Source organism: Streptomyces sp. NPDC101132 (genome assembly GCF_044759225.1).
Taxonomy (GTDB): domain Bacteria; phylum Actinomycetota; class Actinomycetes; order Streptomycetales; family Streptomycetaceae; genus Streptomyces.
Genome location: NZ_JBIVYX010000022.1, coordinates 1 through 57,671 on the forward strand (window position 1 = coordinate 1; position 57,671 = coordinate 57,671).

At 73.6% G+C, this 57,671-nt stretch carries 44 protein-coding genes (1 of these 44 running past the window's edge); 11 read left to right on the plus strand and 33 right to left on the minus strand.

The features are described 5' to 3' along the window. Nucleotides 1-325: 325 nt before the first annotated feature. The 3 genes from ACIQUR_RS33615 to thyX all read right to left on the minus strand — a co-directional run bounded on the left by ACIQUR_RS33615 (nucleotide 326) and on the right by thyX (nucleotide 3,962). A complete protein-coding gene (locus tag ACIQUR_RS33615) occupies nucleotides 326-2,011 on the minus strand; it encodes a ribonuclease J (protein ID WP_403672891.1) in 1,686 nt (561 codons plus the stop codon). Nucleotides 2,012-2,119: 108 nt separating this feature from the next. Further along, nucleotides 2,120-3,019: a 4-hydroxy-tetrahydrodipicolinate synthase gene (gene dapA, locus ACIQUR_RS33620; RefSeq protein WP_403672894.1), complete on the minus strand. Its 900-nt coding sequence runs from the start codon at nucleotides 3,017-3,019 to the stop codon at nucleotides 2,120-2,122. 202 nt (nucleotides 3,020-3,221) lie between these two features. Next, the gene (gene thyX / locus ACIQUR_RS33625; protein WP_403672896.1) at nucleotides 3,222-3,962 is read right to left on the minus strand and encodes an FAD-dependent thymidylate synthase; all 741 of its coding nucleotides are present in this window, start codon (nucleotides 3,960-3,962) and stop codon (nucleotides 3,222-3,224) included. A gap of 213 nt (nucleotides 3,963-4,175) precedes the next feature. On the opposite strand from thyX, the gene ACIQUR_RS33630 reads away from it, so the two are divergent. Further along, nucleotides 4,176-4,412, plus strand: a complete 237-nt coding sequence (locus ACIQUR_RS33630) for a hypothetical protein (RefSeq protein ID WP_403672899.1) — start codon at nucleotides 4,176-4,178, stop codon at nucleotides 4,410-4,412. Between the two features lie 95 nt (nucleotides 4,413-4,507). Further along, a complete protein-coding gene (locus tag ACIQUR_RS33635; RefSeq protein ID WP_403672901.1) occupies nucleotides 4,508-5,071 on the plus strand; it encodes a PH domain-containing protein in 564 nt (187 codons plus the stop codon). Nucleotides 5,072-5,108: 37 nt separating this feature from the next. Here ACIQUR_RS33635 and ACIQUR_RS33640 read toward each other — a convergent pair whose 3' ends face one another. From ACIQUR_RS33640 to eccD, 6 genes are all read right to left on the minus strand, one after another. Continuing rightward, nucleotides 5,109-5,561 (minus strand): hypothetical protein, encoded by a 453-nt coding sequence (locus ACIQUR_RS33640; protein ID WP_403672904.1) that lies wholly within the window; start codon nucleotides 5,559-5,561, stop codon nucleotides 5,109-5,111. A gap of 7 nt (nucleotides 5,562-5,568) precedes the next feature. After that, nucleotides 5,569-6,318 carry a 4-hydroxy-tetrahydrodipicolinate reductase gene (dapB, locus tag ACIQUR_RS33645; protein ID WP_403672907.1) on the minus strand — a complete coding sequence of 250 codons (750 nt, stop codon included), beginning with the start codon at nucleotides 6,316-6,318 and terminating at the stop codon, nucleotides 5,569-5,571. A gap of 79 nt (nucleotides 6,319-6,397) precedes the next feature. After that, nucleotides 6,398-7,777 (minus strand): M16 family metallopeptidase, encoded by a 1,380-nt coding sequence (locus ACIQUR_RS33650; RefSeq protein ID WP_403672910.1) that lies wholly within the window; start codon nucleotides 7,775-7,777, stop codon nucleotides 6,398-6,400. Continuing rightward, a complete protein-coding gene (locus tag ACIQUR_RS33655) occupies nucleotides 7,774-10,017 on the minus strand; it encodes a polyribonucleotide nucleotidyltransferase (RefSeq protein WP_403673016.1) in 2,244 nt (747 codons plus the stop codon). The genes ACIQUR_RS33650 and ACIQUR_RS33655 overlap by 4 nt, the downstream gene beginning before the upstream one ends. A gap of 282 nt (nucleotides 10,018-10,299) precedes the next feature. Then, on the minus strand, nucleotides 10,300-10,587 hold the full coding sequence (gene rpsO / locus ACIQUR_RS33660; RefSeq protein ID WP_361102111.1) for a 30S ribosomal protein S15: 288 nt from the start codon (nucleotides 10,585-10,587) through the stop codon (nucleotides 10,300-10,302). A 166-nt stretch (nucleotides 10,588-10,753) separates the two neighbouring features. Further along, nucleotides 10,754-12,238, minus strand: a complete 1,485-nt coding sequence (gene eccD, locus ACIQUR_RS33665) for a type VII secretion integral membrane protein EccD (RefSeq protein WP_403672913.1) — start codon at nucleotides 12,236-12,238, stop codon at nucleotides 10,754-10,756. A gap of 190 nt (nucleotides 12,239-12,428) precedes the next feature. Between eccD and eccCa the strand changes: the two genes are divergently transcribed. Both eccCa and ACIQUR_RS33675 read left to right on the plus strand, forming a co-directional pair. Further along, entirely contained in the window at nucleotides 12,429-16,382 is a 3,954-nt protein-coding gene (gene eccCa, locus ACIQUR_RS33670) for a type VII secretion protein EccCa (RefSeq protein WP_403672916.1), read from the plus strand. 129 nt (nucleotides 16,383-16,511) lie between these two features. Beyond that, the gene (locus tag ACIQUR_RS33675; RefSeq protein ID WP_403672919.1) at nucleotides 16,512-16,751 is read left to right on the plus strand and encodes a DUF397 domain-containing protein; all 240 of its coding nucleotides are present in this window, start codon (nucleotides 16,512-16,514) and stop codon (nucleotides 16,749-16,751) included. A gap of 93 nt (nucleotides 16,752-16,844) precedes the next feature. On the opposite strand, the gene ACIQUR_RS33680 is transcribed toward ACIQUR_RS33675, so the two are convergent. The 4 genes from ACIQUR_RS33680 to eccB form a co-directional block, all read right to left on the minus strand. Further along, nucleotides 16,845-17,135: a WXG100 family type VII secretion target gene (locus ACIQUR_RS33680; protein WP_403672922.1), complete on the minus strand. Its 291-nt coding sequence runs from the start codon at nucleotides 17,133-17,135 to the stop codon at nucleotides 16,845-16,847. 55 nt (nucleotides 17,136-17,190) lie between these two features. Next, the gene (locus tag ACIQUR_RS33685) at nucleotides 17,191-17,535 is read right to left on the minus strand and encodes a WXG100 family type VII secretion target (protein WP_403672925.1); all 345 of its coding nucleotides are present in this window, start codon (nucleotides 17,533-17,535) and stop codon (nucleotides 17,191-17,193) included. Nucleotides 17,536-17,669: 134 nt separating this feature from the next. After that, nucleotides 17,670-18,956, minus strand: a complete 1,287-nt coding sequence (mycP, locus tag ACIQUR_RS33690) for a type VII secretion-associated serine protease mycosin (protein ID WP_403672928.1) — start codon at nucleotides 18,954-18,956, stop codon at nucleotides 17,670-17,672. 10 nt (nucleotides 18,957-18,966) lie between these two features. Further along, complete coding sequence (gene eccB / locus ACIQUR_RS33695) at nucleotides 18,967-20,535, minus strand: type VII secretion protein EccB (protein WP_403672930.1); 1,569 nt, start codon at nucleotides 20,533-20,535, stop codon at nucleotides 18,967-18,969. 231 nt (nucleotides 20,536-20,766) lie between these two features. On the opposite strand from eccB, the gene eccE reads away from it, so the two are divergent. The 3 genes from eccE (at nucleotide 20,767) to ACIQUR_RS33710 (ending at nucleotide 26,594) form a co-directional block, all read left to right on the plus strand. Beyond that, on the plus strand, nucleotides 20,767-22,059 hold the full coding sequence (gene eccE / locus ACIQUR_RS33700) for a type VII secretion protein EccE (RefSeq protein ID WP_403672932.1): 1,293 nt from the start codon (nucleotides 20,767-20,769) through the stop codon (nucleotides 22,057-22,059). Then, on the plus strand, nucleotides 22,059-22,775 hold the full coding sequence (locus ACIQUR_RS33705; protein WP_403672934.1) for a hypothetical protein: 717 nt from the start codon (nucleotides 22,059-22,061) through the stop codon (nucleotides 22,773-22,775). Before eccE ends, ACIQUR_RS33705 begins: the two co-directional genes overlap by 1 nt. A gap of 603 nt (nucleotides 22,776-23,378) precedes the next feature. Next, the gene (locus tag ACIQUR_RS33710) at nucleotides 23,379-26,594 is read left to right on the plus strand and encodes an SCO5717 family growth-regulating ATPase (protein WP_403672937.1); all 3,216 of its coding nucleotides are present in this window, start codon (nucleotides 23,379-23,381) and stop codon (nucleotides 26,592-26,594) included. Between the two features lie 77 nt (nucleotides 26,595-26,671). On the opposite strand, the gene ACIQUR_RS33715 is transcribed toward ACIQUR_RS33710, so the two are convergent. From ACIQUR_RS33715 to rimP, 9 genes are all read right to left on the minus strand, one after another. Next, on the minus strand, nucleotides 26,672-27,628 hold the full coding sequence (locus tag ACIQUR_RS33715; protein ID WP_403672940.1) for a bifunctional riboflavin kinase/FAD synthetase: 957 nt from the start codon (nucleotides 27,626-27,628) through the stop codon (nucleotides 26,672-26,674). Between the two features lie 155 nt (nucleotides 27,629-27,783). Beyond that, on the minus strand, nucleotides 27,784-31,266 hold the full coding sequence (locus tag ACIQUR_RS33720; protein ID WP_403672942.1) for a hypothetical protein: 3,483 nt from the start codon (nucleotides 31,264-31,266) through the stop codon (nucleotides 27,784-27,786). Between the two features lie 376 nt (nucleotides 31,267-31,642). Further along, on the minus strand, nucleotides 31,643-32,548 hold the full coding sequence (truB, locus tag ACIQUR_RS33725) for a tRNA pseudouridine(55) synthase TruB (RefSeq protein ID WP_403672945.1): 906 nt from the start codon (nucleotides 32,546-32,548) through the stop codon (nucleotides 31,643-31,645). Beyond that, nucleotides 32,545-32,985 carry a 30S ribosome-binding factor RbfA gene (rbfA, locus tag ACIQUR_RS33730; protein WP_399952687.1) on the minus strand — a complete coding sequence of 147 codons (441 nt, stop codon included), beginning with the start codon at nucleotides 32,983-32,985 and terminating at the stop codon, nucleotides 32,545-32,547. Before rbfA ends, truB begins: the two co-directional genes overlap by 4 nt. Before the next feature lie 36 nt (nucleotides 32,986-33,021). Then, complete coding sequence (locus ACIQUR_RS33735) at nucleotides 33,022-33,315, minus strand: DUF503 domain-containing protein (protein ID WP_399952690.1); 294 nt, start codon at nucleotides 33,313-33,315, stop codon at nucleotides 33,022-33,024. A gap of 176 nt (nucleotides 33,316-33,491) precedes the next feature. Beyond that, the gene (gene infB, locus ACIQUR_RS33740; RefSeq protein ID WP_403672950.1) at nucleotides 33,492-36,575 is read right to left on the minus strand and encodes a translation initiation factor IF-2; all 3,084 of its coding nucleotides are present in this window, start codon (nucleotides 36,573-36,575) and stop codon (nucleotides 33,492-33,494) included. A 149-nt stretch (nucleotides 36,576-36,724) separates the two neighbouring features. Then, nucleotides 36,725-37,000: a YlxR family protein gene (locus tag ACIQUR_RS33745; RefSeq protein ID WP_399952697.1), complete on the minus strand. Its 276-nt coding sequence runs from the start codon at nucleotides 36,998-37,000 to the stop codon at nucleotides 36,725-36,727. 132 nt (nucleotides 37,001-37,132) lie between these two features. Then, nucleotides 37,133-38,116: a transcription termination factor NusA gene (nusA, locus tag ACIQUR_RS33750; protein ID WP_399952701.1), complete on the minus strand. Its 984-nt coding sequence runs from the start codon at nucleotides 38,114-38,116 to the stop codon at nucleotides 37,133-37,135. Nucleotides 38,117-38,118: 2 nt separating this feature from the next. Then, nucleotides 38,119-38,616: a ribosome maturation factor RimP gene (gene rimP, locus ACIQUR_RS33755; RefSeq protein WP_403672954.1), complete on the minus strand. Its 498-nt coding sequence runs from the start codon at nucleotides 38,614-38,616 to the stop codon at nucleotides 38,119-38,121. Between the two features lie 159 nt (nucleotides 38,617-38,775). Between rimP and ACIQUR_RS33760 the strand changes: the two genes are divergently transcribed. The 4 genes from ACIQUR_RS33760 to ACIQUR_RS33775 all read left to right on the plus strand — a co-directional run bounded on the left by ACIQUR_RS33760 (nucleotide 38,776) and on the right by ACIQUR_RS33775 (nucleotide 41,864). Continuing rightward, nucleotides 38,776-39,381: a hypothetical protein gene (locus tag ACIQUR_RS33760; protein WP_403672957.1), complete on the plus strand. Its 606-nt coding sequence runs from the start codon at nucleotides 38,776-38,778 to the stop codon at nucleotides 39,379-39,381. Next, entirely contained in the window at nucleotides 39,378-39,836 is a 459-nt protein-coding gene (locus ACIQUR_RS33765; protein ID WP_403672960.1) for a ferritin-like domain-containing protein, read from the plus strand. Before ACIQUR_RS33760 ends, ACIQUR_RS33765 begins: the two co-directional genes overlap by 4 nt. 16 nt (nucleotides 39,837-39,852) lie before the next feature. Beyond that, complete coding sequence (locus ACIQUR_RS33770; RefSeq protein WP_403672963.1) at nucleotides 39,853-40,746, plus strand: aminoglycoside phosphotransferase family protein; 894 nt, start codon at nucleotides 39,853-39,855, stop codon at nucleotides 40,744-40,746. Nucleotides 40,747-40,814: 68 nt separating this feature from the next. Further along, nucleotides 40,815-41,864: a slipin family protein gene (locus ACIQUR_RS33775; protein WP_403672965.1), complete on the plus strand. Its 1,050-nt coding sequence runs from the start codon at nucleotides 40,815-40,817 to the stop codon at nucleotides 41,862-41,864. Between the two features lie 185 nt (nucleotides 41,865-42,049). Here ACIQUR_RS33775 and ACIQUR_RS33780 read toward each other — a convergent pair whose 3' ends face one another. From ACIQUR_RS33780 to ACIQUR_RS33830, 11 genes are all read right to left on the minus strand, one after another. Beyond that, the gene (locus ACIQUR_RS33780; RefSeq protein WP_403672968.1) at nucleotides 42,050-43,747 is read right to left on the minus strand and encodes a proline--tRNA ligase; all 1,698 of its coding nucleotides are present in this window, start codon (nucleotides 43,745-43,747) and stop codon (nucleotides 42,050-42,052) included. Between the two features lie 80 nt (nucleotides 43,748-43,827). Then, nucleotides 43,828-44,418 carry a GNAT family N-acetyltransferase gene (locus tag ACIQUR_RS33785; protein ID WP_403672971.1) on the minus strand — a complete coding sequence of 197 codons (591 nt, stop codon included), beginning with the start codon at nucleotides 44,416-44,418 and terminating at the stop codon, nucleotides 43,828-43,830. A 96-nt stretch (nucleotides 44,419-44,514) separates the two neighbouring features. Then, entirely contained in the window at nucleotides 44,515-45,357 is an 843-nt protein-coding gene (locus tag ACIQUR_RS33790; protein WP_403672974.1) for a GNAT family N-acetyltransferase, read from the minus strand. A 168-nt stretch (nucleotides 45,358-45,525) separates the two neighbouring features. Then, nucleotides 45,526-46,683 carry a flavodoxin-dependent (E)-4-hydroxy-3-methylbut-2-enyl-diphosphate synthase gene (gene ispG / locus ACIQUR_RS33795; protein WP_399952730.1) on the minus strand — a complete coding sequence of 386 codons (1,158 nt, stop codon included), beginning with the start codon at nucleotides 46,681-46,683 and terminating at the stop codon, nucleotides 45,526-45,528. A gap of 178 nt (nucleotides 46,684-46,861) precedes the next feature. Next, the gene (locus tag ACIQUR_RS33800; protein WP_403672977.1) at nucleotides 46,862-48,163 is read right to left on the minus strand and encodes a M50 family metallopeptidase; all 1,302 of its coding nucleotides are present in this window, start codon (nucleotides 48,161-48,163) and stop codon (nucleotides 46,862-46,864) included. Continuing rightward, the gene (gene dxr / locus ACIQUR_RS33805) at nucleotides 48,160-49,410 is read right to left on the minus strand and encodes a 1-deoxy-D-xylulose-5-phosphate reductoisomerase (protein WP_403672980.1); all 1,251 of its coding nucleotides are present in this window, start codon (nucleotides 49,408-49,410) and stop codon (nucleotides 48,160-48,162) included. Before dxr ends, ACIQUR_RS33800 begins: the two co-directional genes overlap by 4 nt. Nucleotides 49,411-49,431: 21 nt before the next feature. Next, nucleotides 49,432-51,006 (minus strand): hypothetical protein, encoded by a 1,575-nt coding sequence (locus tag ACIQUR_RS33810; protein WP_403672982.1) that lies wholly within the window; start codon nucleotides 51,004-51,006, stop codon nucleotides 49,432-49,434. Between the two features lie 73 nt (nucleotides 51,007-51,079). Next, entirely contained in the window at nucleotides 51,080-53,023 is a 1,944-nt protein-coding gene (locus ACIQUR_RS33815; protein ID WP_403672985.1) for an acyl-CoA dehydrogenase family protein, read from the minus strand. Nucleotides 53,024-53,287: 264 nt separating this feature from the next. Then, a complete protein-coding gene (locus ACIQUR_RS33820; protein ID WP_403672988.1) occupies nucleotides 53,288-54,733 on the minus strand; it encodes an aldehyde dehydrogenase family protein in 1,446 nt (481 codons plus the stop codon). Nucleotides 54,734-54,954: 221 nt separating this feature from the next. Further along, the gene (locus tag ACIQUR_RS33825; protein WP_403672990.1) at nucleotides 54,955-56,538 is read right to left on the minus strand and encodes a PucR family transcriptional regulator; all 1,584 of its coding nucleotides are present in this window, start codon (nucleotides 56,536-56,538) and stop codon (nucleotides 54,955-54,957) included. Between the two features lie 121 nt (nucleotides 56,539-56,659). Then, nucleotides 56,660-57,671 carry the end of an ATP-binding protein gene (locus ACIQUR_RS33830; RefSeq protein WP_403672992.1) on the minus strand. 1,088 nt of this gene lie beyond the right edge of the window, so only the last 1,012 of its 2,100 coding nucleotides appear in the window; the start codon falls outside the window, past its right edge; the stop codon is at nucleotides 56,660-56,662.

The following is a 57,671-nucleotide window of genomic DNA, read 5'->3' on the forward strand; positions in this document are numbered from 1 at the left end:
GCTGTTGAGTTCTCAAGGTGCGGTCGCTTCCTTTGTTCCCGTTTCCGGGCCCTCCGGGCGCTTCCTTCGTTTCCGACTCTATCAGATCTTTCCGATCCGATTTCCTCGGTGCTTTCCGGTTCCAGCGGCGTTTCCGGCGCTTTTCCCTTTCGGCGGTTTCAGACTCTATCAGGTTTCCCCGGTCTGAATTCCCACTCCCTCGTGGACCGGTTCGGGCACAGGTGTGTGCCCGGGTCTTTCTGGGGTGGGGTCGTCAACGTACTGGAGCGGGGCCCCCGGATGCAAATCCGGTTGCCCCGCTCCGGTGCGGAGGGGTACGAGGGCGTCAGACCTCGACCACGACCGGGAGGATCATCGGGCGGCGGCGGTAGCCGTCGGAGACCCATTTGCCCAGCGTGCGGCGGATGAGCTGCTGCAGCTGGTGGGGCTCGACGACGCCGTCGGCGGCCTGCTTCGCGATGGCCTCCTCGATCTTCGGGACGACGGCCGCGAAGGCCGAGTCCTCGATGCCGGAGCCGCGGGCGTGGATGTTCGGGCCGCCCACGACCTTGCCGGTGGTGCTGTCCACCACGACGAAGACCGAGATGATGCCCTCGTCGCCGAGGATGCGGCGGTCCTTCAGCGAGGACTCCGTGACGTCGCCGACCGAGAGGCCGTCGACGTAGACGTAGCCGGCCTGGACCTTGCCGGTGATGCGGGCCCGGCCGTCGATCAGGTCGACGACCACGCCGTCCTCGGCGATGACGATGTGGTCCTTCGGGACACCCGTCATCGCGCCGAGCTCGGCGTTGGCGCGCAGGTGGCGCCACTCACCGTGGACCGGCATCAGGTTGCGCGGCCGGCAGATGTTGTAGAAGTACAGCAGCTCGCCGGCGGAGGCGTGGCCCGAGACGTGCACCTTGGCGTTGCCCTTGTGGACGACGTTGGCGCCCCAGCGGGTCAGGCCGTTGATCACGCGGTAGACCGCGTTCTCGTTGCCCGGGATCAGGGACGAGGCCAGGATCACGGTGTCGCCCTGGACGATCCGGATCTGGTGGTCGCGGTTGGCCATGCGGGAGAGCGCTGCCATCGGCTCGCCCTGGGATCCCGTGCAGACGAGGACGACCTCGTGGTCCGGCAGGTCGTCGAGGGTCTTGACGTCGACGATCAGTCCGGCCGGGACGCGCAGGTAGCCCAGGTCACGGGCGATGCCCATGTTCCGGACCATGGAGCGGCCGACGAAGGCGACCCGGCGGCCGTACTCGTGGGCGGCGTCCAGGACCTGCTGGATGCGGTGGACGTGGCTGGCGAACGAAGCGACGATGATCCGCTTCTGGGCGCCCGCGAAGACTCCGCGGATGACGTTGGAGATGTCGCGCTCGGGCGGGACGAATCCCGGGACCTCGGCGTTCGTGGAGTCCGAGAGGAGGAGGTCGATGCCCTCCTCGCTCAGCCGCGCGAAGGCGTGCAGGTCGGTCAGCCGGTTGTCCATCGGGAGCTGGTCCATCTTGAAGTCGCCGGTGGCGACGACCAGGCCCGCGGGGGTGCGGATGGCCACCGCGAGGGCGTCCGGGATGGAGTGGTTCACCGCGATGAACTCGCAGTCGAAGGGGCCGAGGTTCTCCCGGTCCCCCTCCTTCACCTCAAGGGTGTAGGGGCGGATGCGGTGCTCCTGGAGCTTCGCCTCGATGAGGGCGAGCGTCAGCTTGGAGCCGATCAGCGGGATGTCCGCCTTCTCCCGGAGGAGGTAGGGGACGGCGCCGATGTGGTCCTCGTGGCCGTGCGTGAGGACGATGCCCTCGATGTCGTCGAGGCGGTCCCGGATGGACGTGAAGTCCGGCAGGATCAGGTCGACGCCGGGCTGCTCCTCCTCGGGGAAGAGGACGCCGCAGTCGACGATCAGCAGACGGCCGTCGAACTCGAAGACGGTCATGTTCCGGCCGATCTCGCCGAGGCCACCGAGCGGGGTGACGCGCAGACCGCCCTTGGGCAGCTTCGGCGGCGGGCCGAGTTCCGGATGCGGATGGCTCAAAAGTTTCTCCTCACCACGCGCGCCACGTACCCCGGAGGCACGTGGCGCGCATGACATTCGTGCACTTGCTGTGTGTTTTTGTGGTTATTCAGTTGTGAAGTCCGTGGTTCAGAGCTCTACCCCGCCGGCGGCGAGGTCGAGCTTGAGCTGTGCGGTCTCCTCGTCGGTGAGCCCGATCATCGGCAGCCGGAGGGGGCCGCCGGGCAGGCCCTGGAGGGCGAGGGCGGCCTTGGTGGTCATGACGCCCTGGGTGCGGAACATGCCGGTGAAGACCGGGAGCAGCTTCTGGTGGATCTCCGTGGCCTTCTGTACGTCGCCGCTGGTGTGGGCGTCGAGCATGGCGCGCAGGTCGGGGGCCACGAGGTGGCCGACGACGGAGACGAAGCCGACGGCGCCGACGGAGAGCAGCGGGAGGTTGAGCATGTCGTCGCCGGAGTACCAGGCGAGACCGCTGCGGGCGATCGCCCAGCTGGCGCGGCCGAGGTCGCCCTTGGCGTCTTTGTTGGCCACGATGCGCGGGTGCTCGGCCAGGCGGACGAGGGTCTCGGTGTTGATCGGGACACCGCTGCGGCCGGGGATGTCGTAGAGCATCACCGGCAGCTCGGTGGCGTCGGCGATGGCCGTGAAGTGCCGGACCAGGCCCTCCTGCGGGGGCTTGTTGTAGTACGGCGTGACGGCGAGCAGGCCGTGGGCGCCGGTGGCGGCGGCTTCACGGGCCAGCTCGATGCTGTGGTGGGTGTCGTTGGTTCCGATTCCGGCCACGACGTGGGCCCGGTCTCCGACGGCCTCCAGTACGGCTCGTACGAGGTCCTTTTTCTCCGCGTCGGTGGTGGTGGGCGACTCGCCGGTGGTGCCGTTGATGATCAGGCCGTCGTTGCCGGCGTCCACGAGGTGGGTGGCGAGGCGCTGGGCGCCGTCGAGGTCGAGCGCGCCGTCAGCCGTGAAGGGCGTGACCATGGCGGTGAGGACCCGGCCGAAGGGGGTCTGCGGAGTGGAGATCGGAGCCATGGGTAACACGCTACTCGCTGCTCTGCCCGCGGTGTCCCCTTGGGGGGACGTGTGAACCTACCGGCATTGGCCGGGAGTGTTTGGAGCCCGGCACTGCCTGCTCGGGGGTTCAAGCAGTGCCGGGTCCGTTTGATCAGCCTAGATGAACTTCACGAAACGTCGCAATACGGACACTTCGACGGAGTCTCCGTACATCCGTGCGCTACGGCGCCACGCGTCCGTTCTTGTTGAACGCGGCGTACGTGAGGGGCATGAGCTTCGCCCACTGCTCCTCCATCTTCTCGCCGACCATCTCGATCTCCCGCTGCGGGAAGGACGGCACCGCGGCGAGCTCGTGCTGGGTCCGCAGGCCGAGGAAGTGCATCAGCGAGCGGGCGTTGCAGGTGGCGTACATCGAGGAGTACAGGCCCACCGGGAGCACCGAGCGGGCCACCTCGCGGGCGACGCCGGCGCGCAGCATCTCCTGGTACGAGTCGTACGCCTGGCGGTACGAGTCCTCCATGACGCGGCCGGTCAGCTCGTGCTGCGCCTGGGTGCCCTCGACGAAGACGTACTTGCCCGGGCGGCCCTCCTGGACCAGCTTGCGGGACTCGTCCGGGACGTAGAAGACCGGCTGGAGCTCCCTGTAGCGGCCGGATTCCTCGTTGTACGACCAGCCGACCCGGTGCCGCATGAACTCGCGGAACACGAAGATCGGGGCGCTGATGAAGAAGGTCATCGAGTTGTGCTCGAAGGGGCTGCCGTGGCGGTCCCGCATGAGGTAGTTGATGAGCCCCTTGGAGCGCTCGGGGTCCTTCTGGAGCTCGTCCAGGGACTGCTCACCGGCCGTCGACACACGGGCGGCCCACAGCACGTCGGAGTCGGTCGCGGCGTGCTTGACCAGCTCCACGGTGACATCGCTGCGGAAGCTGGGCTTCAGGTCGGCTTCGGGGGTCTCGCTCACCGGCGGGGTCCTTCCATTCGCATCGCACGGGCGGCGCCCACTCTACGGCGCCGCGCCGACAACACCGCACAGCCGACCCAGGGGCACGAAGTTCGGCGAATTCACCGAAACAGGGCACCGTTCCGGCCCGTCGTGCGTCTGACATCACAACAGCACCAACGCACCGTCCGTCCCTCCGACCCCGAAGGGTCCCAGCCTTGAGGAGGCGCCCCCATGTTCCGCCGGCGCGAGTCCGTCCCGTTCGCCTTCGTCGCCGAGGCCGACCGATTCCGCAGTAACGTCACTCCCCCGCCGCGCGAGAGTCTGAGCAAGACTCAGATCGCCGCCCGTAGTCTGGTCGGGCTCACGGTGGTGGCCGGACTCGTCGGCTCCCTGCTCTTCGGCATGCCGGCGCTGCAGCCCCAGAAGCCCGGCGCGGCGCCGCAGTCCGCGGCCTCCGAGGGGCGCTGACACCATCCGGACCCCCTGGGGTGGAAGGCCGACCACGGGCTGGATAGCCTCACCGGCACAGCCCAACCGAATGTGCATGTGAGTGAGGACCAGCCGTGCCCCTGCCCTTCCTGACGGCGGACAGCGCATTCGACGCGCACGAAGACACCCAGCTGCCGCTGCCCCACGAGGACCACGACCGCTGGCGGCGGCCCTACCGGCCCGGCCCCTGGCGCGTGGCCTTCGGAGCGGTACTGCTGCTCATCGGCTCGTTCATGCTGCTCGCGACGATGACGGTCGCCTTCGTCGGCGAGGCCGTCGGCGCGCTGATCTGCCTGGGGGCCGCCTCGCTGGTGATCGGCTCCGCGCTGCGGCTGCTGCGCGCCGGCGTCTGGGTGAGCCGCGCCGGACTGCGCCGGGTGTCGTTCCTCGGTACCCGTACGGTCGCCTGGCAGGACCTGGGCGAGGTGCGCACGGTGCAGCAGCCGGTGCGCTGGCTGGGTCTGCCGCGTACCGTGCAGGGCCAGGCGCTGACGGCCTCGACGCGTTCCGGCGGTGAGCTGCCGGTGCTGCTGACCGACCACAACGCCGACTTCCTCTCCCGTACCGAGGCCTTCGACCGGGCCGCCGACGCCGTGGAGGCGTGGGCGGCCGAGTACCGGCCGGCCGGGGTGGCGTAACCGCCCCCGAGGGGTCCCGCGGAAGCCCGTACGCGTCTCAGGCGCGTACGGGCTTTCCGTCGTGCAGCGCGATGGCCCGCTGCATCGCCTTGCGCGCCCGGGGGGTGTCCCGGGCGTCGTGGTAGGCGACGGCGAGGCGGAACCAGCTGCGCCAGTCGTCCGGGGCGTCCTCGGTCTCGGCCTTGCGGCGCGCGAAGACATCGTCGGCCGAATCGCGCAGGATCCGGCCGTACTGGTCACGGGCCAGCTCGTCGACGGGCAGGCCGCCCTCTGCCTCCAGCTCGGCCGCGAGGCCGTTGGCCCGCTGGACGAACTGGGTGTTCTTCCAGAGGAACCAGATGCCGATGACCGGCAGGATCAGCACGGCCGCACCGAAGGTGACGGTGAGGGCGGTGCCCTGCCTGATCAGCATCAGGCCCCGGCTGCCGGCCAGGACGAAGTAGACGACCAGGACGGCGGCCGTGATGAAGTAGGTGATCTTCGCGCGCATGGTGGGCCTAGAGGTCGAGGAAGTTTTCCAGGCCGAAGGTGAGGCCCGGGGTGTCCACCACGCGGCGCGCGCCGAGCAGGATGCCCGGCATGAAGCTGCTGTGGTGCAGGGAGTCGTGACGGATGGTCAGGGTCTCGCCCTCGCCGCCGAGCAGCACCTCCTGGTGCGCCAGCAGGCCCCGCAGGCGGACCGCGTGCACCGGGACGCCGTCGACGTCCGCACCGCGGGCGCCGTCGAGGGCCGTGGCGGTGGCGTCGGGCTGCGGGGCGCAGCCGGCCTCGGCGCGGGCCGCCGCGATCAGCTGGGCGGTGCGGGTGGCCGTGCCGGAGGGGGCGTCGACCTTGTTGGGGTGGTGCAGCTCGACGACCTCGACCGATTCGAAGTAGCGGGCGGCCTGGGCCGCGAACTTCATGGTGAGGACGGCGCCGATGGAGAAGTTCGGCGCGATGAGCACTCCGGTCTCCGGGGAGGCGGCGAGCCAGGTGTTCAGCTGCGCGAGGCGGTCCTCGTTCCACCCGGTGGTGCCGACGACGGCGTGGATGCCGTGGCGGACGCAGTAGTCGAGGTTCTCCATCACCGAGGCGGGGGTGGTCAGCTCGACGACGACCTGGGCGCCGGTCTCGGCCAGCGTGTCCAGGGCGTCGCCGCGGCCGAGCGCCGCGACCAGTTCCATGTCCTCGGCGGCCTCGACCGCCCGTACGGCCTCGGAGCCGATCCGGCCCTTGGCACCGAGGACCGCCACGCGCAGCTTGCTCATTGCTCTTCCTTCTACGAGGTACGGAGTGCGAGGGGATTTCTGCGGGAGGTGCCGCGGGGGACGGTCTCCCCCGCGGTGCTCAGGCGACCGCTTCGTCCAGCCGGGCGGCCTGCTTCTCCTTGAGCGGGCCGATGACGGACAGCGAGGGCCGCTGGGCCAGGACGTCCCGGGCCACCGCGCGGACGTCGTCCGGGGTGACGGCGGCGATGCTGGTGAGCATGTCGTCGACCGACATCTGGGTCCCCCAGCACAGCTCGCTCTTGCCGATGCGGTTCATCAGCGCGCCGGTGTCCTCCAGGCCGAGGACGGTGGAGCCGGAGAGCTGGCCGATGGCGCGGCCGATCTCCTCGTCCGTGAGCCCCTCGGAGGCGACCTTGTCGAGCTCGTCGCGGCAGATCCGCAGCACGTCGTGCACCTGGTTGGGGCGGCAGCCGGCGTACACGCCGAACAGGCCGCAGTCGGCGAAGCCGGAGGTGTACGAGTACACGCTGTAGGCCAGGCCGCGCTTCTCCCGGACCTCCTGGAAGAGCCGGGAGGACATGCCGCCGCCGAGGGCGGTGTTCAGCACGCCCAGGGCCCAGCGGCGGTCGTCGGTGCGGGCGAGGCCGGGCATGCCGAGGACCACGTGGGCCTGCTCGGTGCGGCGGCCCAGCAGCTCGACCCTGCCGGCGGTGCGGATGCGGCGCTCGCCGGCGCGGGGGCCGATGGGCTGGGCGTCGGTGCGGGTGAGGGCGCCGGCCTTCTCGAAGGCGGCGCGGACCTGGCGTACGACCTTGGCGTGGTCGACGTTGCCCGCGGCGGCGACGACCAGGTGGGTGGGGTCGTAGTGCTTCTTGTAGAAGCGGGCGATCTGGTCGCGGCCGAGCGCGTTGATCGTGTCGACCGTGCCGAGGACGGGGCGGCCCAGCGGGCTGTCGCCGAGCATGGTGTGGGCGAAGAGGTCGTGGACCATGTCGCCCGGGTCGTCCTCGGTCATCGCGATCTCTTCGAGGATGACGCCGCGCTCCGCGTCGACGTCGGATTCGAGGATCAGCGAGCCGGTGAGCATGTCGCAGACGACGTCGATCGCCAGCGGCAGGTCGGTGTCGAGCACCCGTGCGTAGTAGCAGGTGTACTCCTTCGCCGTGAAGGCGTTCATCTCGCCGCCGACCGCGTCGATCGCGGAGGAGATGTCGAGGGCGGACCGCTTGGCGGTGCCCTTGAAGAGGAGGTGCTCCAGGTAGTGGGTGGCGCCGTTGAGGGTGGGCGTCTCGTCACGGGATCCCACGTGGGCCCAGATGCCGAAGGTCGCCGAGCGGACCGAGGGAAGGGTCTCGGTCACGACGCGCAGGCCGCCGGGGAGGGTGGTGCGCCGGACGGTGCCGATGCCGTTCTCGCCCTTGAGCAGGGTTTGGGTACGGGCGACGGCCCGCCCCTCCGAAGAGGTGCGGGCCGTCACACGGGAACTACGCGACGTCACTTGTCGGAGTCGTCCTTGTCAGCCTCGGCGCCCGCGGCGGAGCCGCCGGTGGACTCGGTCTCGCCCTCGATCACGGGGATCAGGGAGAGCTTGCCGCGCTGGTCGATCTCGGCGATCTCGACCTGGACCTTGGAGCCGACCGCGAGCACGTCCTCGACGTTCTCCACGCGCTTGCCACCGGCGAGCTTGCGGATCTGCGAGATGTGCAGCAGGCCGTCCTTGCCCGGGAGCAGGGAGACGAAGGCACCGAAGGTGGTGGTCTTGACGACCGTGCCCAGGTAGCGCTCGCCGACCTCCGGCATGGTCGGGTTGGCGATGCTGTTGATCGTGGCGCGGGCGGCCTCGGCGGCCGGGCCGTCGGAGGCACCGATGTAGATGGTGCCGTCGTCCTCGATCGTGATCTCGGCGCCGGTGTCCTCCTGGATCTGGTTGATCATCTTGCCCTTGGGGCCGATGACCTCACCGATCTTGTCCACCGGGATCTTGACGGTGATGATCCGCGGGGCGAACGGGGACATCGCGTCCGGCGTGTCGATCGCTTCCATCATCACGTCGAGGATGTGGAGGCGGGCGTCGCGGGCCTGCTTGAGGGCCGCGGCCAGGACGGAGGCCGGGATGCCGTCCAGCTTGGTGTCGAGCTGGAGGGCGGTGACGAACTCCTTGGTGCCGGCGACCTTGAAGTCCATGTCGCCGAAGGCGTCCTCCGCACCGAGGATGTCGGTGAGGGCGACGTAGTGCGTCTGGCCGTCGATCTCCTGGGAGATCAGGCCCATGGCGATGCCGGCGACGGGGGCCTTGAGGGGCACACCGGCGTTCAGCAGCGACATGGTGGAGGCGCAGACGGAGCCCATGGAGGTGGAGCCGTTGGAGCCGAGGGCCTCGGACACCTGACGGATCGCGTAGGGGAACTCCTCGCGGGTCGGGAGGACCGGCACGATCGCGCGCTCGGCGAGCGCGCCGTGGCCGATCTCGCGGCGCTTCGGGGAGCCGACGCGGCCGGTCTCGCCGACGGAGTACGGCGGGAAGTTGTAGTTGTGCATGTAGCGCTTGCGGGTCACCGGGGAGAGGGTGTCCAGCTGCTGCTCCATGCGGAGCATGTTGAGGGTGGTGACGCCCAGGATCTGGGTCTCGCCACGCTCGAACAGCGCCGAGCCGTGCACGCGCGGGATGGCCTCGACCTCGGCGGCGAGGGTACGGATGTCCGTGATCCCGCGGCCGTCGATGCGGACCTTGTCCTTGATGACGCGCTCGCGGACCAGGGCCTTGGTCAGGCTGCGGTAGGCGGCGGAGATCTCCTTCTCGCGGCCCTCGAAGGCCGGGAGGAGCTTCTCGGCGGCGAGCTCCTTGACGCGGTCGAGCTCGGCCTCGCGCTCCTGCTTGCCCGCGATGGTCAGCGCCTGGGCCAGCTCGCCCTTGACCGCGGCGGCCAGCGCCTCGTACACGTCGTCCTGGTAGTCCAGGAAGACCGGGAACTCGCCGGTGGGCTTGGCGGCCTTGGCGGCCAGGTCGGCCTGGGCCTTGCAGAGGACCTTGATGAACGGCTTCGCGGCCTCGAGGCCCGCGGCGACGACCTCCTCGGTCGGCGCCTCGGCGCCGCCCTTGACCAGCTGGATGGTCTTCTCGGTGGCCTCGGCCTCGACCATCATGATCGCGACGTCGCCGTCCTCCAGGGTGCGGCCCGCGACGACCATGTCGAAGACGGCGTCCTCGAGCTCGGTGTGCGTCGGGAAGGCGACCCACTGGCCCTTGATCAGCGCGACACGGACGCCGCCGATCGGGCCGGAGAAGGGCAGGCCGGCCAGCTGGGTGGACGCGGACGCGGCGTTGATCGCGATGACGTCGTACAGGTGGTCCGGGTTGAGCGCCATGACCGTGGCGACGACCTGGATCTCGTTGCGCAGGCCCTTCTTGAAGGACGGGCGCAGCGGGCGGTCGATCAGGCGGCAGGTGAGGACGGCGTCCTCGGAGGGGCGGCCCTCACGGCGGAAGAAGGAGCCGGGGATCTTGCCCGCGGCGTACATGCGCTCCTCGACGTCCACCGTCAGGGGGAAGAAGTCGAGCTGGTCCTTGGGCTTCTTCGACGCGGTGGTCGCGGAGAGGACCATCGTGTCGTCGTCCAGGTACGCGACGGCGGAGCCGGCGGCCTGGCGGGCCAGGCGGCCCGTCTCGAAGCGGATGGTGCGGGTGCCGAAGGAGCCGTTGTCGATGACGGCCTCGGCGTAGTGGGTCTCGTTCTCCACTAGCGTTTTCTCCATTTTCGTCGTCTCCGTCCTCCACCCGTGTGGCGGGGGACGGTTCTGGAGAAGCGCGCCTGGGTGCGGGCCGGTCTTCGATCGAAGCACCCGGTACGGGGCCCCGCGGGCTCTCCGGATGCCACTACCGAGGACCGGCGTGCGTGTGGAGGGCGCTCCTCCTCTTCAGTTGTCCGTGTTGCGACCAGACTACAAAGCGTCCGGTACGTCCCGCACGTACAGCAAAGGGAGCGGTCCCCTAAGAGTGGGAACCGCTCCCTTCACAGCGTCTTACTTGGCGCCGGCGGCACCGCGGCGGATGCCGAGACGGTCGACCAGCGTACGGAAGCGCTGGATGTCCTTCTTGGCCAGGTACTGCAGCAGGCGGCGGCGCTGGCCGACCAGGATCAGCAGACCACGGCGGGAGTGGTGGTCGTGCTTGTGGGCCTTCAGGTGCTCGGTGAGGTCCGAGATGCGGCGGGAGAGCAGCGCGACCTGGACCTCGGGGGAGCCGGTGTCGCCCTCCTTGGTACCGAACTCGGCCATGATCTGCTTCTTCGTAGCGGCGTCGAGCGACACGCTTACTCCTCTGTGAGGTCTGATTGCCGCCGAGTGCCCCAGGTCTGCTTCTCTGGGGAGCTTCCGTGACTCGGGAGGCGGGTCCGCCGGGCGCTGCTCCCGGGAATCCGGGAACGCGTACACAGACGGCCGTCACACAGCGTACCAGGCGTGCGCCCGGACGGTCTCAGCTGGTGAGCGAGCGGGCCCGGGAGTACACGTCGAGGACGGCCAGGCAGAGCGGCACCAGGCTGAGCAGCACCGCCGCCTCGGTGAGGTCGAGCAGGCGCCCCCAGAAGGGTGACAGACCCTTGCGGGGGATGACCAGTGAAATTCCGGTGAGCAGGGCCGCGCCGGCGGCGACGCAGGCGGAGAGCCAGATGGTGCGGAGGTCCAGCGGGCCCCGGTCGCCGTACTGGACCAGCTCGCGGAGCAGGTCGTACGGGGGGTTCAGGGCCATGCCGAGGATCAGCAGGGCGATGGCGGCGAGGCCGGCGGCCAGGGCGCAGGCGACCTGGGAGGTGTAGCGGAAGAGGCGGGCGCGCAGGAGCATCGCGAGGCCGGCGGCCAGGGCGAGGAGCTTGCCCCAGGTGTTGCCCGAGAAGCCGAGGACGGCGGCGGAGCCGACGACCACGGCGGCGGAGCCCGCGACGAGGCCCAGCAGCATCTCGTGGCCGCGGCGGGCCTGGGCGGCGATGCGCTCGGCGTCGACCGGGGCGGTCTCGGCGCGGTCGGCGCGGTCGTCGGTGTCGGGCGCGTCGTAGGCGTAGGCGTCGGCGGCGCTGCGCGGGGCGGCGTACCCGATGGGCAGCCGGGCGAAGCGGGCGGAGAGGCCGGGGAGGAAGGCGACCAGGCCGATGGCGACGGGGGCGCAGACGGCGGCGGTGGCGGTGGCGGAGGCCTCGGTGAGGATGGCCGCGAAGGTGGCGAGGGTGCCGGTGGCGGCCAGGAAGGTGGCCGCGACGAAGGGGGCGTCGCCGCTGGGGGTGAGTGCGACCAGGGCGACCGAGGCGGTCAGCACGCAGACGCAGCCGAGCAGGAACTGGAGGCGGCCGGGGCCGTCGCCGGCGGCCGGGGCGATGATCCCGGACCCGGCGATGAGCAGGTGGGGCAGGGCGCCGAGGCCGAGGGCGACGGCGGAGCCGCGGTCGTCGTAGACGCGGGCGCGGACGCCGGCGCAGGCGGTCAGCAGGATGCCGGCGGCGCCCGCGATGATGCCGGGCAGGCCGTGCATGTCGTGGCGGACCGGGTCGGCGTACCAGAGCACGAAGCCCAGGAGGACGAGCAGCAGGACGGCTCCGGCGAGGCCGGCGCCGCGCAGCATGTCGTCGCTCCAGCGGTGCCGGTCGCGGACCACGGCGGAGGCGACGGCGTCGGAGACGTCGTCGAAGACCGCCGGGGGAAGCGACTCGGCGAAGGGCCGCAGGCTGAGCAGTTCGCCGTCGAGCACCTGCTGGGCGGCGAGCGTGCGGGCGCCGTCGAGGACGGTGCCGTCGCGGCGGACCAGGTGGTAGCCGGCCGGTGTGCCGGCGGGCTGGGTCTGGCCGGTCAGCCGGAGGAGCTCCGGGTAGACGTCGGCGACGGCGATGTCCTCGGGGAGCGCTACGTCGATGCGGCTGTCCGGAGCCACGACGGTGACCCTGCAGAAACCGGTCGATGCGGCCGTACTCACCTGGTTGACCCCCTGATTCGCGGTTGCGCACGCTGCGCCGGTGGTGCGCGCGCCACCCTACCGGGCGGTGGTCGGACGGTCGGCAAGTAGGATCACCGGCTGCGGCGGGATCCCCCTGGAGCCCGCGCGCAAGGAGGGCCATGGGGGCGCCGGATGACGTCCCGTCCGTTTTCAAGGGATTGATGCTCCGGTGAGCCAGATCGTCGTCAAACGCCCGCCGCGGTCCCTGCCGCCCGAGGTCCCGTCGGACGAGCTGAGGCTGGAGGCTCCTCCGGAACTCCCGCGCGGGCAGCAGGAGGGCATGCTGATGCAGCTCCTGCCGATGCTCGGCATGGGCTCGTCGGTGGTGTTCTTCTTCATGCCGAACGCGCACCCCTTCATGCGCATCATGGGCGTGCTGATGCTGGTGTCCACGGGCGCGATGGTGGTGGCCCAGATCGTCCGCCACCGGCGCGGTGCGCAGGGGCAAATGGCGGACGTGCGGCGGGACTACCTCAAGTACCTGGCGCAGACGCGCCGGCAGGTGCGGCGTACGGCGCGGGCGCAGCGCGACGCGCAGCTGTACCTGCACCCGGCGCCGGAGCAGCTGTGGTCGGTGGTGGCCGAGGGCTCGCGGGTGTGGGAACGCCGGGTGGGGGACGGTGACTTCGGGCAGGCCCGGCTGGGGCTGGGCGCGCAGCGGCTGGCCACGCCGCTGGTGGCGCCGGAGACGGCGCCGGTCGACGAGCTGGAGCCGCTGACCGCGGGGGCGATGCAGCGGTTCCTCGCGGTGCACGCGTACCTGGACGGGCTGCCGGTGGCGGTGTCGATGCGGGCGTTCTACCACGTGACGGTGTCCGGGGAGCCGGAGTCGGTGCGGGGTACGGCGCGTTCGCTGGTGGCCCAGCTGGTGACGCTGCACTCCCCCGAGGACCTGATGGTGGCCGTGGTGGCGGCGCCGGGGGCGGTGCCGGCCTGGGACTGGGTGAAGTGGCTGCCGCACACGCAGGTGCCGGGCCAGGTGGACGGTGCGGGCACGAAGCGGCTGTTCGGGGACGACGTCACGGAGCTGGAGGGGCTGCTGGCCTCGCGGCTGGACGGCCGGCCGCGGTTCAGCCGGGACGTGCAGCCGGTGCTGGACCAGCCGCACGTGGTGGTGGTGCTGGACGGCGCGACGGTGCCGCCGGACTCGGTGTTCGCGGCGGCCGAGGGGCTGCAGGGGGTGACCATCGTCGAGGTGGTGCCGGGCGAGCTGGACGAGTTGCGGGGCGGGCTGTCCGTACAGGTGCGGCCGGGCCGGCTGCGGCTGGAGTCGGGCGCGGGTGTCGCGTACGAGGGCGTGCCGGACGTGCTGTCGCTGCCCGCCGCGGAGGCGCTGGCGCGGCAGCTGGCGCCGCTGCGCACGGGCGGCGGCGACGAGGACGAACCGCTGCTGGCGAACCTGGACTTCACGGACCTGCTGAACCTGGGCGACGCCGCGTCGATCGACGTGGCGCGCACCTGGCGGCCGCGGTCGGCGGGTGAGCGGCTGCGCGTGCCGATCGGCGTGGGCGAGGACGGCGCGCCGGTGATGCTGGACCTCAAGGAGGCGGCGCAGGAGGGCATGGGCCCGCACGGCCTGTGCGTGGGCGCGACGGGTTCCGGCAAGTCGGAGCTGCTGCGGACGCTGGTGCTGGGTCTGGCGGTGACGCACACGTCGGAGACGCTGAACTTCGTCCTGGCGGACTTCAAGGGCGGTGCGACGTTCACCGGGATGTCGCAGATGCCGCACGTGGCGGCGGTCATCACGAACCTGGCGGACGACCTGACGCTGGTGGACCGGATGGGCGACTCGATCCGCGGCGAGCTGCAGCGGCGCCAGGAGCTGCTGCGTTCGGCGGGCAACTACGCGAACATCCACGACTACGAGAAGGCGCGCGCGGCGGGTGCCCCGCTGGAGCCGCTCGCCTCGCTGGTCCTGGTCATCGACGAGTTCAGCGAACTGCTCACGGCGAAGCCCGACTTCATCGACATGTTCATCCAGATCGGCCGGATCGGCCGGTCGCTGGGCGTGCACCTGCTGCTGGCCTCGCAGCGCCTGGAGGAGGGCAAGCTGCGCGGTCTGGACACGTACCTGTCGTACCGGATCGGTCTGCGGACGTTCTCCGCGGCGGAGTCCCGGACGGCGATCGGCGTGCCGGACGCGTACCACCTGCCGTCGGTGCCGGGTTCCGGCTACCTGAAGTTCGGTACGGACGAGATGACGCGCTTCAAGGCGGCGTACGTGTCGGGCACGTACCGCTCGGGCGGCCGGGAGCTGTCGGTCGGGCAGTTCCCGGTGGAGCGGCGGCCCGCCGTGTTCACGGCCGCTCCGGTGCCGGTGGTGTACGCGGCGCCGGACCCGGCGTACCTGGCGGCGGCCTCCCGGCGGGAGGACGACGCGCTGGCGGACACCGTGCTGGACGTGATCGTGGCGCGGCTGGAGGGGCAGGGCGTGCCGGCGCACCAGGTGTGGCTGCCGCCGCTGGACGACGCGCCGCCGCTGGACCAGCTGCTGCCGGTGCTGGCGGGCTCGGCGGAGCGGGGGCTGCACGCGGAGGGGTACACGCGGCCGGGTGGTCTCGTCGTACCGCTGGGTCTGATCGACAAGCCGTTCGAGCAGCGGCGCGAGGTGCTGTACCGGGACTTCTCGGGGGCGGCCGGCCACCTGCTGGTGGTGGGTGGCCCGCAGTCGGGCAAGTCGACGCTGCTGCGGACGCTGGTGTCGGCCTTCGCGGTCACGCACACGCCGCGCGAGGTGCAGTTCTACGGGCTGGACTTCGGCGGTGGCGGCCTCGCGGCGGTGCAGGACCTGCCGCACGTGGGCGGGGTCGCTTCGCGGCTGGACCCGGAGCGGGTGCGGCGTACGGTCGCCGAGGTGGCCGGGGTGCTGAACCGGCGGGAGGAGTTCTTCCGGGCCAACGCGGTGGACTCGATGGCGACGTACCGGCGCCGACGGGCGGCCGGTGAGCTGCCGGGCGAGGTGTTCGGCGACGTGTTCCTGCTGGTGGACGGCTGGGGCGCGTTCCGCAACGACTACGAGCACCTGGAGCCGGTGGTCGCGGACATCGCGGCGCGCGGTCTGGGCTACGGCATCCACGTGGTGCTGACGGCGTCCCGCTACATGGAGGTGCGGGCGGCGCTGAAGGACCAGATCCTGGGCCGGCTGGAGCTGCGCCTCGGTGACGTCATGGACTCGGAGTTCGACCGCAAGGTGGCGGCGAACGTGCCGCAGGGCGCGCCGGGCCGGGGCCAGGTCCCGGAGAAGCTGCACTTCATGGCGGCACTGCCGCGGACCGACGGGCGGACCGGCGCCGATTCGCTGCCGGAGGCGACGGCCGCGTTCGTGGAGTCGGTGCGGACCTCCTGGGCCGGTCCGGCGGCGCCCGCGGTGCGGCTGCTGCCGCGCAAGCTGCCGGCGGACCAGCTGCCGAAGGGGTTCGAGTTCCCGCAGCACGGCATCGCGATCGGCATCGACGAGACGGACCTGGAGCCGGTGTTCGTCGACTTCGAGACCGACCCGTTCTTCCTGGTGTTCGGCGAGAGCGAGTCGGGCAAGACGGCGCTGCTGCGGCTGATCGCGAAGCAGATCGCGGAGCGGTACACGCCGGACCAGGCGCGGATCGTGGTGGGCGACTACCGGCGGACGCTGCTGGAGGCGGTACCGGAGGGGCACCTGCTGGAGTACGCGCCGATGGCGTCGTCCATGCAGATGCACATGGAGGCCGTGGCCACGGTGATGGCCAAGCGGGCGCCGAAGGCGGACATCACCCCGCAGCAGCTGCGCGACCGCAGCTGGTGGTCCGGCCCGCAGCTGTTCGTGGTCGTGGACGACTACGAGCTGGTCTCGTCCGGCACCGGGAACCCGATGGCCGGGCTGGTCGAGCACCTGCCGTTCGCCCGGGACGTGGGCATCCGCTTCATCGTCGCGCGCAGCTCCGCGGGTGCCTCGCGGGCGGCGTACGAGCCGTTCATCCAGCGGGTGAAGGAGCTGGGGGCGCAGGGCGTGGTGCTGTCCGGCGACCGGAACGAGGGCGACATCCTCGGCGGGGTACGGGCCCGTCCGCTGCCTCCGGGCCGGGGCACCTTCATCTCCCGCAAGCGCGGCAACTCGCTGGTGCAGCTGGGCTGGCTGCCGGACCGGTGAGCGGCGCGGGCCGCGCCCCGGGGGCCGGGGCGCGGCTGATCGCGTACCGCTGACGCGGCCGGCGGGGCGGAAGTACGATGCCGGACGAGGCTGTTCGTACTACCCGCTCCGCCGAAGGGAACCGCGCCGATGGCCGACGCACGTGAGAAGGACGAGCTGTACGCCCTGGACATCTCGGGGGTGGAATGGCTCAGCGCGCCCGGGACGGAGGAGCACGAGGAGCGGGTCGAGATCGCGCACCTGCCGGGCGGGGCCGTGGCGATGCGGTCCTCGCTGGACCCGGAGACGGTGCTGCGGTACACGGAGGCCGAGTGGCGTGCGTTCGTACTCGGGGCCCGCGACGGGGAGTTCGACCTGAAGCGGCCGTGAGCCGCGGCCCGGCGGCGACCGGGCACACGAGAGGGGCACGCGCCCGGTGCGCGTGCCCCTCTCGTGTGTGCGGGGCCCGGGGCCCGGCGCGGGTCAGATCATGCGGAAGCGCGCCGCGTTGCCCTTGTCGGTGTCCTGGTAGCCGACGAGGGAGCTGTCGAGCAGGTTGGCGATGTTGCCGAGCTTGGCGTTCATGCCCGCCATCTCGGTCGAGACGACCTGCTGGATCTCCAGGTACGAGGTCTTCGCCTCACCCTCCCAGGACTCGGCGACGGTGCGGACCTGCGCCATGAGCGCGTCCAGCTCCTCCGTCAGCTTGTGGCTGGTGGTGCGGACGTCACCGGCGGCGGTGGCGACGGTGTCGTAGTTGACTGCGAAGGACATGTCGGTCTTCTCCCGTTGGAATGCGGTGGTGGCGGCTGCGGGTCTGCGGCACGGATCACATGTCGAGGATGGCGCTGCGACCGCCGCCCGCCCCCTGGTCCGCGTTCACCCGGCGGATGTCCGCGATGCGCTGCTGCTCCTCGGCCGTGAAGCCCTTGACGCTCATCCGCATGGCGTCCTCGAGCTCGATGAGCTTGGCCTTGATCTTGTTGAGGTGCTCGTTCACACCCCGCTGGAGGGAGTCGTACTCCTGGCTCGCGGCGCCCTGCCACCCCGCCTGGATCCGGTCGACGACGTCGTTGAGGCGGCCGATCCGGGTCGAGAGCTCCGTGTGGTAGCTGAAGATCTCGTCGGCAAGCTTTTGCTTCTTGACGTCGTCGACTGCGAGGTTCATCGCCATGCTCAGTGCTCTCCCGTCATCACACTTGTGAAGTCGCCTGCCACTTTAGCCACTTCATACGACAGGCCCAACAAAGACCCCAGACGCCCGTGACGGGGCTCCGGTTCCCCGTCTGCAAAGCCGCGCGGGGCGGTTCAGGCTCCGGTGACGGTGCTCCGGTGACGCTTGCGGCGCAGGTCGCGCAGGACCGTCGCGCCGCCCGCGATCACGGCGATCAGCACCGCGCCGATGCCCAGGGCGTAGGTGGCGTAGCGCTCGTCGCGCTCCTGCGCGGTCTCGGCCGTGGAGAGGTGCGCGGCGTCGGGGGCGACGGCCGGGGGCGGGCCTGGGTCGGGGGTGGGGGTCTCCTTGGGCACCTGGTCCTCGGTGAGGGCGCGTACGGGGTCGACGACGCCCCAGCCGACGAAGTTGTCGTGGCCGTTCACGGAGCGTTCCGCGGTCTGCTCGATCTGGGCGATGACCTGGCGCGGGGTCCAGGTGGGGTGCTTGGCCATGAGCAGGGCGGCGACGCCGGCGACGTACGGGGCGCTGAAGCTGGTGCCGTTGTCGACGCACTGTCCGTTGCCGGGGACGGTGGAGACGATGTCGACGCCGGGCGCGGCCACGCCGATGAAGGAGCCGGACTGGGAGAAGGCGGCGCGCTCGTTGTTGCGGTCGGACGCGGCGACGGCCAGCACGCCGTCGAAGGCGGCCGGGTAGGTCTTCTTCTGGTCCCCGTCCAGGCCGTCGTTGCCGGCGGAGGCGACGATCAGGACGTTCTTGTCGACGGCCCGCTTCACGGCCTGCGCGAGATCGGAGGCGGGCGGCAGCGGCTTGTCGGTGTCCTGGGAGATGTTGATGATCCGGGCGCCCTTGGCGACGGCGTGGTCGATGGCGTCGGCCATGGTCGCGGCGTTGCCGCTGTTGCGGTCGTCGTTCTGCCGGATCGGGATGATGGTGGCCTCGGGGGCCAGGCCGACGAAACCGGTGCCCTCGCGGGGGCGGGCGGCGATCAGGCCGGCGACCTTGGTGCCGTGGCCCACCTCGTCGTCCGTGCCGTCCTTTCCCTTGTCGAGGAAGTCCCGGCCGGCGGCCGTGTCGAGGGCGTCGCGGAGCTGGGGGTTGACCCGGTCGACGCCGGTGTCGATGACGGCGACGCGGACGCCCTTCCCGCGGGTGTCCTGCCAGAGTTCGTCGAGCAGGACGCGCTGGAGGGCCCAGGGGCGGCCGGCGATCTGCTTCTTCATCGGGAAGCTGCACTCGCCGGCTCCGTCGAGGGCGGGGCGCGGGGTGGCGGCGGGGGCGGCGGTCGCCGGTACGGCCGCGTGCGCGGCCGGTACGGCGGCCCGCGCGGCCGGTGCCGCCGCGAGCACGGCCGGTGCCGCGGTGAGCGCGAGGGCGGCCACCGCCGACGCGACGTGCCGGGAGGTCGTACGGATCACGGCGTCCTCCCTACGAACCCTGCGGCTGGCGCGCGCTGTTGGTGTCCAGGCGCGGGCCCTTCGAGAGGAACTCCGACCAGGCCATGGGGACCAGGACCGGCACGACCTTCTCGTAGCCGAGCCGGATCTGCGCCTGGCTGGGCTCGGGGCGGCCGTCCTCGTCCTTGCCCTTGTTCTCCCCCGCGCCGATCTCCGAGAGGTCCGCGTCGCTGTCCCCGTTCGCCTGCACCGCGTACCGCAGTCCGGTGTCGGTGAGCAGGAACAGCGAGCCGTCGGGGCGCGACTGGGTGCCGCGGACCTGGGTGTACAGCAGGCCGGTGCCGGGCGTGACGTACGTGCTGGTGCCGGTGGCGGTGATGTCCACCGGGAAGCCGGTGCCCGCCCAGGTGCTGAGGGAGGGCCGGCCCTTGGAGTCGACCTCGCGCAGCACGTTGCACACGGTGTCGCGCAGCTCGGAGCGGGAGGTGCCGGAGCCCGCGGCGGCCTTGGTGTGGTTGACCTGCTCGGCCTTGCGCTGCGGCCAGCGGGCGTCGCCGGCGAAGGCGGAGCGGCCCGGGTCGATGGACTGGAGGTCGACGTCGCGGGCCCGGCCGGCCATGTCGAGGCGGTCGGTGGCCGGGGAGTTGATGAGCAGCCAGGCGGTGAACTCCGAGACCGGTGACACCTTGCCGGGCAGCACCACGTAGTGCTGCGGGCCCGAGCCGGTCTGGGCGCGGAGCACCATGCCGACGCGGTTGTCGGCGGTGGCGAGGCCGGAGACCTTGGCGTCCTCGCCGGGGCGGCCGGGCAGCGCGGGGAACTCGACGGGCGTGCCGGCGCGCAGGGTGTCCAGCCACTCGGCGGTGACCTGCTGGGGGCGGCCGTCCCCGACCAGGGCGCGGGTGAGGGTCTCGCGGTCCTCCTTGGGACCGCTTATGGCGTACCGGACGCCGGCCGCGTCGACGAGGTAGCGGGTCTTGTCGGGTCCCTGTACGTAGAGGACCTGACCGTCGGTCAGTCGACGGGACCCCTCGGTGAGGCCCGCCTCGCGCTCGGCGAGGACGAAGGCGGCGGTCTGGGTGCCGTGTCCGTTGCCGCCGGGCTGCTGGCAGACCGCCCAGCGCTTGGCCGTGCCGGCGTCCTTGGCGGTGGGCAGCCGGTCGGGGGCGTACGGGATGCCGAGGATCGGCCCGCGGGGCGGCTTGCCGGCGTCCAGGATCTCGTCGCTGACCTGGATGACCTCGAACTGCTGGGGCGTCAGCAACAGTCGCGCGGAGGCGAGGTTGAGCACGGGGTGCAGCAGGGTCTTCTTGTGCTTGCCGCTGCCGGTGGTGAGCACCACGTACCGGGTGGTGGAGTCCTTGCCGACTATCACCCTGGTGCCCGGGGTGTCCCAGCCCTTGGGCGCGTTGGGCTTGAACATGCCCCAGGCGCCGAACCCGGCGAGCACCAGCGCGCCGACGACCATGCCCGGGACGATCGCGCGCAGCGGGCGCGGGGCGCCCTCCTCGGTCCCGGTGGCCGAAGGCTGGAGGAACGCGGCCACCGTCCGCCTCTTCGCAAAGGTGTACGCGTTGAGCTCGTCCCGCCGTGATGCCATGACCGCTCGCTTCTCCCCGTTTCTCCCGGCACGGCCCGCTCGGCGGGCCGGTTCCCCCGGGCCCGGACTGCCGGACCGGCCCCCTACTATGCCTGTTGATCGACGGCGCCCGGGTGGCGGGTAGGGTGAGGCCGCCGCCCCGTCCCTTCCGTACCGGGGCGGTCAGGTTTCATTGGGGCGGATTGGGTGATTCCGGAGCGCGCGGCTCTCACCCGGGGAGGGGCGCGAGAGATGGCCACCGCGACGGAACCACGGGCCGGGGGCACGGAGCGGCGCGTCACCGAAGCCGGTCCGGCCCGGGGCGCGGTGACACCGCGTCCGAGGTCGACTCCGGGGCGTTTCGGCCCGTTCCGATTGCAACAGGTCGTGCTGCTGGAGGTCGCCGCGGCACTGCTGGTGGTGGCCTGGGTGATCGACCCGATGCTGCTCGTGCCGGCCGGTGTGGTCGCGGCGGCGCTGCTGCTGCTGGCCCTGGTGCGCCGTCACCAGCGGTCGCTGCCGGAGTGGCTGGGGACCGCGATGGCGCTGCGCGCCCGGCGCCGCAGGGCCGTCTCGTTCACGGTGCCCGCGGGGACCGAGCCGGGGCTGGCGCCGGTGGTGGAGGCCGATCCGGCCCTGCGTACGTACACGATCAGCGACCGGGACCGGCGGCCGGTGGGTCTCGTCGGCGACGGGACCTTCCTGACCGCGGTGGTGCAGGTCGACCTGGAGGCCACCGCGCTGCGCCCGGACCGCTCGGCGCGGCCGCTGCCGCTCGGCATCGTCCGGGACGTGCTGGAGACCGACGGCATCCGTCTGGAGTCGGCGCAGCTGGTGCAGCACACCCAGCCCGCGCCCGCGCCGCACCTGCCGCAGCAGTCGATGGCCGCCCGCAACTACGCGCCCCTGCAGGCCCAGACGGGCACGCCCGCGGTCCGGCTCACCTGGATCGCGCTCAAGCTCGACCCCGAGCTGTGCCCCGAGGCGGTCGCCGCGCGGGGCGGCGGGCTCGCGGGGGCCCAGCGGTGCGTCGTACGCGCCGTCGACCAGCTGGCCAGCCGGCTGGCCGGCGCCGGGTTCCGCGCCACGGTGCTGACGGAGCAGGAACTGACGGCCGCGCTGGCCACGTCGACCTGCGCCAACCCGATGGCCATCACCCAGGCCGGGCGCTCCGGAACGCCGGGCCGGCGCACGGAGGAGAGCCCGCGCAGCTGGCGCTGCGACGACCGCCGGCACACCACGTACTGGGTGTCGCGCTGGCCCCAGCTGGGCGGCGGCGCGGCGCCGCTGCCGCAGTTCGTGGCGCTGCTGACGTCGGTCCCGGCGCTGGCGACCAACTTCAGCCTGACGCTGGCCGCGAGCGAGCGGCAGGAGGTGACGGTGACCGGGCACGTGCGCATCACCGGACGCAGTGACGAGGAACTGGTGGCCGCCCGGCGGGAGCTGGAGCGGATCGCCCGCGGGGTGAAGACCGCGCTGGTACGGCTCGACCGCGAGCAGCTGCCGGGCGTGCTGGCCTCGCTGCCGCTGGGAGGTGCGCGCTGATGGGCCGCGGTCTTCGGCAGCGGGTGGGGTACGGGCTGGTGGGACCCCGCCGGGAGCGGCACGCGGTGTCGTTCGAGGAACTGGACGCGCTGGCGGTGCCGGTGGCGGACGACGGCGTCGTCATCGGGGTGGATTCCGGCGGCCGGCCCGCGGTGCTCGGGCTGAACCGCCCGACGCCGTACGACGTCACGCTGGTGGGCGGTCTGTGGACGGCCCAGGTGCTGGCGCTGCGGGCCGCCGCGACCGGGGCGCGGGTCGCCGTGGAGACGGGGCGCGCGGCCGTGTGGACGGCGCTGGCCCAGTCCGCGGGCGGCGGCCAGCCGTGCGTGACGCTGCACGACGTGGGCCGGGTACCGCCGCAGGGCGCGTCGGCGGGCAGCCCGGTGCTGGTGGTCCGCGACTGCGGGATGCGGCCGCCGCGCGGGCGCGTGGTGGCCGGGCCCTGGCAGTCGGTGCTGACGCTGCTGCCCTACCTGAGCCCGGCCGCGGCACGGCTGCTGGAGCAGTCGGCGCTCGTGGGCGTCCAGCGGGTGTCCCCGGACGAGGCGGAGCAGGTGGGCCGGCTGATGGGCCTGCCGCGGTCCGCGGTGGACGCGCTGCCGACGCTGGGCGAGGGGGTGACCCTGTGGTGCACCGGGCGGGACCGGCAGTTCGTGATGACGCAGGGCACGGAGGCGGAGACCGGGCTGCTGGGCGCGGCGCGGCGGATCGACTGAGGACGGGCCGGGGCGGGGCGCGGGGGGCGTGGCGTGCGGTGCGGTGGCCGGGGGCGGTCTGGTGCGGGCCGGGTGCGGGTGGGCGGGTGCGGGCCGGTGGGGGCCGGTGGGGATGACCGCTGCCGCCTGGTGCACGGGCCCGGTCGGGGTGACCGCGTGCGGCCCGGTGGCGGTGGCCCGGTGCGGCCCCGGGGGCGGCTCGGTGCGGCGCGGTGTGGTCTACCCGTTCGGATGACGGTGGTCGGCGGCGCCCGGCGCGTGCCCGCCGGTCGCGGGGCGGGGTGACGCCCGTCGGCCGGTCCCGGCGGGTGCTTACGGGCCGACGGGGCCGGGTCCCGGACGCGCGGCGCGATTAGGCTGAACGTGGGCGCGGGGGCCGGGCTGGTGCCGGGCCGCCGTGACCGGCGGGTCCGGTGACCGGGGAGGTCCCGGGTGACCCGTCGAGGCCGCCGAGGGGCAGCCCGGGGGTGTGCGGGGCCGGTAACGGTTCGGTGCCGATGCTCCCGGCCCGGGGCGGTTTCGGAGACGGTTCAGAGGCAAGGCCTGTGCCGGGCGCGCCATACGAGTACCGAGTGCCGGTGCTCGGACAGAGCAGGAGGATTTGTGAACAGCGATCGGAACGAGAGCCGCGGCGGGTCGCGTGACGTCCCGACGGACGATCAGTCCGACGCGGAGCCCGAGCTGACGGGCGAGTTCACCATCGACTACACGCCGCCGGCCTGGTACACGCAGAACGCTGCGCCGGGTCCGGTGGCGGGCGTTCCGGTGCCCGGCCTGCCGCCGGGCAGCGGTTTCGAGCCGAACTGGGCCCCGCGCGAGGCGGGCCAGGGTGCCGGTCCCGTGCCGGGTGCCGGTCCCGTGCCGGGTGCCGGTGCCGCTCCGGTGCCGGGGGGCTACGCACCCGGTGCCGGCCCCGTGCCCGGTGCTGCGGTTCCGCCCGGCGCCGGCCAGGGATCCGTACCCGGTGCCGCGCCCGAGGGTGCGCCGGGCGGCCACGCGCCGGCGCCCAGTGGGTTCCCCGGGGCCGCGGTACCGCCGAGTGCCGGCCAGGGATCCGTGCCCGGCACCGGGCCTGACGGTGCGCCGGGGGCCGGTCCCGTGCCGGGCGGCTACACGCCCGGGCCCGGCGGGTTCCCCGCAGCCGGACACGTACCCGGCGCCTCGGTTCCGCCGGGTGCCGGCCAGGGATCCGTACCCGGTGCCGCGCCCGACGGTGTGCCGGGGGGTTACGCGTACCCCGGTTCCGCGTCCGTACCGGGTGCGGCCGACGCCGGGCCCTACGCGCCGAACCCCTGGGCCGCGCAGCAGCCGCCCGCCGTGCCCGTGGGGCAGGACGCCTCCGCGCTTCCGCCGTTCCCCGCCCCCACGGACGCCGTACCGGCACCGGCACCCGCGCCGGCCGAGCCCGTCGACGCGGTTCCGGCCGGCTACACGGCGCCCGAGCCGGCGGACGCGGACGCGGACGCGGTCCAGGCCTCCGCCGAGCCGGCGCCGGCCACGCCCGGGGACACCCCGCCCGCCGCTCCCGAGCCCGCGGACGCCGTTCCCGTGCCGTACGCGGACGCCGAACCGGCGCCCGACCCGGCCGACTTCGCGGTGCCCGCGGTGTTCTACGAGTCCGACGAGCCGGCACCGGAGGCGGCCGAGGACCCGGAGCCGGAGTCCGTCGTGAGCCCCGTCATGCCCGACGTGACGACCGGTGTCGCGGAGCCCGCCGACGCGGAGCCGGCGGGCAGCCCCGCGCCGCCCGCGCCCGGTGCCGCCGACGGCGCGGACGAGGAACTGGCCCCGCCGAACGCCGCCGACGGCCCGCTGCCGGACCCCGGCACCGGCCCGGACCTGCCGGCACTCGCCACCGACCCGGCCGATGCCGTACCCGGCCTTCCGGCCGCGCCGGCGGACGCCCCCGCGTACCCGGCCGACGCCGCCGGTACGTCGCCCTTCGGGCCCGAGGACGCCCCGGCGCTGCCCTTCGGTCCCGACCCGACCGACGGCCCCGCTGCACCCGCGTACCCCGCCGGGCCCCGGGCCGCGGCCGTGCCGCCGGTGCCCGGTGACCCGTCCGCCGACGTGGCGTCGCCGCCCACGATGCGGATCGCCCCGCCCGTACGGCCCGGCAGCCCGGCCACGGGCGCCTCCGCGCCCGTACCGCCCGCCGACCTGTCGGGAGCCGGTCTTCCCCCGGCCCCGCCGCAGGCACAGCCGCAGCCGCAGCCGCCGGCACCCCAGCCCCCGCAGGGTTACGGCTTCCCGCCGCCCCAGCAGCAGCCCCCGCAGGGCTACGGCTTCCCGGCCCCCGGCCCCGTACCGGCACCTCCGTCGCCCGCACCGGCCCCCGCACCGGCCCCCGCCCCGGCGCCCGCACCCGGCCCGGCCCCGCAGCCGCCCCACGCCGCCGACCCGCGCGCCGGGGCGCAGTGGCCCTCGCCGGTCGCGCACGACCCCCGGCAGCGCTCCGTACCCGGCGCCCCGCTCGGGTACACGGCGGCGGTGGAGCTGTCCTCCGAGCGGCTGCTGCGCAACAAGCAGAAGCCCCGCAGCAACCCCGGCGGCTCCCGCTTCCGCTTCGGCGGCAAGGCGGCGGAGGCCGAGCGCCAGCGCAAGCTGGAGCTGATCCGCACCCCGGTGATGTCCTGCTACCGGATCGCCGTCATCAGCCTGAAGGGCGGCGTCGGCAAGACCACGACCACCACCGCGCTCGGCGCCACCCTGGCCAGCGAGCGGCAGGACAAGATCCTCGCCATCGACGCCAACCCCGACGCCGGCACGCTCGGCCGCCGCGTGCGGCGCGAGACCGGGGCGACGATCCGCGACCTGGTCCAGGCGATCCCGTACCTGAACTCCTACATGGACATCAGGCGGTTCACCTCCCAGGCGCCCTCCGGCCTGGAGATCATCGCCAACGACGTGGACCCGGCGGTCTCGACGACGTTCAACGACGAGGACTACCGCCGCGCGATCGACACGCTCGGCAAGCAGTACCCGATCATCCTCACGGACTCCGGCACCGGTCTGCTGTACTCCGCGATGCGCGGGGTCCTGGACCTGGCCGACCAGCTGATCATCATCTCGACGCCCTCGGTGGACGGCGCGAGCAGCGCGAGCACCACGCTCGACTGGCTCTCCGCCCACGGGTACGCCGACCTGGTCTCCCGCTCCCTCACGGTGATCTCGGGGGTGCGCGAGACCGGCAAGATGATCAAGGTCGACGACATCGTGCAGCACTTCGAGACGCGCTGCCGCGGGGTGGTCGTGGTGCCGTTCGACGAGCACCTGGCGGCCGGCGCCGAGGTGGACCTGGACATGATGCGGCCGAAGACCCGCGAGGCGTACTTCCACCTCGCGACCCTCGTGGCCGAGGACTTCGCCCGCGCGCAGCAGGCCCACGGCGTGTGGGGGCAGCCCGGTCACCCCGGCATGCCCGGTCACCCCGGCATGCCCCCGCAGGGCTACCCGGGCCAGCCGGTCCCCCAGCCCCAGCCCCAGCCCCAACAGCCGTACGCCCAGCCCGCCCCCGGCCCCGGCGGCCACCCGCAGCAGCCGCCGTACCCGGGCGGCCCGGGTCCGTACCCGGGCCAGCCGTACCCCGGCGGGCAGCCGTACCAGCAGCCGGGCCCCGGGCAGCCCCAGCAGCCCGCGCCCCAGCAACCCGCGCCCCCGCAGCAGTGGCCCACCGCCCCGCCCCAGCCCGGCCAGGGCTGGCCCCAGCAGCCGCAGCAGCCGCAGGCACCCCACCAGCCGCAGCAGCCCCAGCAACAGCCGCCGCAGGGACCGCCCCAGCCGGGCCAGGCCCCGCCGCAGCCGCCGGCCCGGCAGTGAGGAACGGGTGAGGGCCCGTACCCACCCCGTCAGGGGGGGTACGGGCCCTCACCCGTATCGCTGCGGAGGCCTGGGGCCTAGCGCTGCGCGTCGTACGCCTCGGTCAGCTCCCGCGCCTTCTTCACGTCGTCGGCGATCGCGTCGAGCAGCACCTCGATCGACTCGAACTTCGCCATGCCGCGCACGTACGCGAGGAAGTCCACGGTCACGTGCAGCCCGTACAGGTCCAGGCCCACCCGGTCGATCGCGTACGCCTCGACCGTCCGCTCCGTGCCGTCGAACTGCGGGTTGGTGCCGACCGAGATGGCCGCGGGCATCCGCTCGCCGTCGGCCGTCAGCCAGCCCGCGTACACACCGTCGGCCGGGATCGCGGTGTGCGGCAGCGTCTCGACGTTCGCCGTCGGGTAGCCGAGTTCGCGCCCGCGCTGCGCACCGCGGACGACGACGCCCTCGACGCGGTGCGGGCGGCCCAGGATCTCCGCCGCGCCGGCCATGTCGCCCTCGGCGACCAGACGGCGGGTCAGCGTCGAGGAGAACGGCTCGCCGCCACCCGCCTCACCGCTCACGTACAGGTCGACGACCTCGACCTCGTAGTCGTACGTGGCGCCCAGCTCGGCCAGGTAGTCGGTGTTGCCCGCGGCCCTGTGACCGAAGCGGAAGTTCGGGCCCTCGATGACGGCCTTCGCGTGCAGGGCCTCGACGAGCACCTTCACGATGAAGTCGGCCGGGGACAGCTGCGAGAACTCGGCCGTGAACGGCAGGATCAGCAGCGCGTCGACGCCGAGTTCGGCCATCAGCTCGGCACGGCGGTGGTGCGGGGCGAGCAGGGGCGGGTGGCTGCCGGGGCGGACGACCTCGCTGGGGTGCGGGTCGAAGGTGACGACGACGGAGGGCACGCCGAGCTCGCGCGCCCGGGCCACCGCCCGTCCGATGATCAGCTGATGTCCCCGGTGGACGCCGTCGTAGGAGCCGATGGTGACGACGCTGCGTCCCCAGTCCTGGGGGATGTCCTCCAAGCCACGCCAGCGCTGCACTGTGACCGCTCCTCGCCCGAACCCTGTAGTGATTGCCGATGTGCCAGCGGCGCCGTTCGCTCGTGCGTCTGACGCCCTACGCAGGTCTAAGACTGCCATGCCCGCGCCACTCGGCCGTCATCGGTATCGGCGGGATGTCACCACCGTCACCACCGTCACCGCGGCCGCCGCGCCACGCCTCCGCCGGGGGGTGCGGAGGACACGGCCGGTGCCAGGGCCAGCCGGGCCAGGGCCGGGGCGTGCTCTCCGGTCTCCTCCGGGCGGGTGAGCAGGGCCCGGGCGGCGTAGCCCAGCAGGGCGCGGTCGGCCGGTGTGACGGCGTAGGGAGCGGTCGCGAGGCCGTACGCGGCGGCGGCGGCCCGGCGCTCGGGGCGGGTGTCGTGCGCCCACCGGTCGACGGCCCGGCAGAGGGCGGAGGGCTCCTCCTCGGCGAGGGCGGCGAGGAGTTCGTCGGCGCGTGGGTGGGCCCGCTCGACCAGTGCCTCCGCGAGGTCGTCCACAGCGAGGCACCGGTGGGTGTGCAGCAGGGCTTGAGCGGCGGTGGCCACGGTCGCCCCGGGGGTGGCGGCGAGCGGGGTCTCGTCGGTGAACCAGCCGCAGAGCAGCGGCTGTACGGTGCGCGGGTCGGCGGTCAGCCGGCGGGCGACGGCGTCGAGGTAGCGGTCGGGGGCGCCGGGCGGTCCGTCGCCCGGCACGAGCCCGCGCAGGAGGTCCAGCCGGTACGCCTCGGGCAGCTGGAGCCGCTCCCAGAACCGCCCGCCGAGGCCGGGGCACGGCACACGGGCCAGCGCGCGGAGCACCTCGTCGTACGGCGTGAGGTCGGCCAGCCGGGGCAGCGTCTCCCGCAGCAGCCGGACGGCCCACCAGCGGGCCTCCCCCGCGGTGCCGTCGCGCACCTGCCCGGCCAGGGCGGCCAGCAGCGGTACGAGCCGCTCGCCGCGCAGCGCGAGGAGGCCCTCCACCAGCACCCCGAGCCGCTCGGGCACCACCCCGGCGCTGCCGGGCCCGGCGTCCCGGATCATGCGCAGCGCCGCCGGTACGTCGAGGTGGGCGCCCTGCAGCCAGTCGGCCAGGGCCTCGTGGGCGAACCGGTGGCCCGGGCCGGCCGGGACGATCAGCCCCTCGGCGAGCACGGCGTCGGCCCAGCCGGTGTCGCGGGGGAACAGCGCCTCGAAAGCGGTACGGTCCAGCGCGCCCCGCCCCGCCCCGAGGCACCGCCGGGCGGCCTCGTGCACCTGGGCCGCCACCTGCGCGGCCACCCGTCGCAGCCCGGCGGGCCGCACCCCGCGTTCCCCAGCGGGCACCCCGCGTTCCCCCGGTGGCACCCCGCCTTCCCCACCGGGCACACCGAACGCCCCGCCGGGCACGCCGAACGCCCCACGGGATACGCCATGCGGCCCGTCGGGTACGCCGTACGGCCCGTCGGGTACGCCGTACGCCCTCCCCCGCGCTGCGCTCCGCGCGCCGGCCCGGCCCGCGCGCGTACTCCCCTCCGTGCTGCCGAGCGGGTCGGCACCGCCGCCCTCGAACTCCTCGGCCCCCGCACCGGCCCCGCCCGCGCCACCACGCCCGCGGTCGTCCGGCCCGCCCGAACTCCGGCCCCCGGCGGCCTCCACGCCCCCGCCCCGCCACCCGGCGGCTCCGCCGCGGGCGTCCGGACCGTCGCCGGTCCTGCCGGCGCCCTGCCGTCCGCCGGGCCCGCCCCGCCGGGAGTACGGCTCCGGCCCGGCGGCCGTCCCGGACCCGGCGCGCCGGCCGAGCCCCTCGCCCGGGCCGTCGGCTCGCGGGCCTCCGGCTCCCGGGCCGGCAGCCCGCTCCCACGCATCGGATCCGGCGCGCCCGCGGCCGGGGCGGCCCGCGCCCGTGCTCCCGTACGCCTCCGGTCCCCCGGTCGTGGTGTCGGGCCGTGGCTCGCGGGGGCGCGCGGCCTCCGCGCCGCCGGCTCCGGCCGGCCCGCCGGCTCCGCGGGCCGCGTACGGTCCCCGCACCGGATCGGGTCCCCGGCCCGGGCCGTCGGCCGGACCTTCCGGATCCGTACCGTCCGCCGCGTCCGGGGCGCCGGTCCCCGTGCGCCACCCGTGCGCCCGGGCGTCCCCGGCACCCCGCGTAGCGGTCCCGTCCCTCCCCGCGGCCGCCGGCCGGGGCCGGGTGCCCTCGCCGGACGGCCCCGCACAGGATCCGGCACCCTCCTCGGGTCCCCGCTCCGTCAGGCGGGCCGCGACGCGCAGGCACACCAGGTCGAGGTAGGCGGCGAAGACCTCGTCCCGGCCAGGGCAGCCCGCGGTGACTCCGGCCGCCCGCACCTCCCCCAGCAGCCGCAGCGTCAGCGGATGACCCGCGTCCCGGGCCGCCACGGCACCGTCGGGCACTCCGTACAGCCGCCGGGCCCGCTCCGCCTCCCCCGCGGCGAGGTCGCCCAGCCCCACCACCACCGCCTCCGGGAATCCGACCCGCTCCCAGAACTCCGGGCGGCAGCCCACCGCCAGCCGGGCCCCGGTGTCCCGCAGCCAGCCGACGGTCCCGTCCCACCACGTGTCCAGCGCCCGGCCCAGCGCCCCCGGCATCTCCTCGGGCGCGTCCAGCACCACGAGCAGCGGCCGCCCCGCACCGGCGGAAAGGCGGGCCACCCGCTCCGCGAGCGCCTCCCCGTCCCCGACAGCGTCACCGGCCCCTGCTCCCGCTCCGGCACCGTCTCCCGCTCCCGCCCCGGCACCCCCGTCCGTCAGGATCCGGTCCGCCTCCCCCAGGGCCCGCGCCACGGCGTCGCCGACGGAACGGTCGCCCACCATCAGGTCCGCACCCCGCAGCCAGACCGTCGGCGCGGGAGCCCCGCTCCGCACGCGCCGCCCGGCCCAGGCCGCCAGCTCCGTCGTGCGGCCGGTACCAGGCCGGCCCACCACGGCGCACACCGGTGCCGCTCCCGCCTCGAAGCAGGCCAGTTCCGTCACGATCGCCGCGCGTTCCACCACGGCACCGGATTCCGCGCCCCACAGCGCCTCGCCGGCCGCCCCCAGCGTGATCCCGGTGAGCCGCAGCGCACCCGCCAGATTGAGCTCGGTGCCGTGGGCCGGCACGGTCGCCGCGTTCCGCGCGAGCAGTTCCGCCAGCTCCCCGGCCCGGTCCGGCTCCGCGGCGCGCAGCGGCACGGCCCGGGGGCCGCCGTCCAGCACCGCGAGCACCGCCCCGGTCTCCGCGTCCAGCACCGGCCCGCCGCGCGTCTCCCCGCCCAGCAGCAGCGCGTCCCGGCCGTCCGTGCCGATGGCCAGGTCCAGCTCGGGCCCCGCCCTCAGGATCCGCGCCTGGCGCCAGCCGCGGGCGGCGAGCCGTACGTACGTACCCGGGGCGATCCGCTCCCGCGCGGCGACCGGCAGCGGCGGCAGGCCGAGGTCCGCGCCCCCGGTGCGCACCAGCGCGAGCCCGCTCGCGCCCAGCACCGTGACCGCCGCCGGGTCCACCTCGCAGACGCGTTCGGGGCCGTGCAGCACCAGCGGATCGGGGCCGGTGACGGCGGCGCGGCTGGTCAGGACGGTGCCGCGGTCGTCGGCGACGAACCCGCTGCCCCACGGCCGCCCGGCCCGGTCCCGGATCCGCACGAGCATCGCCTCGGGCCCGTCCGCCGTGGCACCCACAGCCCGCATCGCGACCGACCTCCCCGTCTCCCCGTACGGACGACGTTAGGCCGGTGAAGATCGACGGAACAGGACGCGCACATAAAGCGCCCCCTCGCGCTCCCTCCATTCACTCCGAGCGCCTCCTCGGACGGGTGAATAGCGGGTGTCGGATGGATAGAGACCGAGCGGGGGGAAGTGAGGGGGACGCGGAGCGGTGAGCGGCACAGGGGGGTGCGCTCACCGCTCCGCGGCGTGTCCAAGGCCCCGGAAACCGGCGCGGTGCGCCCGCCCAACGCCAGGAGGCCGGTCCGTACCAGGTACGGACCGGCCTCCTCGGGCACGGCGGCGGACCGCCCCGCCCACCGGGCGGAGCCGGATCAGGGGCGGGCGCGGGCCCGGGTCGTCAGACGAAGACCGCCAGGGACTTCGCCTTGCCGCCCTTGCTCTCGACCAGCGCCAGCAGCTTCCCGTCGGGCCCGAACACCGCGACGGGCTTCCCCGACGGGTACTCGTCCGGCATCTCCAGCCGGACGCCGTTGCCCAGCAGCCGCGCCCGCTTCTCGTCGAGGTCCCAGCGCGGGAAGGCCGCCTGGGCGGCGTCCGCGACGGGCATGACGGTCAGCTCCTCCTGGAGCTGGTCCAGGGTGCGCGCGCGGTCGATCTTGTACGGGCCGACCCGCGTGCGCCGCAGCGCCGTGAGGTGCCCGCCGACGCCGAGGTCGGCGCCGAGGTCGCGGGCGAGCGCGCGGATGTACGTACCGCTGGAGCAGACGACCGAGACGACGAGGTCGACGACCCTGGTGCCGTCCTCGGCCTCGGACTCGCTCATGTCGTAGACGTGGAACGAGGACACGGTCACCGGACGGGCCGGGATCTCGAACTCCTCGCCCTCGCGGACGCGGGTGTACGAGCGCTTGCCGTCGATCTTGATGGCGCTGACCTTGGACGGCACCTGCATGATGTCGCCGGTCAGCTTGGCGACGCCCGCGTCCACCGCCTCCCGGGTCACGCCCGAGGCGTCGGCGGACGAGGTGATCTCGCCCTCGGCGTCGTCCGTGACCGTGTTCTGGCCGAGCCGGATGGTGCCGAGGTACTCCTTCTCGGTCAGCGCGAGGTGGCCGAGGAGCTTGGTGGCCTTCTCGACGCCGAGCACGAGCACGCCCGTGGCCATGGGGTCGAGGGTGCCGGCGTGGCCGACGCGGCGGGTCTTGGCGATCCCGCGCATCTTGGCCACGACGTCGTGCGAAGTGAAGCCGGACGGCTTGTCGACGATGACAAGGCCGTCCGGAGTCGGGGTGTGCTTGCTCATTCCGCGGCTTCGTCCTCGCCCGGCTTCTTGTAGGGGTCGGCCTCGCCCGCGTACGTGGCGTTGGAGGAGGCCTCCCGCACCTGCGCGTCCGAGGCGCGCGCCTTGTCGAGGAGGTCCTCGATGGTCTTGGCGTTCTCCGGGAGGGCGTCCGCCACGAACGTCAGGGTGGGCGTGAACTTGGTGCCCGCCGCGCGGCCGACCGCGGAGCGCAGGATGCCCTTGGCGCTCTCCAGGCCCGCCGCGGCGCTCGCGCGCTCCTCGTCGTCACCGTAGACCGTGTAGAAGACCGTGGCCTCCCGCAGGTCGCCGGTGACGCGGGTGTCCGTGATGGTCACGTGCGTACCGAGCCGCGGGTCCTTGATGCCACGCTGCAGCTTCTCGGCGACCACCTCCCGGATGAGGTCCGCCAGCTTCTTCGCCCGCGCGTTGTCGGCCACTGGTCCGTCTCCTTCTTTTCTTGCAAGTCAAGCAGTTCAGTCTTCATCACCGTGGAGGCGTCGGCGCACCGACAGCAGCTCCACTTCAGGACGTGCCGCGACCAGTCGCTCACAGCGGTCGAGCACGTCCGACAGGTGCCCCACGTCCCCCGACACCATGGCGACCCCCAGATGGGCCCGGCGATGGAGGTTCTGGTCGCCGACCTCGGCCGCGCTCACGGAGAACTTCCGCTGGAGCTCGGAAACGATGGGCCTGACGATGGAGCGCTTCTCCTTCAGCGAACGTACGTCGCCGAGGAGCAGGTCGAAGGACAGAGTCCCCACGTACATGCAGATCCGGATGTCCCGCCGGTTCGGGTTCGGTGGTCCGCCAGCCGTCGCTTGGCAGGAACATCCAAACCGTACACGCAACGGCCGGGGCCGATCGACGGAAATTCCGCCGACCGGCCCCGGTCACGACATCCCCCGGCTCACGCCGGGAAGTGCCCTGTACGAACAGCCGGGCGTCAGCCGCGCGGCTTCTCGCGCATCTCGTACGTCGCGATGACGTCGTCGATCTTGATGTCGTTGAAGTTTCCGAGGTTGATACCACCCTCGAAGCCCTCGCGGATCTCGGTGACGTCGTCCTTGAAGCGGCGCAGACCGGAGATGGTGAGGTTCTCCGCGACGACCTTGCCGTCGCGGATGAGGCGCGCCTTGGTGTTGCGCTTGACCTCGCCCGACCGGACCAGGACACCGGCGATGTTGCCCAGCTTGGACGAGCGGAAGACCTCGCGGATCTCCGCCGTGCCGAGCTCGACCTCTTCGTACTCCGGCTTGAGGAGACCCTTGAGGGCCGCCTCGATCTCCTCGATGGCCTGGTAGATCACCGAGTAGTAGCGGACGTCGACGCCCTCGCGCTCCGCCATCTGCGCGGCACGGCCGGCCGCACGGACGTTGTAGCCGATGACGATGGCGTCGGAGCCCATCGCCAGGTCGATGTCGGACTCGGTGACCGCACCCACACCGCGGTGCAGGACGCGGATGTCCACCTCCTCGCCGACGTCGAGCTGGAGCAGCGAGCTCTCCAGGGCCTCGACCGCACCGGACGCGTCGCCCTTGATGATGAGGTTGAGTTCCTGGACCAGACCGGCCTTGAGCACGGAGTCGAGGTCCTCGAGGGACACCCGGCGGGTGCGCTTGGCGAAGTTGGCGTTGCGCTCGCGCGCCGCGCGCTTCTCGGCGATCTGGCGGGCCGTACGGTCCTCGTCGACGACGAGGAAGTTGTCGCCGGCGCCGGGGACGTTGGTGAGACCCAGGACCAGGACGGGGGTCGACGGACCAGCTTCCTCGACGTTGTTGCCCTTGTCGTCGAGCATCGCGCGGACACGGCCGTACGCGTCGCCGACGACCATGGTGTCGCCGATGCGCAGCGTTCCGCGCTGGACCAGGACGGTCGAGACGGCACCGCGGCCGCGGTCGAGGTGGGACTCGATCGCAATACCCTGCGCGTCCTGCTCCGGGTTGGCCCGCAGGTCGAGCGAGGCGTCGGCGGTGAGGACCACGGCCTCCAGCAGGGAGTCGATGTGCAGACCCTGCTTGGCGGAGATGTCGACGAACATCGTGTCGCCGCCGTACTCCTCGGCCACCAGGCCGTACTCGGTCAGCTGACCGCGCACCTTGACCGGGTCGGCACCCTCGACGTCGATCTTGTTGACCGCGACCACGATCGGCACGTCGGCCGCCTTGGCGTGGTTCAGGGCCTCGATCGTCTGCGGCATGACACCGTCGTTGGCCGCCACCACGAGGATCGCGATGTCGGTCGACTTGGCACCACGGGCACGCATGGCGGTGAACGCCTCGTGACCCGGGGTGTCGATGAAGGTGATCTTGCGGTCTTCGTCGTTGACCTGGGTGGAGACCTGGTAGGCACCGATGTGCTGGGTGATGCCGCCGGCCTCGCCCGCGACCACGTTGGTCTTGCGGATCGCGTCGAGGAGTCGGGTCTTGCCGTGGTCGACGTGACCCATGACGGTCACGACCGGCGGACGCGCGACGAGGAACTCCTCGCCGCCCTCGTCCTCGCCGAACTCGATGTCGAAGGACTCGAGCAGCTCGCGGTCCTCCTCCTCCGGGCTGACGATCTGAACTTCGTAGTTCATCTCGCCCGCGAGGAGCTGGAGGGTCTCGTCGGAGACGGACTGCGTGGCAGTGACCATCTCGCCGAGGTTCATCATGACCGCGACCAGCGACGCCGGGTTGGCGTTGATCTTCTCCGCGAAGTCGGTGAGGGACGCACCGCGCGACAGGCGAACGGTCTCGCCGTTGCCGCGGGGCAGCATCACGCCGCCCACGGACGGGGCCTGCATGGCCTCGTACTCCTGGCGCCTCTGACGCTTCGACTTGCGGCCACGACGGGCCGGGCCGCCGGGACGGCCGAAGGCACCCTGCGTGCCGCCACGGGCACCCGGGCCGCCGGGACGGCCACCGAAGCCGGGACGACCGCCGAAGCCGCCGCCACCGCCGGGAGCACCGCCGCCGCCACCGGGACGACCGCCGAAGCCGCCGCCACCGCCGCCGGGACGACCGCCGCCGCCCGGACCGGCCGGACGACCGGCGAAGCCGGGACGACCGCCGCCGCCGGGACCGGCCGGACGGCCGCCGGGGCCACCGGGACCACGGCCGCCGGGGCCCGGACGCGGGCCGGCAGCGGGACGCTGCGGCATCATGCCCGGGTTCGGACGGTTACCACCGGGAGCGCCGCCCGGACGCGGGGCACCGCCCTGCGGACGGGGCATGCCACCGGGGGTGGGACGGGGACCCTGCGGGCGCGGGGCACCGCCGGGACCGCCCTGCGGGCGCGGGCCGGGAGCACCGGCGCCGGGGGCACCGGGGCGCGGCGCGCCGCCCGGACGGGGCGCCTGCGGGCGCGCCATGCCGGTGGAGCCGCCGGAGGTGAAGGGGTTGTTGCCCGGACGCGGACCCGCGGGACGGGCACCACCGGGACGCGGGGCCTGGGCGCCACCCGGACGGGGGGCCTGGGCACCGGGGGTCGCGCCGGCCGGACGCGGGGCGCCCGGACGGGCACCACCCTGGCCGGAGGCGGCCGGACGCTGACCGGTCGGGCGCGGGCCCGGGGTCGCGGACGGACGAGAGGCGGCCGGAGCCGCCGGGGGCGCCTGGAACTCCGCGGCGACCGGAGCCGGAGCGGCCGGAGCCGGCTTCGGGGCCGGAGCCTTCGGACCGGGACGCGGGCCGGAGGCGGCCGGGGTCACCGGAGCGCCGCCCGCGGGGGCCTCGGCAGCGGCCGGCTTGGGGGCCGGTGCGCCGGGCTTCGGGGCAGCAGGACGTGCCGCGGCGGCCGGGGACGGCGCGGGGGCCGCCGGCTTCGCGGGAGAGGGCGCCGCCTTGCGGGGCGCACCGGGCTTCGCAGGGGACTTGCCGGCGCCGCCGGGACCCTGCAGAGCGTCGGTCAGTTTGCGTACAACGGGCGCCTCGATCGTCGAGGACGCCGAACGGACGAATTCACCGAGTTCTTGGAGCTTGGCCATGACGACCTTGCTCTCAACCCCGAACTCCTTGGCGAGTTCGTATACCCGGACCTTAGCCACTTCGCTCCTTTTAGGTCCGGGTTACCGCCGGACCGTCGCTACTTCATGGGCGTACTCATCGCGTACTCATCGAGTGCTCATCGCAATCTCGACCTACTTCCAACTCGCGAGGTACCTGACCGCACGGGGTATCCGTGCCGTACTTCTTCTTACGGTGTCGCCTCAACGGCCTTGCGCAGTTCCGCCGTGTCGAGCGCCCTCTGGACCCGCAGGGCCCTGGGGAACGCCCGGCGGCGGACCGCCAGGTCGAGGCAGACCACGGCGGGATGCAGATACGCACCCCGGCCGGGCAGCGTACCGCGACGGTCGGGGACGCACTCGTCCCCGCTCACCACGATCCGCAGCAGATCGTTCTTGGCCGCTCGCTCCCGGCACCCCACGCAGGTGCGCTCAGGGCATGCGCGGGCATGCGTCCGGCCAGACACTCTTAAGTCTACCTCCCCGTACCGACCTCACCCCTTTGGGCGAGAAATCGAACGGATGTTGTCGATGGACAGCACCCGGCACGGCCGGGTGACACCTGTCTACCGGCCGGTGAACCCCGGCCGGTAGCGGTTTTATTCCGCCGGCTCGGTGTCCGGCCGGATGTCGATGCGCCAGCCGGTGAGCCGCGCGGCGAGGCGGGCGTTCTGGCCCTCCTTGCCGATGGCCAGCGACAGCTGGTAGTCGGGGACGGTCACGCGGGCCGACCGCGAGCCCAGGTCGACGATCTCGACCTTGCTCACCCGGGCGGGTGACAGCGCGTTCGCGACCATCTCCGCCGGGTCGTCCGACCAGTCGACGATGTCGATCTTCTCGCCGTGCAGTTCGGCCATCACGTTGCGCACCCGGCCGCCCATCGGGCCGATGCAGGCGCCCTTGGGGTTCAGGCCCGAACGGGTGGACCGCACCGCGATCTTGGTGCGGTGGCCGGCCTCACGGGCGATCGCGGCGATCTCGACGCTGCCGTCGGCGATCTCCGGGACCTCCAGGGCGAACAGCTTCTTGACCAGGTTCGGGTGGGTGCGCGACAGGGTCACGGACGGACCGCGGACGCCCTTGGCGACGCGGACCACGTAGGTGCGCAGGCGCAGACCGTGCGTGTACTCCTCGCCGGGGACCTGCTCCTGCACGGGCAGGATGGCCTCCAGCTTGCCGATGTCGACGAGGACGTTCTTGGGGTCCTTGCCCTGCTGGACGACGCCGGTGATGACGTCGCCCTCGCGGCCCGCGAACTCGCCGAAGGTCAGGTCGTCCTCGGCGTCGCGCAGACGCTGCAGGATGACCTGCTTGGCGGTGGTGGCGGCGATCCGGCCGAAGCCCGACGGGGTGTCGTCGAACTCCTGCGCCTCCTGCCCCTCCTCCAGGTCCTGCGGGTCCTCCTTCGCCCACACCGTCACGTGGCCGTTGGTGCGGTCCAGCTCGACGCGGGCGCGGCGGCGGCTTCCCTCGGTCCGGTGGTACGCGATGAGGAGGGCCGACTCGATCGCCTCGACCAGCAGATCGAAGGAGATCTCCTTCTCCCTGACCAGACCCCGCAGGGCACTCATGTCGATGTCCACGGCTACGCCTCCTCTTCCTTCTTGTCCTTGCGGTTGAACTCGATCTCGACACGCGCCTTGGCGATCTCCGTGAAGGCGATGCGGCGGGCGGTGGGCTTGCGCCCCTTCACGCCCGGCACCTCCAGGTCGAGGCCCTCGTCGTCGACGTCCAGGATCCGCGCGACCAGGTCTCCGCCCTCGGCGAGCTGGAAGTTCACGAGGCGGCCGACGGCCCGCACGTAGTGGCGGTGCTCCTTCAGCGGGCGGTCCGCACCGGGGGAGCTGACCTCCAGCTGGTACTCGTCCTCGCCCATCACGTCGGTCTCGTCGAGCTTGTCGGAGATCTCACGGCTCAGCTCGGCGCACAGGTCCAGGTCGAGGCCCTCGTCGGAGTCGACCACGATCCGCAGCATCCGCCGACGGCCCGCCCTGGAGAGCTCGATGTCCTCGAGGTCCAGTCCCTTGGCGTCGACGAGCGGCTCCAGCAGCCCGCGCAGCCTGTCGCTCTGGGTGGTGCTCATCCGGGTGACTCCTCGGCCGCGTGTGCTGTTGTGGTTTCCGTCGCGTGTCAGACCAAAGGGTATCCGGTCCCAGGGGGTGTTGCCGTCCGCCCCGTGGCCGGACGCCACCGGTACGGTGATCAGCGTCCCGCCGCCCCCTGCCACCCCGAGGACGTCACCGTGCCGCTCCCCCCGCCCGCGCGCCCCTCGCGAAGAAGCCTGCTCGCCGCCGGTACCGGGGCCGCGGGCGCCGCCCTGCTCGCCGGGTGCTCGGACGGCGGCGGCTCCGCCGGGCGGCCGCGGGCCGAGCGGGTACCACCCGAACGGCGGATCAGGGACTCGGCCGTCCGGGAGACCCGCGCCCTGCTGGAACGTTACGACGCCACGCTCGCCGCCCACCCGGCCCTCGGCCCGCGCCTCGCGCCCCTGCGCGCCTCGGTCGCCGCGCACGCCGGCGCCCTCGCCCCGGCCGGCGCCCCGCCCGCGGCGACGCCCGCACCGTCCGGGTCGCCGGTGGCGGCGGCGCCGCCGGCCGGGACGGCTTCCTCCGTACCCGCCTCCCCGGCCCCGTCCGCGGCCACGCCGTCGGCGGCGGCGGTGCCCGCGCGACCCGAGGCCGCCCTCGCGGCACTGGCCGACGCGGAGCGCCGTACCGCGGCCGCGCACACCGCCGCCCTGGCGGGGGCGCCCGGCGAGCTGGCCCGGCTGCTGGCCTCGGTCGCCGCCTGCGGCGGCGTCCACGCGTACCTCCTCACCACCGCGCCCACCGGATCGGAGCCGTCATGAGCGACAAGCCGGAGACCGGACCCGGCGTGCTCGCCGCGGCCCAGGCGGCGCTCGCCGCCGAGCACGCGGCCGTGTACGGCTACGGGGTGGTGGGCGCCCGCGCCGGGGAGGCCAGGGCCGCCGAGGCGCGGCAGGCGTACGCCGCCCACCACGCCCGGCGCGACGAACTGGCCCGCACCGTGCGGGAGCTGGGCGGCACCCCGCGCCCGTCGGAGGCGGCGTACGCGCTCCCGGCACCCGTACGGACCCCCGCCGACGCGGAGCTGCTGGCGGCCGGGATCGAGGACCGGATCGCGGGCGCGTACTCGGATCTGGTGCGCGCCGCGGAGGGTCCCCTGCGCCTGCGGGCGGCGGCCGCGCTGAGCGAGGCGGCCCTGCGCGCGGCACGCTGGCGGGGAGGCGGCGTAGCCTTCCCTGGGCTCGTGGAACGATCACAACGAGCCAGGAACAGCTGAAAGGGACCTTGCACGTATGGCTTTCGAACCGCCCGAGCGGCTTGTCCGGGCGCTCGGCGAGAGGTCCGAAGACGCACCGGCGCAGTGGCTCCGCGCGCTCCCCGGGCTGGCCCGCGAGGCGCTGGACCGGCGGGGGCTGACCGCGCAGCGCGTGCAGGCCCCGGGCGGCCGGAGCAGCCTGGTCGTCCTCGTCCGGTACTCCGACGGCACGCCGGCCACGCTGAAGCTGGCCCCGCCGTCCGCGGTCCCCGGGGACGAGCTCGCGGCGCTGGCGCACTGGGGCGGGTTCGGCGCCGTACGGGTCCTCGACACGCGGCACGACGACGACGCCCTGTTGCTGGAGCGGCTCCAGCCGGAGGTGTCGCTGCGTTCGCTGCCGGACGCGAAGGCGCTGCTGGAGGCCTGCGGGACGATCCGGCGGCTGTGGGTGGCCCCGCCGCCGGGGCACTCCTTCGAGACGGTGGCCGAGCGCACCGCGCGCCAGGCCGAGCCGATGGCCAAGGCGCCCGAGGAGGCGCAGCCGCTGGTCCGGCAGGCCCTCGCGGTCCGCGACGAGCTGACGGTCTTCCCGCCCGAGGAACTGCTGCTCCACGGCGCGTTCCGGCAGGGCAAGGTGCTGGCGGGCGACCGGGCGCCGTGGCTGACGGTCGGGCCCGAGCCGCTGGTCGGCGAGCGGGCGTACGACCTGGCGCGGCTGGTCAGGGACCGGCTGGAGGACCAGCTGGCCTCGTCCACGGGCGCCGCGGGCGCCAAGCGCCGGGTGAACAGGCTGGCCGACTCCCTGGAGGTGGACCGGGACCGGCTGCGCGGCTGGACGCTCTTCCGCGCGGTGGAGTCCGGCACCCGGGCGCTGGCCGCGGGGCGTCGGCGGGACGCCGAGATGCTGCTGGAGTTCGGCTCCTGGCTCTAGGGCCCGCGTCGGGGCGGTCAGAGCTGGGCATACCGTCATTGGACGGACAAGTCTGGCAGGGGGCCGTCATGGTCGAAGAACTGCTGGCAGCGGGTGTGGCGGCGGCCGTGGGCGTCACGGTCTACGTGGCCACGGCGGCGCGCATCGTGAAGCAGTACGAGCGGGGCCTGGTGTTCCGGCTCGGCCGGCTCCGCCCGGGCGTGCGGCCGCCCGGGTTCACGATGATCGTGCCGCTGGTGGACCGCCTGCGGAAGGTGAACATGCAGATCGTGACGCTGCCGGTGCCGGCCCAGGAGGGCATCACCCGGGACAACGTCACGGTGCGGGTGGACGCGGTCGTGTACTTCCGGGTGATCGATCCGGCGAACGCGATCGTCGAGGTGGAGGACTACCGGTTCGCGGTCTCGCAGATGGCGCAGACCTCGCTGCGGTCGATCATCGGCAAGTCTGACCTGGACGACCTGCTGTCGAACCGGGAGAAGCTGAACCAGGGCCTGGAGCTGATGATCGACAGCCCGGCGGTGGGCTGGGGCGTGCAGATCGACCGCGTGGAGATCAAGGACGTCTCGCTGCCGGAGACGATGAAGCGGTCGATGGCCCGGCAGGCGGAGGCGGACCGCGAGCGGCGGGCCCGGGTCATCAACGCGGACGCGGAACTCCAGGCCTCGCGGAAGCTGGCGGAGGCGGCCGGGGTGATGGCCGACCAGCCGGCGGCGCTGCAGCTGCGGCTGCTGCAGACGGTGGTCGCGGTGGCGGCGGAGAAGAACTCGACGCTGGTCCTCCCCTTCCCGGTGGAACTGCTGCGGTTCCTGGAACGGGCGGCGGAGGCCCAGCCGGTGCCGTCCGAGCGGCAGGGCGGCGGGCGGGCCGCGGAGCGGACGCCGGCGGCCGCGCCTCGGCCGGAGCCTGCCCCCTCGGGCACCGAGCCCGACGCACGGGAGGCTGCGCCTCTGCCGGACGCGGAGCGCACCGCCGTCGAGGCGCCGGACACCGTGGCCGGGGCCTCGGCGGTGCCGGAACTGCCGGACGTGGTACCGGAGTCCGGGACGTGGCCCGGGGCGGCGGCACGTACGCGCGGCCGGTCGGAGGCGGGCGAAGCGGGCGACCCGTTGCCGTAGTGCCGCTGCGCGGAGCCGTTCCCCCACCCCGCCCCTTCCCGGAACCGGGGGCGCTGCCTCCGGGCCCCCCGCGCCTCAAACGCCGGCGAGGCTTCGTACAGCCCCTCCGACGTTTGAGGAGCGGGGTCCGGGCAACCCACCCGCACCCGGCACGGGACCCCGCAGGGCGGACCGTACTGGAAGGGTCAGCCCGCGACCCGCGGCACCGCTTCGGACAGCGGGAGCTCCGTGCGGGTGCCCGCACCGCGGTCCTGGAGCTCCACGACGCCCTCCCCGGCCCGGCGCCCCGCGACGACCACCCACGGCACCCCGATCAGCTCGGCATCGGTCAGCTTCACGCCCGGCGACAGTCCCGGCCGGTCGTCCAGCAGGACCCGCAGGCCCCGCGCCGCCAGCGCCGTCGCCGCCTCCTCGGCCAGCGCCTGCTGCACGGCCTTGCCCGCGGCCACCACGTGCACGTCCGCCGGGGCCACCTCGGCCGGCCAGCGCAGCCCGCGCTCGTCCGCGGTCTGCTCCGCCAGGGCCGCCACCACCCGCGACACCCCGATGCCGTACGAGCCCATGGTCACCCGGACCGGCTTGCCCTCCGGGCCCAGCACGTCCAGGCCGAACGCGTCGGCGTACTTGCGGCCCAGCTGGAAGATGTGGCCCACCTCGATGGCCCGGTCCAGCCGCAGCCCCGCCCCGCAGGCCGGGCACGGGTCGCCGTCCCGGACCACGACCACGTCCAGGTACCGGTCCACCTCGAAGTCCCGGCCGCACACCACGTTCCGCGCATGGGTGTCGGCGCGGTTCGCGCCCGTCACCCACGACGTGCCCGGCGCGATCCGCGGGTCGGCGAGGTAGCGCACCTTCTCCAGGCCCTGCGGGCCGACGTAGCCGCGTACCAGGTCGGGCCGGTCCGCGAAGTCCGCCTCCGTCACCAGCTCCACGACCGCGGGCGCCAGGTGCTCGCCGAGCTTGCCGAGGTCGACCTCCCGGTCCCCGGGCACGCCGACGGCCACGATCTCCCCGTCCACCTTCACCAGCAGGTTCTTCAGCGTGGCCGACGCGGGGACGCCCAGGTGCGCGGCGAGGCTCTCGATGGTCGGGGTGTCCGGGGTGGCCAGTTCCTCCACCGGCCCCACCGAATCGGCGGACACCGGTGCGAGGGGGAAGGTGACGGCCTCGGTGTTGGCCGCGTACCCGCAGGAGGGGCAGTACGCGAAGGTGTCCTCGCCCGCGGCGGCCGGGGCGAGGAACTCCTCGGAGGCCGAGCCGCCCATCGCGCCGGACACCGCCGACACGATCCGGAAGTCCAGCCCGAGCCGGGTGAAGATCCGCCGGTACGCCTCGCGCTGGACCGCGTAGGAGGCCGCCAGGCCCTCATCGGTCGTGTCGAAGGAGTACGCGTCCTTCATCTGGAACTCGCGCCCGCGCAGCACCCCCGAGCGCGGCCGGGCCTCGTCCCGGTACTTCGTCTGGATCTGGTAGAGCGTCACCGGCAGGTCCTTGTAGGACGTGCACTGGTCCTTCACCACCTGGGTGAAGATCTCCTCGTGCGTGGGCCCGAGCAGGTACTCGGCGCCCTTGCGGTCCTTCAGCCGGAAGAGCAGGTCGCCGTACTCGTTCCAGCGCCCGCTCACCTCGTACGGCTCGCGGGGCAGCAGCGCCGGCAGCAGCACCTCCTGCGCCCCGGCGGCGTCCATCTCCTCGCGGACCACGCGCGTGACGTTGTCCAGCACCTTCTTGCCGAGCGGCAGCCAGCTCCAGACGCCGGCCGCGGTGCGGCGTACGTAGCCCGCCCGCACCAGGAGCCGGTGGCTCAGCGTCTCCGCGTCCGCCGGGTCCTCCCGCAGGGTCTTCACCATCAGCCGGGACAACCTCTGGACGGACTGGGACATCACGCGCTCCTGCTCACGAAAGTGTGGTGGTGCGCAGGAGGCTAGCCGAGCGGGACCGTCCGGCCGTACCGGTTTACCCGCTACACGCTGCGCAGCCGCACGCGCCGGGGCAGCGGCAGCGGCGCGCCCATGACGGCGTACGGCTGGGCCGCGCTCGGGAAGTACACGCGCCGCGCGAGGTCGTGGTACCCCAGCGAGCGGTAGAGGCCCCGCGCGGGGGACTCGATGTCGATGGCCGAGAGGATGGAGCGGGTCTCCTCGGCGGTGTCGGTGATCCTGGTGATCAGTTCGCGGCCCACGCCCCGGCCCTGGAAGCCCGGGTGGACGTGCAGTTCGGTGATGACGAAGGAGCCGTCGAGCCAGCCCTCCGCTCCCCCGGCCCGCAGGTACGGCTCGACGACGGTGGACCACCAGTGCGTACGGTCGTTGGGCATCCCGTACACGAAGCCGACCAGCCGCCCGTCGTCCTCGGTGAAGGCGCCCAGCGACCGCGCGCCGGGCAGTTTCATGTGCCGCTGCACGATGTGGCGCCGGATGCCGACCTCTTCGTCGCTGAGCCCGAAGGCGACGGCCTGGACCTCCAGCGCCTCGTCCACGCGCTCGGCGAGGTCCAGCGGGCGGATCACGACACCGGCGGGGAGGCGGGGGTCGGCCCCGGGCGTATGCAGCATGCGGGCACCCTACTCGGCGGTCACGGAGCCGTCACCGGGTCCCCGGGGGCAGGCCGCCGCCGCCCGGTCCGACGGCCGGATCGGCACCCCCGCACGTCAGAACAGCACGCTCATGAAGGCGCCGACCTCACGGAAGCCCACCCGCCGGTACGCGGCCCTGGCGGCGGTGTTGAAGTCGTTGACGTACAGGCTGACCACCGGTGCGACGTCCCGCAGCGCGAACTCGACCACGGCGGCCATGCCGGTCTCGGAGTGGCCCCGGCCGCGGAACTCGGGGGCCACCCAGACCCCTTGGATCTGGCAGGCCCGGGCGGTGGCGGCGCCGATCTCGGCCTTGAAGACCACCCGGCCGTCCTCGACGCGGGCGAAGGACCGGCCGGAGCCCACGAGTTCGGCCACCCGCGCCTGGTAGAGGAGGCCGCCGTCGCCGGCCATCGGCGAGACGCCGACCTCCTCGGTGAACATGGCCACGCACGCCGGCATGATCAGGTCCATCTCGTTCTTTCGGATGCGGCGGACCAGTGGGTCGGGGCCGACCTCGGCCGAGGGCTCCTCGGTGACCATCAGCGGCTGGTGGGCGCGCACGTCGCGGGCGGGGCCCCAGTGGGGCTCCAGCAGCCGCCACAGGGCCGCCGTGGGCTCGGCGGGGCCGACGATGGAGGAGCAGCGGCGGCCGGTCCTGCGGGCGCGGTCGGCGAAGGCGCGTACGGCCTCGGGCGTGGCGCAGACCGGTACGAGGTTGGCGCCCGCGTAGCAGAGGGAGCGCAGCTCGCCGCCCTCGTAGTAGCCCCACATCTCCCCGCCGAGGCGCCAGGGGTCGAGGCCGGCGACCTGGACGCGGGAGGTGACGAAGGCGTTGGCGACCGGGTCGCGGTCGAGTACCTCGAGCGCGGCTTCGAGGTCGCTGGGCTCGAGCACCCTGGTGGTGGTCTGCGTCAACACTGTGGGGGCCTCACCGTGCAGGTCTGCTGATCTCCGCACTGTAACCCGTCGGGGCGCCCGGACGCGCCCCGCGAGGACCTCGGAACGGGCCCGCGCGGACCTCGGAACGCGGCCGGCCCCGCCCCCGCGAACTGCGGGAACGGGGCCGGGGCGGTCAGGTGCGGGTCAGACGCCGATGGCGACGGTGGGCTCGCCGCTCATCACGCCGTCCTTCTCCATCTGCTCGGCGATCTTCATCGCCTCTTCGATGAGGGTCTCGACGATCTTCGACTCGGGGACGGTCTTGATGACCTCGCCCTTCACGAAGATCTGGCCCTTGCCGTTGCCGGAGGCGACGCCGAGGTCGGCCTCGCGGGCCTCGCCGGGGCCGTTGACGACGCAGCCCATGACGGCGACGCGGAGGGGCACCTCCATGCCGGTCAGGCCCGCGGTGACCTCCTCGGCCAGCTTGTAGACGTCGACCTGGGCACGGCCGCAGGACGGGCAGGAGACGATCTCCAGGCGGCGCTGGCGGAGGTTGAGCGACTCCAGAATCTGGATGCCGACCTTGATCTCCTCGGCCGGCGGGGCGGAGAGGGAGACGCGGATGGTGTCGCCGATGCCCTGGGAGAGGAGCGCGCCGAAGGCGACGGCGGACTTGATGGTGCCCTGGAAGGCGGGGCCGGCCTCGGTGACGCCGAGGTGCAGCGGGTAGTCGCACTGGGCGGCGAGCTGGCGGTAGGCCTCGACCATGACGACCGGGTCGTTGTGCTTGACCGAGATCTTGATGTCGCGGAAGTCGTGCTCCTCGAAGAGGGAGGCCTCCCACAGCGCGGACTCGACGAGCGCCTCGGGGGTGGCCTTGCCGTACTTCTTCAGGAGGCGGGCGTCCAGGGAGCCGGCGTTGACGCCGATGCGGATCGGGGTGCCCGCGTCCTTCGCCGCCCGGGCGATCTCCTTGACCTTGTCGTCGAACTGCTTGATGTTGCCCGGGTTCACGCGGACGGCGGCGCAGCCGGCGTCGATGGCGGCGAACACGTACTTCGGCTGGAAGTGGATGTCGGCGATCACCGGGATCTGCGACTTCTTCGCGATGGTCGCGAGCGCGTCGGCGTCGTCCTGGGTCGGGCAGGCCACCCGGACGATCTGGCAGCCGGAGGCGGTCAGCTCGGCGATCTGCTGGAGCGTGGCGCCGATGTCGGAGGTCCGCGTCGTGGTCATCGACTGCACCGAGACGGGTGCGTCGCCGCCGACGGCGACGGAGCCGACCTGGATCTTGCGGCTGACCCGTCGGTCGGCGAGCTTCGTCGGCACGGACGGCATTCCGAGAGAGATGGCAGTCATCTGCTGTGCAACCCCAAGGTGTGGATCAAGGTCCCGATATCGGCGGGCTCCAGGCCTCCGAGATTACGCCACACGGCGCGCGCGACGCGCACGAGGAGGAGCGCGCCACCCGAACGTAGGGGGCCGGGCACGCAGTGTGCCCGGCCCGCCTCGTACATCCGCTCGACAGCGGTCTCCGTCAGGAGATCTTGACCGGGTTCACCACGTCGGCCACGAGCACCAGCAGCGTGAAGCAGACGAAGACGCCGGCCACGACGTAGGCGAAGGGCATCAGCTTCGCGACGTCGAACGGGCCCGGGTCGGGCCGCTTGAAGAGCCGGGCGAAGCTGCGGCGCACGGACTCCCAGAGGGCGCCCGCGATGTGCCCGCCGTCCAGCGGGAGCAGCGGCAGCATGTTGAACAGGAACAGCGACAGGTTGAAGAACCCGATGAGCTGGAGGAAGAACACCATCCGGTCGGTGGCGGGGATGTCCAGGTTGGCGATCTCGCCGCTGATCCGGGCGGCGCCCACGATGCCCATCGGGGAGTCCTGCTCGCGCGGGCCGTCGCCGAAGGCGGCGTCCCAGAGGGCGGGGATCTTCGAGGGCAGCTTGATCAGGCCCTGCACGCCGGCCTCGACCATCTCGCCCATGTGGTCCACGGACTGGCCGAAGGTCAGCTGGACCTTCTCGGTCTGGGGCGTGAAGCCGAGGAAGCCGGCGACGATGTACTGGTCGGGCACGTAGCCGCCGCGGCCGTCGGACTTGGCGACCTTGTTCTCGATCAGGTTCGCCTTGAGGACGACCTCCCGGCCGTCGCGCTGCACGGTGACGGTGGCGGGGCCGACGGTGTCGCGGATCCGCTGCTGGAGGGTGGACCAGTCGTCCGTCTTCCGGCCGTTGAAGGCGACGATGCGGTCGCCGGGCTTGAGTCCGGCCGCCTCGGCCGGGGTGACCTGGTCACCCGGCTTGCAGGTGTCGCGCTTCTCGCTCGCCTGGATGACGCAGTGGCTGACCGAGCGCACGGCGGTGGTCTGCATGTTGACCCCGAAGGTCATCCACACGCCGAAGAACACCGCGAGGGCCAGGACCAGGTTCATGAACGGCCCGGCGAACATGACGATGACGCGCTTCCACGGCTTGCGCGTGTAGAACAGCCGCTTCTCGTCGCCCGGCTCCAGCTCCTCGTACGCGGCCGAGCGGGCGTCCTCGATCATCGTGCGCCAGGGCGAGGTGGAACGGGCCGTGATCCGGCCGTCCTCACCCGGCGGGAACATGCCGATCATGCGGATGTAGCCGCCGGCGGGGATGGCCTTGATGCCGTACTCGGTCTCCCCCTTCTTGCGCGACCAGATGGTCGGGCCGAAGCCGACCATGTACTGCGGCACGCGAATGCCGAACAGCTTGGCCGTGGAGAGGTGTCCCAGCTCGTGCCACGCGATCGAGACCAGCAGCCCGAAGACGAAGACGAGTATCCCGAGCACCGTCATCAGAAGGATCATGCGCGCGCCTCCACTGCGGCCTTGGCCGCCATCTCCCTGGCCCGGGCGCGGGCCCAGGCCTCCGCCTCGAGGACGTCGCCGACGGTGAGCGAAGTTCCCGTCCGCGGTGTGCCGTGGTCCTCGACCACAGCCGTGACCGTATCCATGATTGCTGTGAACGGCAGCCGACCGGCCAGGAACGCGTCGACGCACTCCTCGTTCGCCGCATTGAACACGGCGGGCGCCGTGCCGCCCAGTCCGCCCACGTGCCGGGCCAGTCCCACGGAGGGGAAGGCCTCGGTGTCGAGGGGGAAGAACTCCCAGGTGGAGGCCTTGGTCCAGTCGAAGGAGCGGGACGCGTCGGGGACCCGCTCGGGCCAGCCGAGGCCGATCGCGATGGGGCCCCGCATGTCCGGCGGGGTGGCCTGGGCGAGCGTGGAGCCGTCGGTGAACTCCACCATCGAGTGAACGTAGGACTGCGGGTGGACCACGACCTCGATGCGGTCGAAGGGGATGTCGTAGAGCAGGTGGGCCTCGATGACCTCCAGGCCCTTGTTCACCAGGGTGGCGCTGTTCACCGTGATCACCGGGCCCATGGCCCAGGTGGGGTGGGCCAGCGCGTCCTCGACGGTGACCTCGGCCAGCTCGGCCCGGGTACGGCCGCGGAAGGGGCCGCCGGAGGCGGTGACGACCAGCTTGCGGACGTCGGCGCGGGTGCCGGCGGCCAGCGCCTGGAACAGCGCGGCGTGCTCGGAGTCGACCGGGATGATCTGGCCGGGCTTGGCGAGCGCCTTCACCAGCGGGCCGCCGACGATCAGCGACTCCTTGTTGGCGAGGGCGAGGGTGCGGCCGGCCTCCAGCGCCGCGAGGGTGGGCGCGAGGCCGATGGAGCCGGTGATGCCGTTGAGGACCGTGTGGCACTCGGAGGCGGCGATCTGGGTCGCGGCGTCCGGCCCGGCCAGGATCTCCGGCTGCGGCTCGCTGCCGTACTGGGCGCTCAGCGCCTCCTTGAGGGCCGGTACGACGTCCTCGCGGGCCACCGCCACGGTGTGCACCCGCAGCTGCCGGGCCTGCTCCGCGAGCAGGCCGACGCGGCCGCCGGCCGCCGAGAGGGCGGTGACGCGGAACCGGTCGGGGTTGCGCAGGACCAGGTCGATGGCCTGCGTGCCGATGGAGCCGGTGGAGCCGAGGATGACGATGTCCCGGCGGCCGACCGCGGGGTCGAAGAGGAGGTGCGGGTCGGCGAGGGGGGCTGGGCTGTCGCTCATGCCCCCCATTGTTGCCGCAACTCAGCCGCGCCCGGGCACGGAGTCCCCCTGTACGACGCCGGCGACGAGCTCGGGCAGGGTGCCGGGGAAGCCGGGCAGCGCGAGGGCGGTGCGCCACCAGGCGGTGACGTCGGTGCGGAGGGCGTCGCCGAGCAGCCGGTCGGCCTCGGCGCGGGCGGCGAGGAGGGCCCGGGCGCGGGCCCGCTCGGCCGGGTCCGTCCGCCGGTCCTCGTCCAGGTGGGTCCGGGTGGGGTCGACCTCGCCGAGCCAGTGGTCCTCGTCGAGGGCCCAGGCGGCGGGGGCCTTGTGCCGGATCACGTCGGTGCCGGTGAGCAGGGAGCGGGCCAGGCCGGCCCGTACCCAGCGGATGTCCTCGGCGATGTCGCCCATGGCGTTGGGGACGCCCAGGGCAGCGAGGGCGAGTTCGCGCTCGGGGCCGCCGGGTGCCTCCGGCGGGTGCGCGGCGAGGGCGGCGACGGCCCGGCCGAGCGCCTCGGCCTGCGCGTCGGCTCCGCCCGGGGACGTCTCCGGCGCCGCGGGGCCGCTCCCCGGCCGGGCCTCTCCCGCGCTTCCTGCCCGGCCCGCTCCCCCGCTCCCCCGGGCGGGCTCCCGCCCGGTGACCGGGGCGTGCGGCCGCTCGGGCGGAGTGCCGGCCGGCTCCGCCGCCGTGCCCGCGGCCACGGCGGCAGCCAGCTCCGGGAGGGTGCCGGCGAAGGCGGGGGCGTGGCGGAGGAGTTCGGCCCAGAGGCGGGGGTCGTCGCCGAGGGCGGGGCGGAGGGCGCGGTGCAGCGCGGAGCGGTACGCGGCCTGCTCGGGCAGGGACCAGCGCAGCCCGGTGCGGACGCGCAGGTCGCCGAGGAGCAGGGCGCGGTGGGCGGGGGCGACGTACCCGACGAGCTCGTCGCAGGTCAGCAGGCCCATCCGGACGGCGCGGACGGCGGGCCGGTGCCAGTCCGGGCCGTACGCGGCCGCCGCACGCGTGTCGAGCAGTACGGCGCAGGCCTCGCGGGGCAGGCCGCCGGTGAGCAGCAGGGCCTCCACGGAGCCGGGCGGCAGCGGTCGGCGGGCGTGCTCCTCCAGCAGCGGCTCCGCCTCCGGCACGCCGCCGGCCAGCGCCAGCAGGTCCAGCGGCACGCGTGGCCGCCGCGCGCCGTGCCGCCGCAGCAGCGCCGCCAGCCCGGTCGCGGTGAGCCCGAGCGCCTCGGGCGGCGCGGCACCGTCCCGTGCGGCTTCGGCGAGCGCGGCATCGGCGCGTACGGCTTCGGCCACTGCGGCTTCGGCGAGTTCGGCCGCCACCGTGCCGCGGAGTTCCGGTGAGGGGGCGCGGCGGGTGGCGTAGCGGCGGGCGCCCGGCAGGCCCGGGAGGGGGCGGCCGAGCACGTACGGGTTGGCGGCGACCCGGCGGCGGTCCTCGTCGCCGCCGTGCCGCAGCAGCAGGGTGACGGCCGACGGGGCCAGGGGCTCGTCCCGGCACAGGTACTTCCGGGCGGCCGGGTCCAGGCGGTCCAGGAGTCCCGTCACCACCGGGTCCGGTGCGTGGCGCAGCAGCAGCGCCACGCACCGGGCCAGCCGTCTGCTCTCCAGGTCGGCCGTCATGTCCGTCCCGCTCCGTTCGCCGGTCTTGCCGCGCCGTACGGCGCTCGGGCGAATCCTCGCAGGTCGGTCCGCGTCAGCGGATGGGGCGGTGCACGTTCTTGTGCGCGGAGGGCCCGGGGGTGGCGTCGGCGATCCAGGGGCCGTCGCCCGAGGGGTCGAGGACGCCCTCCTCCAGCCAGGTGTAGGTGCCCGACAGCACTCCGCTGACGACCTTGCGGTCGAGGTCGTCGGTGTTGGCCCAGAGCCGGCCGAACAGCTCCTCCACCCGCAGCCGGGACTGCCGGCAGAACGCGTCGGCGAGCTGGTACGCCTCGCGCCCGTGGTCGCCGGAGGCCCGCAGGTGCTCGGCCCGCACGCAGGCCGCGCTCATGGCGAAGAGTTCGGCGCCGATGTCGACGATCCGGCCCAGGAAGCCCTGCTTGGTCTCCATCTTCCCCTGCCAGCGGGACATGGCGTAGAAGGTGGAGCGGGCCAGCCTGCGGGCGCCGCGTTCGACGTACCGCAGGTGTGCGGAGAGGTCGGCGTGTCCGCGCGGGTGGAACTCGCGGTAGCTGCCGGGGACGTGCCCGGGACCGGTGGCCAGCTTCGGCAGCCAGCGGGCGTAGAAGCCGGCGGCCCTGGCGCCCGCCCTGGCCTTGTCGCCGAGTGCCTTCTCGGGGTCGATGAGGTCGCCGGCGACGGAGAGGTGGGCGTCGACGGCCTCGCGGGCGATCAGCAGGTGCATGATCTCCGTGGAGCCCTCGAAGATGCGGTTGATCCGCAGGTCGCGCAGGAGCTGTTCGGCCGGGACCGCGCGCTCCCCGCGGGCGGCGAGGGACTCGGCGGTCTCGAAGCCGCGGCCGCCGCGGATCTGGACCAGTTCGTCGGCCATCAGGCAGGCCATCTCGCTGCCGTAGAGCTTGGCGAGCGCTGCCTCGATGCGGATGTCGTTGCGGTCCTCGTCGGCCATCTGGGAGGACAGGTCGACCACGGCCTCCAGGGCGAAGGTGGTGGCCGCGATGAAGGAGATCTTGGCGCCCACCGCCTCGTGCCTGGCGACCGGGCGGCCCCACTGCTCGCGCACGCCCGCCCATTCCCGGGCGATCTTCAGGCACCACTTGCCGGCGCCGACGCACATCGCGGGCAGCGAGAGGCGGCCGGTGTTGAGCGTGGTGAGGGCGATCTTGAGGCCGGCGCCCTCGGGCCCGATGCGCTGGTCGGCGGGGACGCGGACGCGGTGGAAGCGCGTGACGCCGTTCTCCAGGCCGCGCAGGCCCATGAAGGCGTTGCGGTGCTCGACGGTGATGCCGGGCGAGTCGGCCTCGACCACGAAGGCGGTGATGCCGCCCTTGTGGCCGTCGGAGCGCGGCACGCGGGCCATGACGACGAGCAGGTCGGCGACCACGCCGTTGGTGGTCCAGAGCTTGACGCCGTCGAGCACGTACGCGTCGTCGCCGTCCGGCGTGGCGGTGGTGGCCAGCCGTGCCGGGTCGGAGCCGACGTCCGGCTCGGTGAGCAGGAAGGCGCTGATGTCGGTGGTGGCGCAGCGCGGCAGGTAGGTGTCCTTCTGCTGCTGCGTGCCGAAGATCTTCAGCGGCTGGGGGACGCCGATGGACTGGTGGGCGGAGAGCAGGGCGCCGATCGCGGGGCTGACGGAGCCGACCAGGGCGAGGGCCTTGTTGTAGTAGACCTGGGTGAGGCCGAGGCCGCCGTACTTGGGGTCGATCTTCATGCCGAGGGCGCCGAGCTGCTTGAGGCCGCGGACGGTCTCGTCGGGGATCCGGGCCTCGCGCTCGATGCGCGGGCCGTCGATCTCGGTCTCGCAGAACTCGCGCAGCCGGGCGAGGAAGGCCTCGCCGCGCCGGACGTCCTCGTCGGCGGGCAGCGGGTGCGGGTGGATCAGGTCGAGCCGGAACCTGCCGAGGAAGAGTTCCTTGGCGAAGCTGGGTTTGCGCCAGTCCTGTTCCCGGGCCGCTTCCGCGACCTGCCGGGCTTCACGCTCGGTCACCTTGGGCTGTGCGGGCTGTGTTGCGGACATGAGGGGACTCACCTCGCCGCCGGAGTCGGGGGACGTACCGATCAGGGGTCGTACCGATTACCAGTCGGTGCTACCTGTGAGTCGTACCCCTTGGCGCGCCGCGGGAAAAGCGGGGCTGGGCCGGGTGGCGGAAGGGCGCTCCCGGCCGGTCCCGGCCGGGCCGGACGGGTGAGCGGGGCCGCCGGCGGGGGCGGCGGGGGAAAAGGGGACGGCCGGAGCCCCCGCACAGTAGGCTCCGGCCGTCGGCTCTTGGGCCGTACGCGATCAGATGTCCAGGCCGGTGAGGACCAGGACCCGCTCGTACGTGTAGTCGTCCATGGCGTAGCGGACGCCCTCGCGGCCGACACCCGACTGCTTGACGCCGCCGTACGGCATCTGGTCGGCGCGGTAGGACGGCGCGTCACCGATGATCACGCCGCCGACCTCCAGCTCGCGGTGGGCGCGGAACGCGACCTGGACGTCGTGGGTGAAGACGCCGGTCTGCAGGCCGAACTTCGAGTCGTTGACCTTGGCGAAGGCCTCGTCGGTGTTCTCCACCTTGTGGATGGTCAGGACCGGGCCGAAGACCTCTTCGCAGGCCAGCTTGACGCCGTCCGGGACCTCGGCGAGCACGGTCGGCTCGACCGAGGCGCCCTCGCGCCTGCCGCCGGTGAGGAGCTTGGCGCCGGCGGCCACGGCCTCGTCCACCCAGGACTCGACGCGCTTGGCGGCGTCCTCGGAGACCAGCGGGCCGACGTCCGTGGCGTCGTCCGACGGGTCGCCGGTGACCTGGGCCTGGACCTTGGCGACGACCTTCTCGACCAGGCGGTCGTAGACGGAGGCGTCGGCGATCACGCGCTGCACCGAGATGCAGGACTGGCCGGCCTGGTAGTTCGAGAAGGTGGCGATGCGGGTGGCGGCCCAGTCGAGGTCGGCCTCGGAGGACCAGTCGGCGAGGACCACGGCCGCGGCGTTGCCGCCGAGCTCCAGGGTGCAGTGCTTGTGGGGCACCGACTGCTGGATGGCGTAGCCGACGGTGTCGGAGCCGGTGAAGGAGATGACGGGCAGGCGGTCGTCCTGGACCAGGGCCGGCATCTTCTCGTTGGCGACCGGGAGGACGGACCAGGAGCCGGCCGGCAGGTCGGTCTCGGCGAGCAGCTCACCGAGGATCAGACCGGAGAGCGGCGTGGCCGGGGCCGGCTTGAGGATGATCGGGGCGCCGACGGCGATGGCCGGGGCGACCTTGTGGGCGCACAGGTTCAGCGGGAAGTTGAACGGGGCGATGCCGAGGACCGGCCCCTTGACGAAGCGGCGGGTCAGCGCGAGCCGGCCGACGCCGCCGGCGTCGGTGTCGAGGCGCTGGGCCTCTCCGCCGTTGAAGCGGCGGGCCTCTTCGGCGGCGAAGCGGAAGACGGACACCGCGCGGCCGACCTCACCGCGGGCCCACTTGATCGGCTTGCCGTTCTCGGCGGAGATCAGCTGGGCGATCTCCTCGGTGCGCTCGACGAGCCGCTTGGACACGTGGTCCAGGGCCGCGGCACGGACGTGGGCGGGGGTGGCGGAGAACTCCGCCGTCACGGCGTACGCCGCTGCCACGGCCTCCTCGACCTGGGCGTCGGTCGGCACGCTGACGGTGCCGACGAGACGGCCGTCCCACGGGTTGTGGACGTCGAAGCTGTCCTCGCCGGTGGCCTGGCGGCCGGCGAGCCAGAAGGCGTGGGTGGAAGTCATGGCGAATCCCGGCCCTTCGGAAGTTGTGCGGTGTCCTTGGTCCCTCCCACCGTAGGACCGACCGGCCGCTCCGTCGTTTATCCGGGTTGGAGTGGGCGACGGCGGTGTCGCGCCGCTTTGTCAGTGTCCCTTCCGGACGTCACCCTTCCGGCCAGGTGCCGGGCGGGGCGGGTACGAGCGGCCGGCGGCGGCGGGTGGCGGGCCGGCGGCCGGCGGCGGGATCACTCCGCCGCGGCCGGCGGGCTGGCCTTGAGGGCCAGCCACAGCTCCATGCGGACGTCCGGGTCGTCCAGGGAGCGGCCGAGGATCTCCTCCACGCGCCGCATCCGGTAGCGCAGGGTGTGCCGGTGGACGCCGAGGTCGGCGGCGGCGGCGTCCCACTGGCCGTGCCGGGAGAGCCAGGCGTGCAGGGAGGCCACGAGGTCGCCCCGGCCGGTGGCGTCGTGCTCCCGCAGGGCGCGCAGCGTGCCGTCGGCGAAGGCGCGTACCGCGTCGTCGGCGAGCAGCGGCAGGACGGAGCCGGCGGCGAGGTCCTCGTGCTCGACGAGGGCGCGCCCGCGGCGGCGGGCCACGGCCAGGGCCTGGTCGGCCTGCTTGTACGCGGCGGCGGCCGTGGCCGGGCCGGCCGGTGCGGACAGCCCCACGACCAGGTCGTCGGTGGCGGGGACGGGGCCGTTGGCGGTCTCGGCGCGGCCCCGGCGGGCCTCCAGTGCCTCGGCGTGGTCGGCGCAGGCGGTGACGGCCGCGCCGCCGTCCCCGGCGAGGACGACGAGCCGGCCGGGCTCCGGTACGACGAGCAGCGCCTCGCCCGCACGGCCCGCGGCGGACTCCACCGCGTCGCCCAGGGCGGTCAGCTCCTCGGGGACGGTGGCCTCGGCGATGAACAGCCGGAACGGCGAGTCGAGGAGGCCGCCGTAGAGGGGGCCGGCGACGGAGCGGGCGTGTTCGGCCTCCCCGGCGAGCAGCATCCGGAGCACGGCGGCGCCCAGCCGGGACTCGGCCTCGTGCAGGGAGCGGGATCGTTCCGTGGTGAGGGTGAGCAGGGCGACCGCGGAGTGGACGGCGTACCGCTCGGCGGTGCCGAGGGGCGCGCCGGTGCCGACGGCGAGGGCACCCCGGGCGCGCCGGCCGGTGCCGAGGGACTGGAGTTCGACGCGGTCCTCGGTGCCGCCGACCACGGCGCTGGCGGGCGCGGGGCGCTCGCGCAGCCGCTCGACGTCGGCGGTGAGGCGGGCGGCGCGGCGGGCGGCCCATTCGGGCGCGGCGGCGACGACGGCGCCGGAGGTGTCGTAGAGCGCGGCCCAGCCCTGGACGTGCGCGGCGAGCTTGCCGAGGATCTCGGCCGGGCCGTCGGCGGACAGGGCGGCCCGGGTGAGTTCGCGCTGGGCCTCGAAACCGGCGGTGACGGCCCGGTACTGGTCGGCGGCCAGGGCCGCGGAGACGGCCTTGGAGATGGCCAGGAACGGGGTGCGGCGGGGCACCTCCAGCAGGGGCAGGTCCTCGGCGCGGGCGGCCTCGACGAGGGCCTCGGGCACCGCCTCGTAGTTGACGCCGACGGCGAAGCCGATGCCGACGACGCCGGCGGCGGCGAGGCGGCGCACGTAGCGGCGCATCTCGTCCGGGTCGTCGGCGTCGAGCTTCATGGCGGTGATCAGCAGCAGCTCGCCGCCCTCCATGTAGGGGACGGGGTCGGCGAGCTCGCTGACGTGGGCCCAGCGCACGGGGGTGTCGAGCCGGTCCTCGCCCGCCCGGACGCTGAGTTTGAGCGCCGAGTGCTGGACGAGCGAGGCGAGGGTGAGCGGCATGGGGACCGTGCACTTTCGGGGGCGGGAGGCAGGGGGAGAGCCGGGGGAGAATTTCGCCGTGGCGTATGAAGGGCTCAGATCGATTCTGCCACCCCGTAGAGGTCGGCTCAGCTCGTTCGCCTCAGCCCTCCAGGTCGACGAGGAGCGGGGCGGCCCGCTCGCCCCGTACCGAGGTCAGCGACAGGACGGCGTGGCCGGGCGGGAGGGAGTGGGCGAGGTCCGAGGCGGACCAGCGGGCCCGCTCGACCTGCCGGACGGTGACGGCGTCGGTGGTGACGGCCTTGCCGGTGACGAGCTTGCGGAAGGAGTGGACGGCGCGGGTGAGCGGCTGGTCGGCGAAGACGGTGCGGCTGGTCACGTCCCGGGCCTCGACCCACTCGGTACCCCAGGCCTCGGCGAAGCGGCCGCCGTCCCAGGTGGTGACGCCGGAGAACGCCATCCGGCAGCCGACCGCGCCGAGCAGCGGGGTGCGCAGCGCCTCCGGTACGTCGTCCAGCGTGCGCAGCGTGAGGACCACCCCGGCGTGCAGCGAGCGGAGCCGCTGGATGCCGCGGACGGTCTCCGGGGTGAGGGCGTGGGCGGCGTCGTCGAGGACCAGGCAGGCGAAGAGCGAGCGGTCGGCGCGGGCCGCGGCGCCGGCGGTGAACTGGGCCAGGACCAGGCGGGCCAGCATCCGGGAGGCGTCGGCGTGGCCGCGCTCGGGGAGGTCGATGCGGACGCGGAGGGGGTGTTCCAGGGAGCGCAGGGAGAAGGGGCGCCCGGCGCCGGTGGTGTCGAAGAACCCGGCGAAGGCGGGCCGGTCGAGCAGGGCCACCCGGTCGGCGAGCAGGGGCGCGGGGTCGCCGTGGGCGCCGGTGGCGCGGGCCCGGGCGTCGAGTTCGCGGAGCATCGGCTGCTGTCCGGCCGCGGCGAGCTCCGCGCGGAGGGCGTCGACGGTCCCGGGGACCGCGTCGAGCAGTTCGCGGAGCTCCGGGACACCGGGGAAGCGCCCGTACGCCGCCCGGAAGGGGCCGAGCAGCTGGGCGAGGGCGGTGGCGGCGCGGCGTACGTCGGCACCGGGGACGTCCCCCGCGAGGGCCTCGGCGAGCAGGCCGGCGGCCTCGTCGGCGTCGGTGGTGCCGCCGTAGAGGTCG

Bases quoted from the DNA above. Each gene is read 5' to 3' on its own strand.
- dapA (WP_403672894.1), bottom strand. From the start codon at position 3,019: ATGGCTCCGATCTCCACTCCGCAGACCCCCTTCGGCCGGGTCCTCACC.
- ACIQUR_RS33630 (WP_403672899.1), top strand. From the start codon at position 4,176: ATGTTCCGCCGGCGCGAGTCCGTCCCGTTCGCCTTCGTCGCCGAGGCC.
- ACIQUR_RS33640 (WP_403672904.1), bottom strand. From the start codon at position 5,561: ATGCGCGCGAAGATCACCTACTTCATCACGGCCGCCGTCCTGGTCGTC.
- dapB (WP_403672907.1), bottom strand. From the start codon at position 6,318: ATGAGCAAGCTGCGCGTGGCGGTCCTCGGTGCCAAGGGCCGGATCGGC.
- ACIQUR_RS33675 (WP_403672919.1), top strand. From the start codon at position 16,512: ATGGCCGACGCACGTGAGAAGGACGAGCTGTACGCCCTGGACATCTCG.
- ACIQUR_RS33680 (WP_403672922.1), bottom strand. From the start codon at position 17,135: ATGTCCTTCGCAGTCAACTACGACACCGTCGCCACCGCCGCCGGTGAC.
- ACIQUR_RS33685 (WP_403672925.1), bottom strand. From the start codon at position 17,535: ATGGCGATGAACCTCGCAGTCGACGACGTCAAGAAGCAAAAGCTTGCC.
- eccB (WP_403672930.1), bottom strand. From the start codon at position 20,535: ATGGCATCACGGCGGGACGAGCTCAACGCGTACACCTTTGCGAAGAGG.
- eccE (WP_403672932.1), top strand. From the start codon at position 20,767: ATGGCCACCGCGACGGAACCACGGGCCGGGGGCACGGAGCGGCGCGTC.
- ACIQUR_RS33705 (WP_403672934.1), top strand. From the start codon at position 22,059: ATGGGCCGCGGTCTTCGGCAGCGGGTGGGGTACGGGCTGGTGGGACCC.
- ACIQUR_RS33720 (WP_403672942.1), bottom strand. From the start codon at position 31,266: ATGCGGGCTGTGGGTGCCACGGCGGACGGGCCCGAGGCGATGCTCGTG.
- truB (WP_403672945.1), bottom strand. From the start codon at position 32,548: ATGAGCAAGCACACCCCGACTCCGGACGGCCTTGTCATCGTCGACAAG.
- ACIQUR_RS33735 (WP_399952690.1), bottom strand. From the start codon at position 33,315: ATGTACGTGGGGACTCTGTCCTTCGACCTGCTCCTCGGCGACGTACGT.
- rimP (WP_403672954.1), bottom strand. From the start codon at position 38,616: ATGAGCACCACCCAGAGCGACAGGCTGCGCGGGCTGCTGGAGCCGCTC.
- ACIQUR_RS33765 (WP_403672960.1), top strand. From the start codon at position 39,378: ATGAGCGACAAGCCGGAGACCGGACCCGGCGTGCTCGCCGCGGCCCAG.
- ACIQUR_RS33770 (WP_403672963.1), top strand. From the start codon at position 39,853: ATGGCTTTCGAACCGCCCGAGCGGCTTGTCCGGGCGCTCGGCGAGAGG.
- ACIQUR_RS33775 (WP_403672965.1), top strand. From the start codon at position 40,815: ATGGTCGAAGAACTGCTGGCAGCGGGTGTGGCGGCGGCCGTGGGCGTC.
- ACIQUR_RS33780 (WP_403672968.1), bottom strand. From the start codon at position 43,747: ATGTCCCAGTCCGTCCAGAGGTTGTCCCGGCTGATGGTGAAGACCCTG.
- ACIQUR_RS33785 (WP_403672971.1), bottom strand. From the start codon at position 44,418: ATGCTGCATACGCCCGGGGCCGACCCCCGCCTCCCCGCCGGTGTCGTG.
- ispG (WP_399952730.1), bottom strand. From the start codon at position 46,683: ATGACTGCCATCTCTCTCGGAATGCCGTCCGTGCCGACGAAGCTCGCC.
- ACIQUR_RS33800 (WP_403672977.1), bottom strand. From the start codon at position 48,163: ATGATCCTTCTGATGACGGTGCTCGGGATACTCGTCTTCGTCTTCGGG.
- dxr (WP_403672980.1), bottom strand. From the start codon at position 49,410: ATGAGCGACAGCCCAGCCCCCCTCGCCGACCCGCACCTCCTCTTCGAC.
- ACIQUR_RS33810 (WP_403672982.1), bottom strand. From the start codon at position 51,006: ATGACGGCCGACCTGGAGAGCAGACGGCTGGCCCGGTGCGTGGCGCTG.
- ACIQUR_RS33815 (WP_403672985.1), bottom strand. From the start codon at position 53,023: ATGTCCGCAACACAGCCCGCACAGCCCAAGGTGACCGAGCGTGAAGCC.
- ACIQUR_RS33820 (WP_403672988.1), bottom strand. From the start codon at position 54,733: ATGACTTCCACCCACGCCTTCTGGCTCGCCGGCCGCCAGGCCACCGGC.
- ACIQUR_RS33825 (WP_403672990.1), bottom strand. From the start codon at position 56,538: ATGCCGCTCACCCTCGCCTCGCTCGTCCAGCACTCGGCGCTCAAACTC.